The 55229-nt window shown below is 63.3% G+C and carries 59 protein-coding genes and 1 riboswitch (1 of these 60 running past the window's edge); of the genes, 29 read left to right on the top strand and 30 right to left on the bottom strand.

The features are described 5' to 3' along the window. Window positions 1–539: the final stretch of a TadE/TadG family type IV pilus assembly protein gene (locus tag FJ428_RS26015; protein WP_181167394.1), read on the top strand. It extends 1438 nt beyond the left edge of the window; 539 of the gene's 1977 nt are visible here — the last part of the coding sequence; its start codon lies beyond the left edge, outside the window; the stop codon is at window positions 537–539. A gap of 113 nt (window positions 540–652) precedes the next feature. Then, on the top strand, window positions 653–1285 hold the full coding sequence (locus FJ428_RS26010) for a LysE family translocator (protein ID WP_140565124.1): 633 nt from the start codon (window positions 653–655) through the stop codon (window positions 1283–1285). Window positions 1286–1307: 22 nt separating this feature from the next. Here FJ428_RS26010 and FJ428_RS26005 read toward each other — a convergent pair whose 3' ends face one another. Further along, window positions 1308–2132, bottom strand: a complete 825-nt coding sequence (locus FJ428_RS26005) for a DUF2189 domain-containing protein (protein ID WP_140494243.1) — start codon at window positions 2130–2132, stop codon at window positions 1308–1310. 329 nt (window positions 2133–2461) lie between these two features. Between FJ428_RS26005 and FJ428_RS26000 the strand changes: the two genes are divergently transcribed. Next, entirely contained in the window at window positions 2462–2968 is a 507-nt protein-coding gene (locus tag FJ428_RS26000) for a CAP domain-containing protein (protein ID WP_140880473.1), read from the top strand. A gap of 38 nt (window positions 2969–3006) precedes the next feature. Here the strand turns inward: FJ428_RS26000 and FJ428_RS25995 are convergent, their stop codons facing one another. The 7 genes from FJ428_RS25995 to FJ428_RS25965 form a co-directional block, all read right to left on the bottom strand. Beyond that, the gene (locus FJ428_RS25995) at window positions 3007–4539 is read right to left on the bottom strand and encodes a DHA2 family efflux MFS transporter permease subunit (RefSeq protein WP_140494247.1); all 1533 of its coding nucleotides are present in this window, start codon (window positions 4537–4539) and stop codon (window positions 3007–3009) included. Window positions 4540–4849: 310 nt separating this feature from the next. Further along, entirely contained in the window at window positions 4850–6028 is a 1179-nt protein-coding gene (locus tag FJ428_RS25990; protein ID WP_140557111.1) for an HlyD family secretion protein, read from the bottom strand. After that, window positions 6025–6504, bottom strand: coding sequence for a MarR family winged helix-turn-helix transcriptional regulator (locus FJ428_RS25985; RefSeq protein WP_140495025.1), 480 nt, complete (start codon window positions 6502–6504; stop codon window positions 6025–6027). The genes FJ428_RS25990 and FJ428_RS25985 overlap by 4 nt, the downstream gene beginning before the upstream one ends. A gap of 128 nt (window positions 6505–6632) precedes the next feature. Then, a complete protein-coding gene (locus FJ428_RS25980; protein ID WP_181167393.1) occupies window positions 6633–7652 on the bottom strand; it encodes an iron ABC transporter permease in 1020 nt (339 codons plus the stop codon). 8 nt (window positions 7653–7660) lie between these two features. After that, window positions 7661–8608, bottom strand: a complete 948-nt coding sequence (locus FJ428_RS25975) for an ABC transporter substrate-binding protein (protein WP_140880472.1) — start codon at window positions 8606–8608, stop codon at window positions 7661–7663. Window positions 8609–8653: 45 nt separating this feature from the next. Next, window positions 8654–9442: an ABC transporter ATP-binding protein gene (locus FJ428_RS25970; RefSeq protein WP_140880471.1), complete on the bottom strand. Its 789-nt coding sequence runs from the start codon at window positions 9440–9442 to the stop codon at window positions 8654–8656. A 256-nt stretch (window positions 9443–9698) separates the two neighbouring features. Further along, window positions 9699–9908: riboswitch (cobalamin riboswitch) on the bottom strand. Window positions 9909–9970: 62 nt separating this feature from the next. Further along, entirely contained in the window at window positions 9971–10996 is a 1026-nt protein-coding gene (locus FJ428_RS25965; protein WP_140494255.1) for a LacI family DNA-binding transcriptional regulator, read from the bottom strand. Window positions 10997–11177: 181 nt separating this feature from the next. On the opposite strand from FJ428_RS25965, the gene FJ428_RS25960 reads away from it, so the two are divergent. The 7 genes from FJ428_RS25960 (at window position 11178) to FJ428_RS25930 (ending at window position 17027) form a co-directional block, all read left to right on the top strand. Continuing rightward, window positions 11178–12209, top strand: coding sequence for a Gfo/Idh/MocA family oxidoreductase (locus tag FJ428_RS25960; protein ID WP_140631406.1), 1032 nt, complete (start codon window positions 11178–11180; stop codon window positions 12207–12209). Between the two features lie 2 nt (window positions 12210–12211). Then, the gene (locus FJ428_RS25955; RefSeq protein WP_181165126.1) at window positions 12212–13117 is read left to right on the top strand and encodes a sugar phosphate isomerase/epimerase; all 906 of its coding nucleotides are present in this window, start codon (window positions 12212–12214) and stop codon (window positions 13115–13117) included. An 85-nt stretch (window positions 13118–13202) separates the two neighbouring features. Further along, window positions 13203–14210 (top strand): substrate-binding domain-containing protein, encoded by a 1008-nt coding sequence (locus FJ428_RS25950; protein WP_140565111.1) that lies wholly within the window; start codon window positions 13203–13205, stop codon window positions 14208–14210. 85 nt (window positions 14211–14295) lie between these two features. Then, window positions 14296–15093, top strand: coding sequence for an ATP-binding cassette domain-containing protein (locus FJ428_RS25945; protein ID WP_140560600.1), 798 nt, complete (start codon window positions 14296–14298; stop codon window positions 15091–15093). Continuing rightward, window positions 15090–16133 carry an ABC transporter permease gene (locus FJ428_RS25940; RefSeq protein ID WP_140557115.1) on the top strand — a complete coding sequence of 348 codons (1044 nt, stop codon included), beginning with the start codon at window positions 15090–15092 and terminating at the stop codon, window positions 16131–16133. Before FJ428_RS25945 ends, FJ428_RS25940 begins: the two co-directional genes overlap by 4 nt. 218 nt (window positions 16134–16351) lie before the next feature. After that, entirely contained in the window at window positions 16352–16579 is a 228-nt protein-coding gene (locus tag FJ428_RS25935; protein ID WP_140494264.1) for a DUF4160 domain-containing protein, read from the top strand. Next, window positions 16572–17027 carry a DUF2442 domain-containing protein gene (locus FJ428_RS25930; protein ID WP_181165127.1) on the top strand — a complete coding sequence of 152 codons (456 nt, stop codon included), beginning with the start codon at window positions 16572–16574 and terminating at the stop codon, window positions 17025–17027. The genes FJ428_RS25935 and FJ428_RS25930 overlap by 8 nt, the downstream gene beginning before the upstream one ends. Before the next feature lie 139 nt (window positions 17028–17166). On the opposite strand, the gene FJ428_RS25925 is transcribed toward FJ428_RS25930, so the two are convergent. The 3 genes from FJ428_RS25925 to FJ428_RS25915 are packed head-to-tail and all read right to left on the bottom strand — an operon-like array spanning window position 17167 to window position 20789. Next, window positions 17167–18306: a DSD1 family PLP-dependent enzyme gene (locus tag FJ428_RS25925; RefSeq protein WP_140880470.1), complete on the bottom strand. Its 1140-nt coding sequence runs from the start codon at window positions 18304–18306 to the stop codon at window positions 17167–17169. Further along, window positions 18303–19595 (bottom strand): D-arabinono-1,4-lactone oxidase, encoded by a 1293-nt coding sequence (locus tag FJ428_RS25920; RefSeq protein ID WP_140880469.1) that lies wholly within the window; start codon window positions 19593–19595, stop codon window positions 18303–18305. Before FJ428_RS25920 ends, FJ428_RS25925 begins: the two co-directional genes overlap by 4 nt. A 12-nt stretch (window positions 19596–19607) precedes the next feature. After that, window positions 19608–20789 carry an MFS transporter gene (locus FJ428_RS25915; RefSeq protein ID WP_140880468.1) on the bottom strand — a complete coding sequence of 394 codons (1182 nt, stop codon included), beginning with the start codon at window positions 20787–20789 and terminating at the stop codon, window positions 19608–19610. Between the two features lie 126 nt (window positions 20790–20915). Here FJ428_RS25915 and FJ428_RS25910 point away from each other — a divergent pair, with 126 nt between their 5' ends. The 3 genes from FJ428_RS25910 (at window position 20916) to groL (ending at window position 23959) form a co-directional block, all read left to right on the top strand. Further along, a complete protein-coding gene (locus FJ428_RS25910; protein ID WP_224519165.1) occupies window positions 20916–21542 on the top strand; it encodes a TetR/AcrR family transcriptional regulator in 627 nt (208 codons plus the stop codon). Window positions 21543–21937: 395 nt separating this feature from the next. Beyond that, window positions 21938–22234: a co-chaperone GroES gene (groES, locus tag FJ428_RS25905; protein WP_006203049.1), complete on the top strand. Its 297-nt coding sequence runs from the start codon at window positions 21938–21940 to the stop codon at window positions 22232–22234. A 69-nt stretch (window positions 22235–22303) separates the two neighbouring features. Continuing rightward, entirely contained in the window at window positions 22304–23959 is a 1656-nt protein-coding gene (gene groL / locus FJ428_RS25900; RefSeq protein WP_140494274.1) for a chaperonin GroEL, read from the top strand. Window positions 23960–24059: 100 nt separating this feature from the next. Here the strand turns inward: groL and FJ428_RS25895 are convergent, their stop codons facing one another. Beyond that, a complete protein-coding gene (locus tag FJ428_RS25895) occupies window positions 24060–24671 on the bottom strand; it encodes a TetR/AcrR family transcriptional regulator (RefSeq protein ID WP_140494276.1) in 612 nt (203 codons plus the stop codon). Between the two features lie 97 nt (window positions 24672–24768). On the opposite strand from FJ428_RS25895, the gene FJ428_RS25890 reads away from it, so the two are divergent. The 4 genes from FJ428_RS25890 to FJ428_RS25875 all read left to right on the top strand — a co-directional run bounded on the left by FJ428_RS25890 (window position 24769) and on the right by FJ428_RS25875 (window position 27039). Further along, the gene (locus FJ428_RS25890; protein ID WP_140494278.1) at window positions 24769–25779 is read left to right on the top strand and encodes an NAD(P)-dependent alcohol dehydrogenase; all 1011 of its coding nucleotides are present in this window, start codon (window positions 24769–24771) and stop codon (window positions 25777–25779) included. Window positions 25780–25815: 36 nt separating this feature from the next. Beyond that, window positions 25816–26262: an OsmC family protein gene (locus tag FJ428_RS25885; protein ID WP_140494280.1), complete on the top strand. Its 447-nt coding sequence runs from the start codon at window positions 25816–25818 to the stop codon at window positions 26260–26262. 17 nt (window positions 26263–26279) lie between these two features. After that, complete coding sequence (locus FJ428_RS25880) at window positions 26280–26654, top strand: nuclear transport factor 2 family protein (protein WP_140880467.1); 375 nt, start codon at window positions 26280–26282, stop codon at window positions 26652–26654. A gap of 106 nt (window positions 26655–26760) precedes the next feature. Further along, the gene (locus FJ428_RS25875; protein WP_140637692.1) at window positions 26761–27039 is read left to right on the top strand and encodes a hypothetical protein; all 279 of its coding nucleotides are present in this window, start codon (window positions 26761–26763) and stop codon (window positions 27037–27039) included. Window positions 27040–27139: 100 nt separating this feature from the next. Here the strand turns inward: FJ428_RS25875 and FJ428_RS25870 are convergent, their stop codons facing one another. The 8 genes from FJ428_RS25870 to FJ428_RS25840 all read right to left on the bottom strand — a co-directional run bounded on the left by FJ428_RS25870 (window position 27140) and on the right by FJ428_RS25840 (window position 31964). Continuing rightward, window positions 27140–27751 (bottom strand): LysE family translocator, encoded by a 612-nt coding sequence (locus FJ428_RS25870; RefSeq protein ID WP_140880466.1) that lies wholly within the window; start codon window positions 27749–27751, stop codon window positions 27140–27142. A 77-nt stretch (window positions 27752–27828) separates the two neighbouring features. After that, a complete protein-coding gene (locus FJ428_RS25865; protein WP_140880465.1) occupies window positions 27829–28164 on the bottom strand; it encodes a YkgJ family cysteine cluster protein in 336 nt (111 codons plus the stop codon). A gap of 51 nt (window positions 28165–28215) precedes the next feature. After that, complete coding sequence (locus FJ428_RS30420; protein WP_181167392.1) at window positions 28216–28383, bottom strand: hypothetical protein; 168 nt, start codon at window positions 28381–28383, stop codon at window positions 28216–28218. Window position 28384: 1 nt separating this feature from the next. Next, window positions 28385–28789, bottom strand: a complete 405-nt coding sequence (locus FJ428_RS25860) for a hypothetical protein (RefSeq protein WP_140494290.1) — start codon at window positions 28787–28789, stop codon at window positions 28385–28387. Continuing rightward, window positions 28789–29016, bottom strand: a complete 228-nt coding sequence (locus FJ428_RS25855; RefSeq protein WP_140494292.1) for a hypothetical protein — start codon at window positions 29014–29016, stop codon at window positions 28789–28791. The genes FJ428_RS25860 and FJ428_RS25855 overlap by 1 nt, the downstream gene beginning before the upstream one ends. Window positions 29017–29350: 334 nt before the next feature. Beyond that, a complete protein-coding gene (locus FJ428_RS25850; RefSeq protein ID WP_010915421.1) occupies window positions 29351–29560 on the bottom strand; it encodes a cold-shock protein in 210 nt (69 codons plus the stop codon). 491 nt (window positions 29561–30051) lie between these two features. After that, on the bottom strand, window positions 30052–31185 hold the full coding sequence (locus FJ428_RS25845; protein ID WP_140494294.1) for a metallophosphoesterase: 1134 nt from the start codon (window positions 31183–31185) through the stop codon (window positions 30052–30054). Window positions 31186–31298: 113 nt separating this feature from the next. Next, the gene (locus FJ428_RS25840; RefSeq protein ID WP_140494296.1) at window positions 31299–31964 is read right to left on the bottom strand and encodes a TetR/AcrR family transcriptional regulator; all 666 of its coding nucleotides are present in this window, start codon (window positions 31962–31964) and stop codon (window positions 31299–31301) included. A 119-nt stretch (window positions 31965–32083) separates the two neighbouring features. Between FJ428_RS25840 and FJ428_RS25835 the strand changes: the two genes are divergently transcribed. The 5 genes from FJ428_RS25835 (at window position 32084) to FJ428_RS25815 (ending at window position 36579) form a co-directional block, all read left to right on the top strand. Further along, window positions 32084–32866: an NIPSNAP family protein gene (locus tag FJ428_RS25835; RefSeq protein WP_140880464.1), complete on the top strand. Its 783-nt coding sequence runs from the start codon at window positions 32084–32086 to the stop codon at window positions 32864–32866. Between the two features lie 222 nt (window positions 32867–33088). After that, on the top strand, window positions 33089–33862 hold the full coding sequence (locus FJ428_RS25830; RefSeq protein WP_140880463.1) for an SDR family oxidoreductase: 774 nt from the start codon (window positions 33089–33091) through the stop codon (window positions 33860–33862). 142 nt (window positions 33863–34004) lie between these two features. Then, complete coding sequence (fumC, locus tag FJ428_RS25825) at window positions 34005–35402, top strand: class II fumarate hydratase (protein ID WP_140880462.1); 1398 nt, start codon at window positions 34005–34007, stop codon at window positions 35400–35402. Between the two features lie 179 nt (window positions 35403–35581). Then, window positions 35582–36004: a DoxX family protein gene (locus tag FJ428_RS25820; protein WP_140584479.1), complete on the top strand. Its 423-nt coding sequence runs from the start codon at window positions 35582–35584 to the stop codon at window positions 36002–36004. A gap of 170 nt (window positions 36005–36174) precedes the next feature. Further along, window positions 36175–36579, top strand: a complete 405-nt coding sequence (locus tag FJ428_RS25815) for a DoxX family protein (protein ID WP_140494304.1) — start codon at window positions 36175–36177, stop codon at window positions 36577–36579. Window positions 36580–36875: 296 nt separating this feature from the next. Here FJ428_RS25815 and ppx read toward each other — a convergent pair whose 3' ends face one another. After that, a complete protein-coding gene (gene ppx, locus FJ428_RS25810; protein ID WP_140880461.1) occupies window positions 36876–38411 on the bottom strand; it encodes an exopolyphosphatase in 1536 nt (511 codons plus the stop codon). After that, a complete protein-coding gene (locus FJ428_RS25805; RefSeq protein ID WP_140494308.1) occupies window positions 38411–40603 on the bottom strand; it encodes an RNA degradosome polyphosphate kinase in 2193 nt (730 codons plus the stop codon). The genes ppx and FJ428_RS25805 overlap by 1 nt, the downstream gene beginning before the upstream one ends. 200 nt (window positions 40604–40803) lie before the next feature. Between FJ428_RS25805 and FJ428_RS25800 the strand changes: the two genes are divergently transcribed. Together FJ428_RS25800 and FJ428_RS25795 are read left to right on the top strand one after the other, a co-directional pair. Then, window positions 40804–41049, top strand: a complete 246-nt coding sequence (locus tag FJ428_RS25800) for a zinc-finger domain-containing protein (protein ID WP_140494310.1) — start codon at window positions 40804–40806, stop codon at window positions 41047–41049. Between the two features lie 18 nt (window positions 41050–41067). After that, a complete protein-coding gene (locus tag FJ428_RS25795) occupies window positions 41068–42291 on the top strand; it encodes an FAD-dependent monooxygenase (protein WP_140880460.1) in 1224 nt (407 codons plus the stop codon). Between the two features lie 30 nt (window positions 42292–42321). Here the strand turns inward: FJ428_RS25795 and FJ428_RS25790 are convergent, their stop codons facing one another. The 5 genes from FJ428_RS25790 to FJ428_RS25770 form a co-directional block, all read right to left on the bottom strand. Continuing rightward, window positions 42322–42987, bottom strand: coding sequence for a TIGR02117 family protein (locus tag FJ428_RS25790; protein ID WP_140880459.1), 666 nt, complete (start codon window positions 42985–42987; stop codon window positions 42322–42324). Window positions 42988–43102: 115 nt separating this feature from the next. Beyond that, window positions 43103–43906, bottom strand: a complete 804-nt coding sequence (locus FJ428_RS25785; protein ID WP_140494315.1) for an amino acid ABC transporter ATP-binding protein — start codon at window positions 43904–43906, stop codon at window positions 43103–43105. Between the two features lie 15 nt (window positions 43907–43921). Then, complete coding sequence (locus tag FJ428_RS25780; RefSeq protein WP_140565096.1) at window positions 43922–45079, bottom strand: amino acid ABC transporter permease; 1158 nt, start codon at window positions 45077–45079, stop codon at window positions 43922–43924. A 4-nt stretch (window positions 45080–45083) separates the two neighbouring features. Further along, window positions 45084–46271 (bottom strand): amino acid ABC transporter permease, encoded by a 1188-nt coding sequence (locus FJ428_RS25775; protein ID WP_140494318.1) that lies wholly within the window; start codon window positions 46269–46271, stop codon window positions 45084–45086. 65 nt (window positions 46272–46336) lie between these two features. Beyond that, entirely contained in the window at window positions 46337–47365 is a 1029-nt protein-coding gene (locus FJ428_RS25770) for an amino acid ABC transporter substrate-binding protein (protein WP_140494320.1), read from the bottom strand. A 593-nt stretch (window positions 47366–47958) separates the two neighbouring features. On the opposite strand from FJ428_RS25770, the gene FJ428_RS25765 reads away from it, so the two are divergent. The 5 genes from FJ428_RS25765 (at window position 47959) to FJ428_RS25745 (ending at window position 52160) form a co-directional block, all read left to right on the top strand. Beyond that, window positions 47959–49143: a cystathionine beta-lyase gene (locus tag FJ428_RS25765; RefSeq protein ID WP_140880458.1), complete on the top strand. Its 1185-nt coding sequence runs from the start codon at window positions 47959–47961 to the stop codon at window positions 49141–49143. 212 nt (window positions 49144–49355) lie between these two features. Continuing rightward, window positions 49356–50444, top strand: a complete 1089-nt coding sequence (locus tag FJ428_RS25760) for an HPP family protein (protein ID WP_140880457.1) — start codon at window positions 49356–49358, stop codon at window positions 50442–50444. Window positions 50445–50534: 90 nt separating this feature from the next. After that, on the top strand, window positions 50535–51203 hold the full coding sequence (locus FJ428_RS25755) for an RNA polymerase sigma factor (protein ID WP_140521609.1): 669 nt from the start codon (window positions 50535–50537) through the stop codon (window positions 51201–51203). Window positions 51204–51318: 115 nt separating this feature from the next. After that, window positions 51319–51843 carry a DUF4142 domain-containing protein gene (locus tag FJ428_RS25750; protein ID WP_140521607.1) on the top strand — a complete coding sequence of 175 codons (525 nt, stop codon included), beginning with the start codon at window positions 51319–51321 and terminating at the stop codon, window positions 51841–51843. Next, the gene (locus FJ428_RS25745; protein ID WP_140521605.1) at window positions 51840–52160 is read left to right on the top strand and encodes a cupredoxin family copper-binding protein; all 321 of its coding nucleotides are present in this window, start codon (window positions 51840–51842) and stop codon (window positions 52158–52160) included. The genes FJ428_RS25750 and FJ428_RS25745 overlap by 4 nt, the downstream gene beginning before the upstream one ends. 103 nt (window positions 52161–52263) lie before the next feature. Here the strand turns inward: FJ428_RS25745 and FJ428_RS25740 are convergent, their stop codons facing one another. The 3 genes from FJ428_RS25740 to FJ428_RS25730 form a co-directional block, all read right to left on the bottom strand. After that, complete coding sequence (locus FJ428_RS25740; protein WP_140561862.1) at window positions 52264–53484, bottom strand: anion transporter; 1221 nt, start codon at window positions 53482–53484, stop codon at window positions 52264–52266. 153 nt (window positions 53485–53637) lie between these two features. Further along, window positions 53638–54426 (bottom strand): GGDEF domain-containing protein, encoded by a 789-nt coding sequence (locus tag FJ428_RS25735; RefSeq protein ID WP_140494334.1) that lies wholly within the window; start codon window positions 54424–54426, stop codon window positions 53638–53640. A 185-nt stretch (window positions 54427–54611) separates the two neighbouring features. Next, window positions 54612–54836, bottom strand: coding sequence for a hypothetical protein (locus tag FJ428_RS25730; protein WP_140494336.1), 225 nt, complete (start codon window positions 54834–54836; stop codon window positions 54612–54614). Between the last annotated feature and the right edge of the window lie 393 nt (window positions 54837–55229).

Genomic DNA, 55229 nt, shown 5'->3' with positions numbered 1-55229 from the left:
TGGTCTCGAGCGGCGAGCCGTTCACGCAGGGGCGCCCGGAAACAGAAAAAGGCAACGACAAGGTGGTGATCGTGCTGACCGACGGCGCCAACACCTATTACACGCCTTCCTCGCTCAGTTATTCCGACCCCGCCGATTCGAAGTCGACCTACGCGTCCTACGGCTATCTCAAGCCCGGCTATGCCGGCACCTCGGTCGGGCGCCTGTTCATGGGTACATCGAGCGCCATCGGCCAGTTCGACTATTCGAACGGCAATTACACCAGCGCGCTCAACGAGCAGATGACGACGCTTTGCAACAACGCCAAGGCGGCGGACATCATGGTGATGACGGTGGCTCTCGACCTGTCCACGACCAAGACCACCGACAAGAACGCCATCGATGCGCTGAAATCATGCTCGTCGGACTCGCGCTTCCGCAAGGACCCGGCGGATCCGAGCAAACCCGCCAAGCTGTTCTGGAATGCGACGGGCGCCAGCCTGTCCAACGATTTCAAGGAAATCGGCAACGAATTGTCGAACCTGCGCGTGGTCGGTTAACTGGACTCTGGCGCAACGCCTGACGCCGCCAAGCCCTTGTGGGCGCCTGCCGCAACAGGCACATAATGCCGCACGCTGGATCGCATCCATCGCGGCACGCCTGGGGACGAACAATGCCCGATACCGCCAACCACCTCGCCTTCGCGCTGGTCTGCCTGGGCATGGTGCTGACGCCGGGTCCAAACATGATCTACCTGATCTCGCGCTCCCTGTCGCAAGGGCCGAAGGCCGGCCTGATCTCGCTTGGCGGGGTCGCCGTAGGTTTTCTCTTCTATGTGCTGTCGGCGGCATTCGGCATCACGGCGCTGCTGCTGGCCGTACCCTTCGCCTATGACGCGCTGCGCTTTGCCGGCGTGCTCTATCTCCTGTGGCTGGCCTGGCAGGCCGTGAAGCCGGGCGGACGCTCGCCATTCCAGGTGCGCGACCTGCCGAAAGACAGGCCGCGCAAGCTGTTCGCCATGGGCCTGATGACCAATCTGCTCAATCCGAAGGTGGCGGTGCTCTATTTGTCGCTGCTGCCGCAATTCATCAGCATTGGCAAAGGCCATGTCCTGTCTCAGCTTCTTGTGCTCGGCGCGACGCAGATTTCGATCAGCCTGACCGTGAATGCCATCATCGCGGTGACGGCCGGCTCGATCGCCGCGTTTCTCGCCGGGCGGCCTTTGTGGCTGGTCATCCAGCGCTGGATGATGGGAGGGGTGCTGACGGCGCTGGCGCTGAAGATGGCGACCGACGCACAGCGCTGAGGGCGGCGGTCCCGGCGTTGGTCTACATCGGCCGCCTTGTCTGCTGGGTCCGCTCCGGTTCCACCACCTTGCGGTAGAGGTGCCAGGTGGCATGGCCAAGGATAGGCATAACGACCGCGAGCCCGGCAAACAGCGGGATCGAACCGATCACCAGCAGCACCGCGACCGTCAGGCCCCAAAGAGCCATCTGCAGCGGATTTGCCATCACCGCCCGGGCCGAGGTTTCTATGGCCGAAACGGCGCCGACGTCACGGTCGAGCAGCAGCGGGAAGGCGACGACAGTGGTGGCCAACACGATCACGGCGAAAACGAAGCCGGCGGCGTTGCCGAGAAGGATCAACGTCCAGCCCTTGCTGGTCGTCAGCACGTCGCCGACAAAGGCGCCGATCGAAGCCGGCGGCTGGTCGCCGAACAGGCTGGTGTAGATCGACTGCGCGGTGAACAGCCACAACAGGAACAGCACGAACAGCATGATGCCGATGACCGCGATCGAAGGCACCGCGGGCGAGTGGCGGACATCGAGGGCATGTCGCCAGTTGGTGTTCATGCCGAGCTCGCGCCGGCGGCTGATCTCGTAGAGGCCGAGCGCGGCGAAAGGGCCGACAAGGGCGAAACCCGACATCAAGGGATAGACGAGCTGAATGGCGTTGGAGCCAGACGTCCACTGCGTCAGGATCAGGCCGACGATGGGATAGATCAGGCACAGGAAAACGTAGTGAGACGGTTTTGCCCAGAAATCCTCGGCACCGAGCCGCAGCGCATCCCAGAGGTCCGATGTGGTGATGTGGCGCACCGTGGGCTGCACATGCATACCACGCGCGTCCGCCATGACATGAAAGCTGGCCATAAGCTTCCTCCCGTTGTCGGGGGCGGTCACCACCGTGATGGCCGCCCGTAGCTGCCATTAGTAGATGTAACAGCATACCCGATTTGCCAGGGGCTGTCGCCAATTCGATGGTTCCGGACAGGCCATCACGGGATTGTCATCGCTGCCCGGCAGAAGCCAGGCGATCTTGGGCATCGGATTTCTCGGATGATGGGCCATTCGAAGCTGGATGGCCAAACGGAACGTTTGAAGACTACGCGGTGCGATCAGCGAAGGCCAAGGCATCAATTTCCTCGACAGTTTTTTCGGCTTGCCCGTCAAAAGCCATGATCGCGACTATGCAGGCAGGAATGAACACTGTCATCGACCTCCCTCCAGAACCGCGCCGGACAAGGCGCTCCTTGCTGATCGGCCTTGCGGCCATTGCCGGGCTTGCCGCCTGCAGCACCGTTTCCGTGCCCACCGGTGAGGGCGCAGGTGTCTCTTCCTCCGCCACGGCCACCCTGGCCAACTTGCGCGCTGCGGCCGGGCGGACTCCGCTGACCGCGGACACCCAGCTCGAACAGGCAGCGTTGCAGCAGGCCGGCTACATGGCGTCGCGGACGCGCATGAGTCACACCACCGGCTGGGGCAAGGATTTCGCCTCGCGCATGAAGGACAATAGCGTGCACGGCGCTGCGGCCGAGAACATCGCCGAAGGCCGCTTCGACCAGCAGAAACTGTTCGATATCTGGATGCATTCGACCGGCCACCGGCGCAACATACTCGACCCGGACTTCAGTCGTTTCGGGCTTGCCTATGTCCGCGACGGCCGCGACCCCGGCCTCCGCTACTGGGCCCTGGTGCTCGGAAGGTAGCAAAGCCATCGCCGGCAGCGGACAGCCGTCGGCGAATATCAATCCATATGTGCCGCCGGCGCGCCGCCAGCCGGCGCCGTCTTCGGCTTGCGCAGCAGGATCACGAACGGAATGGCGGCCAGCGTCATTATCATCAGGATTTTGAAGTCGTTGACGTAAGAGATCATCATCGCCTGGATGTTCACCATCCTGTCGACCTGGGACAATGCCATCTGGTCGCCGCCGGCCGCCGCCGGCGAAACCGCCCACAGATTGGGGTTGAACGGATTGATAAAGGTGGAAAGCTCGGCGTGATTTATCTGTGTGTTGCGCACCATGAGCACCGTCACGACCGATACGCCGATGGACGAGCCGAGGTTGCGCACAAGGCTGAACAAAGCCGTGGCATCGGTGCGGAAGCGTACGTCAAGCGTGGCGAAGGCCACCGTCGACAGCGGCACGAATACCATTCCCATTCCCAGGCCCTGGATGATGCCTGAAGTGATGATCAGCCAGTTGTCCATCTGGGGCGAGAAGCCGGCCATCGTGTAGAGCGACTGCGCGGTCAGGAGGAAGCCGATGACGACGAGGATCCTGGCGTCGACCTTGCTCATGAGCCGGCCGACGACGAGCATCGAGATCATCGTCCCCACGCCGCGCGGCCCGATCACGATGCCGATGGTGATGGTCGGATAGCCGAAGATGGTCGACAGCATCGGCGGCAGCAGCGACATGCTCGCCAGGATGAGCACGCCCATGACGAAGATGAACGCCAGCCCGGTCACGAAATTGCGGTCGAGGAAGATCTTGGGGTCGATGAAGGGATGCTCCGCGGTCATCGTGTGGATGATGAACACCCAGAAGCCGGTTATCGAAAGGCCAAGCTCGATCCAGATCTCGACCGACGAGAACCAGTCGACCTCGCCACCACGATCGAGCAGCAGCTGCAGAGCGCCGACGCCGAGCGATATCATGGCGAAGCCGAAGAAATCGAAGCTTCGCACCCGCCGCGCAATGGCCGGCAGATAAGCGGCCATGCCGAGGAAGGCGACGATGCCGACCGGCAGGTTGATAAAGAACACCCAGCGCCAGCTGAAATTCTCGGTCAGCCAGCCACCAAGCGTGGGACCCAGAATCGGCCCCAGCATAATGCCGGCGCCCCAGATGGCCATTGCCTGGCCGTGGCGTTCCTTCGGGTTGATGTCGAGCAGGAAGGTCTGCGACAGGGGCACGATCGCGGCGCCGAACACGCCTTGCATGAGCCGGAACAACACGATGGTTTCAAGGCTCCAGGCCAGGCCGCACAGCATCGAGAAGATGGTGAAGCCGACCACCGCCGTCAGGAACAGTTCCTTGCGGCCGAAACGGTCCGCAAGCCAGCCAGTGACCGGCGTCATGATCGCCGCCGCCACGATGTAGGAGGTCAGCACCCAGTTGATGTTGTCGGGCGAGGCGCCGAGATCGCCGGTCATGGTCGGCAGCGCGACGTTGGCGATCGTGGTGTCGAGCGCCTGCATGATCGTCGCCAGCATGAGCGCAACCGTGATCAGGCCACGATGCGGCACTTCTTTGAAAGGTTCTGGCGTGCTCATGATGCGGAACTTCCAGCCGGTAACAAAAACGTGTACACAGGGTTTCCGGGCGGCAAAGCCTTCCGTTGAGAGACCCTCATCGCGGTGGGACGCGATTATCGATGTGGGGGTTACATCGACCGAAAGTCTCGATTGAGCGGATGCCTGCCGCCCGGAAACATGAGGACCGACGGGTCCGTGTCGAAGATTTCAGCTTTCGATCAAGCCGCGATGCGGTTTGCCCCGAAGGCTGACCCTTCAACTCCTCCCATCAGACCAATCCCCCTGCTCAGTGCGTCCACCCGCATGATCCCCGCGGGCTTCCGCTGATTTACTTCGCGACCTCGCCAGCCGTGGCGTGGCCGAAAATGCCAGGCAGGCCGCGCGCCACGCCCGTGTCGACGGTAACGGCCGCGCTCATGCCTGTGCGCAGCATCATCTTGGCGTCGGGATCGCTCAGCTCCAGACGGACCGGAATACGCTGGGTGACCTTGACCCAGTTGCCGGTAGCGTTCTGGGCGGGCAGCAGCGAGAAGTCCGCGCCGGTGCCGGCGCCGATGGCCTTGACGGTCGCTTCGAAGGTCCTGCCCGGATAGGTGTCGACCACGATTTCGGCCTTCTGGCCCGGCTTCATATTGGTCAGCTGCGTTTCCTTGAAATTGGCGTCGATCCAGGTATCGCCGGTCTCGACCAGCGAAAACAGCGGCGTGCCGGAGCCGACATACTGGCCGACCTTGAAGGAAGCAGCCTGGTAGACGACGCCATCGGCGGGCGCCTTCACGGTGGTCTGCGCTAGGTCGTAGGCAGCCTTGTCGCGCGCGGCGAGCGCCGACATCACGGTCGGATGTTTGTCGGTCTCGATATCGGGATTGCCGCCAAGCGCCGCCTTGGCGCTGACGATACCCTGTTCGGCGACGGCAAGCTGCTGCTTTGCCTTGTCGAGATCGTTCCTGGCCTCATCGAGCGAAGACTTGGCGTTGATGCCTTTCTGGGCGAGATCGGCGGCACGGTCGTATTGCGACTGGGCATAGGCAACTTCGCTGCTGGCGGATTTCTCCTGCGCCATGGCCTGGCTGTAGGCGGCACGCAGCTGCTCGACGTTGAGCCGCGCCGCTGCCACCGCCGCGTCGGCCTGCGCAAGCGCGATCCGGTAAGGCTCGGGGTCAATGGCGAAGAGAAGATCGCCTTGCTTCACCCTCTGATTGTCCGAGATGGCGACCTGAACGATGCGGCCCGCCGTATCCGAGGCGATCGATACCTTGGCCTGCTGCAGGTTAGCGTTCTCCGTCTCCTGGTAGCGCCCCCCAGTGACCCAGACATAGCCGCCACCAATGACCAACGCCGCCGGCAGGGCGAACATCAACAAGAAGCGGCCGAGACGGCGCTTCTTCTTTGGCGCCGGCGCCGGCTCTGCCGGAGGTGTCATTGTAACAGGGGCCGCGGCCGGCTGCTGCGGCGCTTCCATTTCCACTTTGGCGGCGTTTTCGTCGACCTTGGCTACCGCGTTCATGCTGCTGCGCCTTCCGTATTCTTGACCTTGTCGCAGGACGGTGAATCGCCATCCGCGAGATTCTGTGCCATCGCATCCAATGCCCTGATCAGGACGCGGCGATCGTCCGGCGAAACGCCGGTCAGCGACTCCTCATAGACTTCGCCGGCGAGGCTCTTGACCTCCGCATACGCGGCACTTGCCTTGGGAGTTGGGAAGATCATGCGCACGCGGCGGTCGGCGGCGTCGGAGCGGCGCTCGATCCAGCCGCCCTCCTCCATCCGGTCAACCAGCCGCGAGACGCTGATCGGCTCGATTTCAAGCAGTTCGGCAAGCCGCGCCTGCGAAACGCCCGCTTCCTTGGCGACGCGAACCATCAGGCGCCATTGCGCCGAGGACAGGCCAAGGCCGCTGGCGCGCGCTTCGAAGCGCTTTCGCATCAGCCGCTGCACGTCGTGGATCAAAAATCCCAATCTGTCTACGCCTTCGGAAACCATGAGTGGCATATATAATAAGCGTGCTTATCATTCAAGTCCGGCATTGTTCCAGAAGCCGGCAAACGTGCATGGCAGCCGTGCAGCACAATCATGGCTGCGTCCGATGATTTCGGCCGCCGCGACACCCATTACAAGCGGTTGCGGATCAGCATGGTGACAACGAAGAAGGCGCCGAGCGAGCTGGTGATGATGCCGATCGGCAGTTCCTGCGGCGGCAGCAATGTGCGCGCCAGAAGGTCGCTTGCCAGCAACAGCACCGCCCCGAACAGCGCGCAACTTACGATCAGGCGCAGATGCAGCGCGCCGGCCAGCGGCCGCGACAGATGCGGGATCATGAGGCCGACGAAGCCGATGACGCCAGCGACCGAAACCAGGATCGCGGTCGAAAAAGCGGCGACCAGAAACGTCGTCCGTCGCATTCGCGCCACCGGCACGCCAAGACTTTCGGCGGCATTTTCGCCGGCCAGGAAAGCGTCCAGCCGGCGATGATTCCACAGCCCGTACGCCGCAATCGTGCCGGCCCCAAGCGCACCCAGCCAGATATTGTCCCACCGCGCAAGGCCGAGCCCGCCCATCGTCCAGAACAGCACCGAATGGGCGGCGCGCTGGTCACCGGCAAAGACCAGGTAATTGGTCAATGCGGTGAACATGAAGGAGACCGCAAGTCCGGCGAGGATCAGCCGTTCGGGGCCTTGTCCCCTCACCCGCGCAACCAGCAAAAGCACAACGCAAGCCGCCAGAATACCGCCGGTGAACGCGGCGATCGGTAGCGTCCAGATCCCGAAACTGTCGCCGAAGACGGTGATGACGGAGACAGCGCCGGCGGCGGCTCCCGACGAGAGACCGAACAGGAACGGATCGGCAAGATCGTTGCGCGTCACCGTCTGCAACAGCGCGCCGACCACGCCCAGGCCGCCGCCGAGACAGATGGCCAGGATGGTGCGCGGCAATCTGAGGTCGACGACGATCCTGCCGACCGGGCCGGACACGTCATGCCCCTTCAATCCGATCGCATGGCCAAGTGCTGCAACGACGTCGCCCAGCGGGATCATCGTCGAACCATAGGCGATCGATAGCAGCGCGAGCGCGGCCATAGCCAACGCGGCCGCCATCATGGCCAATACGAATGCCTTGTGCCGCAAAGTCATCTTCCCGGTTAAAATGCTTCCGGATGCATCGCCCTGGCGATCTTGCCGATCGCTTCGATGTTGGCCGGTCCGGGTGTCAGTTCGGCATAGCGAAGCGCCACGAAGCGTTCGTTCTTGACCGCGTCTGTCTCCTTCATTGCCGGATGCGCTTTCAGGAAATCGAGCAGCTTCCGGTAGCCGCCGCCATCCTGATAGTCGAGCAGGATGAGGAATTGCGGATTGCGCGAGGCCACCGTCTCCCAATCCGTGTTGCCCCAGCTGGTGTCCATGTCGGCCATGATGTTGTCGCCGCCTGCCGCGGAAATCATGGCGTTGGGAATGGCGAACTTGCCTGATGTGAACGGCTTGTCCTCGCCGGAATCATAGAGGAAGACGCGCGTTCCCCTGCGGTCGCCGACCTTGGCCGTGATTTCGGCGAGCTGCGCCTTCCAGCCGGAGACGAGCTTATCCGCTTCGGCCTCCTTGCCGAAGATCTTGCCCAGCTTCTCGACATCGCCATAGAGCAGGTCCATCGAAGCGGCAGGCCGGTTCTTGTCGAGATGGACGCAGCTTTCCGTCAGCACCAGGGTCTTGATGCCGTGTGGCGCCAGCGTATCGGGCGTCACCTCGCCGCCCGGCTTCATGCCGTAATACCAGCCGGCGAAGAAGAAGTCGGGCTCGACAGCGACCAGGTTTTCCAGCGTCGGATATTTGGGCGCCAGTTCGGGGATCGAGCTCTGTTCGGCCTTGAATTCGGGAGTGACCTTGTACCATCCAGTGATGCCGGTCAGGCCGACGATCGACGGCTGCAGCTTCAGTGCGAAGGCCATCTCGGCCATGTTGAGATCGTGAATGACGGCGCGCTTTGGAGGCGCGTCGAAGGTCAGCGGCTTGCCGCAGCTGTCGACCGTCACCGGAAAGGCGAAGGCCGTAGAGCCGAGCAGGGAGAAGGCAAGAGACACGGCAAGGCGTTTCACGGATGTTGCTCCTTGTTGAACAGGATCTGCCGGAAATGGCTTCGATCACGAAGATGGCGCGGCACGGTTCGGAACCTCGAACACCGTCAGCTCGCGGTCCTCCGTCGGGTGGCGCAACCTAAAGACGTCGATACCGAAGATCTCGCGGATCAGCTGCTGGGTGAGTGCTTCGCGTGGCGGCGCCAGCACATGCAACCGGCCATGGCTCATCACCGCGACCCTGGTGGCGAAAGGCGTCACCAGCGCCAGATCGTGCAGCACCGCGATCACGGTCATGCCGAGGCCTGCAACCAGTTCGAGCAACTCGCTGCGCGCCCGCGGGTCGAGATGGTTGGTCGGCTCGTCGAGGAACAGGATCTTCGGCTCCTGTGCGATGGCGCGGGCAAGCTGGGCGCGCTGGCGCTCGCCGCCCGACAGCGAGCCGATGGTGCGGCCAAGCAGCGGCAACAGCCCGGTCCGGCGCAGCGCCTCGACGACAATGTCGCGTTCCTCGCTCCTGTGCCTGCGGCCGGTATGCGGAACCCGGCCGAGCTCGACATAATCGATCACCGCCAGCCGTGGATCCGGTTGATCGGTCTGGCCGACGACGGCGATGTGCAGCGCCCGCTCGGCGGTCGAAATCCTGTCCAGCAGGCGCCCGGTGAGCTTCACTTCGCCCGAACTCGGCCGCAGCATGCCCGACAGCATGCGCAGCAATGTCGTCTTGCCGGCGCCGTTGGGACCGATGATGGCGAGACGGTCGCCCGCCGCCACCGAAAGGCTGACCGGATGCACCAGATGCAGGCCATCCGCCGCCGCGGCCAGGTCGCGGGCCTCGAGAAGCGGCGCGGTCATGGGCAATTCCTTGCAGGGCCTGCCGGAATACGGGCCAGCGTCTTGCTTGCCAATCCTGCCGGACGCTGGCCTGAATTCACCTCGGTGGCGATATCGCGGCAAAGCGTGCACACGATGATGCGATGCATGGGAATGCAGTGAATGCGATCGATGGAGCCGTCCAACTTCCGTCACTTTCAAAAATGGCGACGGAAGGAAGCTGGCTTGAACCGGTCGACAAGACCGAACCCCGCGTCTCCTCCCGGCACACCCCGTCCGGTCAACCCATGCAGATGGCAGGTCTCCTGGCTCGCGGGTCGTTGCGCCATCCTGCCTTCCCAGCCTTGCCGGCCAGTGGCTTCTCGGATTTTGCTAGCCGCTTACAGTTGCGGGGGCAGCCATGGCTTCGACCCGAAAATCGGGCCTCACCATGTTCCCTTTTCACCCCTCGCCTTGCGGCGCGGGGACCATCACGAGTCGCAGCCTAGGATGCAGGCAGCGTCGAGGCAAGGTCGATGCATGTTCTGTTATAACGATACAAACGTGTGGTCAATCACTATCGCGCGCCACCAGTTCCAGCGGCCAGACCTCGCGAATGATCTCTGGCCCTTTCGCGCCGGCGAAAGCCGGGAGCGAGGCGAGCAGGATTTCGCCGAGCCGCCGCCCCATCGGGTCAAGGCTCGGACGAAAGCCGGTCAGCGCCGGCGAGAAATAACGGCAGAGCGGCGTGTCGACGATGACGATCACCGCGACATCCTGCCCGGGCTTGATCCCCATTTCGGCGAGCGCTTTGCAGCCGCCGAGCGCCATCGAGTCGTTGTTGAAGATAATCGCGGTCGGCGGATCCTTCGACCGCATGACTTGCGGTGTCACCGCGTAGCCACCGGCTTCGTTGATAAAACCGTCCACAATCAGGCCGGGATCGACTTCGATGCCGTGCCGCCGCAGCGCCTTGCAATAACCCTCCAGAAACAGATAACCGAAATTCAGGTCAAGCGACGGCCGGATGGCGGCGATGCGGCGGTGGCCACGCGCAACCAGCCGGTCGACCGCATCGGCGCCCGCCTTCTCGAAATCCAGATCCAGAGAGGGATAGCTGTCGTCGCCGGACCGGCTTCGGCCGAGCGTCGCGAAGGGAAAGCCGGCCTTGCTCAGATAGTCGATGCGATCGTCCTCGCGCCGCGTCCAGGCCAGTACGACGGCATCGGCACGACGCGTCTCGACGACGCGGCGCAGCCGCTCCTGTTGATAATCCGCCGGCGCGCCCATGACGATGATCAGGTCCAGCCCGCACTCGGCCAATGTCGCTTGCAGTCCGGTGAGGAACGGAATGAAGAACGGCTCGCCATACTGCTGGTCGCCCGGATGCGGCTGCAGCATGAAAGCCACGGCATGGGTGGTGCCGCGGCGTAGGTTCCTGCCCGAGTGGTTCGGTGAATAATTGAGCTTCCGGGCCGCCTCGAGCACGCGCTGGCGTGTCTCGGCGTTCACGTCGGCGCGCCCGTTAAGCGCGCGCGAGACTGTACCGATCGAAATGTTCAGGTGCCGCGCAAGATCGTGAATGCTGGACGCCAAGACCTCCCCCTCCTGCTTCTGGCTAGCACCAGCCGGTCGTGCGGCCAAGGCGTTTCAGAGCCGACGGTACAAATCCGATTGACAATATATGCCATCGGGTGTGTCATCGTAAACGTTTACGGAAGTCATTTACGGACTGCCGTGGGTGCCAGCCAGGAGGGGTTGGCCGGAGGAGCGCTGGATGATGCACGTCGTCCTGGTCGGGTGCGGAGCCATGAGCAAAACCTGGCTCGAGGCCATCAGCCAATCCCCTGCCGTCAAGATCGTCGGTCTCGTCGACCTCGACGCCGACAGGGCGCGCCAGCGGGCACGCGAATACGACCTCGCCGGGGTCGCGATCGGGACCGATCTCGACGTCGTTCTCTCCCAGACCAGACCCGATGCGGTGTTCGACGTGGTCGTGCCTGCCGCCCGTCGCGCCGTGGCGAATTCGGCCTTTGCCCATGGCTGTCATCTGTTGACGGAAAAGCCGCTGGCCGACAGCCCGGACAATGCGCGCGCCATCATCGACGATGCGCGGCGCGCCCGGCGCATCCATGCCGTGGTGCAGAACCGCCGCTACGTCGCCAACGTCCGGCGCATCCGGCGCTTCCTCGGCTCCGGCGCCATCGGCGCTGCGACCAGCATCCATGCCGATTTTTTCATTGCGCCGCATTTCGGCGGTTTCCGCGAAGGCATGCGCCATGTGCTGCTGCTCGACATGGCGATCCATACATTCGACGCCGCCCGCTACATGGTCGATGGCGAGCCGACCGAAGTGTATTGCCGGGAATGGGAGCCGGCCAATTCCTGGTACCGGCAGGGATCGTCGGCAAGCGCCACCTTCGAGCTCGGCCAGGGCAAGATGTTCACCTATCGCGGCAGTTGGTGCGCCGACGGTTTCCGCACCAGTTGGGAAGGCAGTTGGCGCATCGTCGGCGAACGCGGCAGCCTGACCTGGGATGGTCATGACGAGTTGAAGGCCGAAGCCGTGCTGCCGGAACGCGAAGGCCTGCTCGACAAGGTCGTGCCGGTAGCGGTGCCGCCGCTCGACCCTGCCGACCGCATCGGCGGGCATCTCGGCGTCATGGAAGATTTCGTCCGCGCCGTGGAAACCGGCACCGAGCCGGAGACGCGCGGCGCCGACAATATCAAGAGCCTGGCCATGGTTTTCGCGGCGATCGAAAGCGCCGAGACCGGACGCCGGATCGAAATCCCCAGGCAGGAAGGATGACCATGGCGGACCCGCTTCTCGACATCAGGATCGGCACCATGGTGCGGGCCAATCTCGAAGACCTGGCCGCCTATGTCAGGCAGATCCTGCCGCTCGGTTTCGAGAGCGTCCAGCCCTTCTTCTGGCAGACGCTGGGCGGCAAGGACCTGGGGCGGCTCGCCGGCGAGATCCGCGACGCGATCGGCGATGCCGATGTCAGCGTCAGCTCGATCGGCGTGTTCGGCAATCCACTCGAGAGCGGCGACACCGACCGCGGCGTGCTCAAGGCCTGGGAAACGGTGATCGACAGCGCGCATCTGTTCGGCACCAATCTGGTCAGCGGTTTTACCGGCCGCATCCGCGGCAAGCCGCTGACCGACAGCCTGCCGCGCTACCGCGAAGTCTGGGGCGAATTGGCCAAACGCGCGGCCGACAAGGGCGTGCGCATCGCCTTCGAGAATTGCGCCATGGATGGCAACTGGGCCGCCGGCGACTGGAACATCGCCCATAATCCGGACGCCTGGGAACTGATGTTCAACGAATTGCCGGATGAGAATCTGGGTCTGGAATGGGAGCCCTGCCATCAGTTGGTCTATCTGATCGACCCGATCCCGCAGATCCGCAAATGGGCGCATCGCATCTTCCATGTCCACGGCAAGGACGCGACGGTGCGCTGGGATGTCATACGCGAGCACGGCGTCTTCGGCCGCCTGCCCTTCGTGCAGATGCGCACGCCCGGCTTCGGCGACAGCGACTGGACGCGGGTGATCAGCGAATTGCGGCTGGCCGGATACAAGGGCGCCATCGACATCGAAGGTTGGCACGACCCGGTCTATCGCGACGATCTTGAAATGACAGGCCAGGTCCGCGCGCTGGAATACCTCCAGCAATGCAGGGGAGGCCTGAGCTACCTGCCGAACCCGACGTGAGGATTGGCCGGCGGGAGGAGCCGGACGGGATTGCCGAAGCAGATGTCGAAACCCTCGCTCGCGAGGACAAAAGGGAGGAACGTGTATGAGCATCGCCAAGAGAACGACACTTCTGCGCACGACCGTGGTGGCGACCGCCACGGCGCTCGCCGCCGCCATCTCCACCTTGCCGGCACAGGCGCTCGACGCGCAATGGTGCAAGGACGTCCACATCCGTTTCTTCGTCGGCGGCGCCGAGGGCGACGCTTTCGGCACCATTGTCTACAATGGCGCCAAGCAGGCTGCGGCCGATCTCGGACCGAAAGTGGATTACATCTTCTCAGGCTGGGACATCGAAAAAATGGTCCAGCAGCTGCGCGAGGCGGTCGCCGTCAAGCCCAACGGTATTGCCATGATGGGCCACCCCGGCGACGCCGCCATCATGCCGCTGGCCGAACAAGCGCATAAGGACGGCATCAAGATGATGTACCAGAACGTGCCGGTGCCGACGGTGGTGACGGCCTTCGGCGGCGGCTATGTCGGCGCGCAGCAGGAACAGCAGGGCCGCGCGCTCGGCGCGGAAGCCTTCAAGCTGGCCAAGCTCAAGGCCGGTGACAAGGCAATCATGATCGGCCCGTTCGAGAATGAGAGCCGCGGCGCCCGCGAGCGAGGAACCGTCTCCGCCTTGAAAGAGGCCGGCATCGATGTCGTTCAAATCAATTCCGCAACCGAATGGGCGGCCGATCCGAATCTGGCGATCCCGGTGATCACCGCCGCCTTGCTCAACAACCCCGGCGTAAAGGCCGTCGGCTACCCCGGCGGACAGATGCTCGGCAACGTCCAGACCTATATGACGGCGGCGGGCCGGAAGCCGGGCGACATCTTCAATTTCGGTTTCGACACCAGCCCGCAGATCGTCGAGGCCTTCAAGGGCGGCTGGGTGCAGCTGACCGCCGATCAGCAGCCGTTCATGCAGGGCTATCTGCCGATCCTCAGCCTCTGCCAGCAAGTGGTGCTGGGGCTGGCACCGATGAATGTCGATACCGGCGCCGGCTTCGTCACGCCTGAGAATTACAAGATCGTCGCCGAACTGGCCAAGCAGGCACTGCGCTGACCTCCCAAGCCGCCGGCCGGGGGCTCAGGCCCGGCCGGCGGGACCGCCGGCGAGGCCCGGCATGCGACAAGCAAGCGAGGACCCGATGGCCGAACGCATCATCGAACTGCGCGACATCACGAAATCCTACGGCCAGGTTTACGCGCTTGGCGGGGTCAATCTCAGCGTCGACCGCGGCGAGGTGGTCGGACTGATCGGCGACAATGGCGCCGGCAAGTCGACGCTGATCAAGATCCTCGCCGGCGCGGTCAAGCCGACCAACGGCGAGATCCTCGTTCGCGGCAAGCCGGTCACCGGCTGGAACGCGGCGCGCTCGCGCGACGCCGGCATCGAGACCGTGTTCCAGGACCGGGCGCTGGCCGTGCAGCAGACCATCGTGCGCAATATCTTCATGGGACGCGAACTCACCGGCTTCCTCGGCTGGCTGAAAGTCGGCACCGAAATCAGGGAGGCGAGCCGGCTTATGCGCGAGATCGGCTTCACTTCGAAAGTGTTCACACCGCAGTCCGTCGTCGGCCAGCTTTCCGGCGGCGAGCGCCAGGGCGTGGCGATCGCGCGCGCCATCTACAAGCAGGCCGACCTGATCATCCTCGACGAGCCGACAACGGCTCTGTCGCTGACCGAAACCGCCAAGGTCTTCCACTTCGTGCGCCAGGTGCGGGCGAGCGGGCGCTCGATCCTGTTCATCGGCCACAACATCCACCATGTCTTCGACATCGCCGACCGTTTCGTCGTGCTCGATCGTGGCACTGTGGCGCTGCAGGCCGACAAGCGCGACATCAAGTCGGCCGACACGCTCGTCAATTTCATGGAAGACCTCGCGCATCCCGGCGGACTGCCCGGCTTGGGCGAAGCCCAGCGCGCGGAGGACACAAGGCCATGAGCAACATCGCCGAGCCCAATCGCCAGGCTCCCTCGCCCCATACCGAAATGGGCGAAGCGGCGTGGAAGCACCCGTCGGATCATTTGCTGCGCGGCTTCGTTCTCGACAATCGCGCGGCGCTGGGCACGCTCGGCGTTTTCGTGGTGATGATGGTCGCCTTCACCATCGCCAATCCGACGGTGTTCACCACCTGGTTTCTTTACAGCTCCGTGCTGACCACGCTGCCGGTCGCGCTGTTCGTGGTCGTGCCGCTGGTCTTTGTCGTCACCGCCGGCGAAATCGACCTGTCATTTCCGGCGACGATGGGTTTTGCCTCCTGGGTTTTCGCGCTGGTCGTTCAGGCCGGCTACGATCCCTTCCTCGGCATCGTCGCAGCACTCGCCACCGGCATGCTGCTCGGCTTCCTAGTCGGCGTGCTGGTCGTCTATGGCAGCCTGTCGTCGCTGATCGCCACGCTCGGCATGAACTTCCTGCTGCGCGGGCTGATCCAGATCATCAACGAAGGCAAGTCGACCGCGCTGCCGACGCTCGGGCAAAGCTGGACCTATACGATCTTCTCCAGCCAGGTTTACGGGATTCCGGTACAGATCCTGTGGGCGCTCGCCTTCGTCGTGTTCGCCGCGCTGCTCTACAACCGCCACCGCTTCGGCGCGCAGGTGAAGGTGGTCGGCGACAATCCCGACAGCGCCCAGCAGATGGGCATCGACGTCAAGCGGGTGAAGGTCAAGGTGTTCGTCTTCGTCGGCATCGGGGCCGCGATCGGCGGCACCTTCTCGACGATGATCAACTTCACCTGGTGGCCAACCGCCGGCGACGGCTATCTGTTGCCGGTGCTGGCTTCGGTGTTCGTCGGCGGCACGCCGACCTGGGGCGGCATCGGTACCGTGCTTGGCGGCGCGATCGGCGCGCTGACGGTGGCGTTCATCCAGACCGGCGTCGTCGCTGCCGGCCTCAGCGGCTTCTATGTGCAGTTCTTCAACGGGCTGATCATCATCCTGTCGCTGCTTGGCCACCGCTGGAACCAGGCGCGCTACCGCTGAAACGCTACCCAAGGCCGGCCGTTCGGCGCGACCGTCCGAGCTCAATCCGGTAGCGACAACGGCGGCCGCGCGGACGAGAACGCAGGGCCGGGGTCGTCGATTTACGTCACGCGCAATATCGATCAAACTGATGAAATGCGACGCTTTGGTGCACCCAGTGCACTTTCGCTTGATTTAGTGCACCCTCTGCATTAAATTTGGCGCGATGGAACAGCCACATGCCCACTTTGAAGGTTCTCGACGGCATCAAGATTCAGGTCTTTGCGGATGACCATAACCCGCCTCACTTTCACGCGTTGAAGGGTGAGTATGAAGTCCTGATCAGGATTGGCTCATGGAACGTGTTGCGTGGCCAAATGCGTCGCAAAGACCTCGATGCCGTAATCGCTTGGGCTAACTCGCATGAAGAGGAGTTGCGCAATGAATGGACCCGCCTCAATGGTTGACGATATCGTAACAGTCGGCAATCCGCTCCCCAGGATCGCCTCGGTCACCATGATTGATGGCCGCCGCGTGCGCATCACCTGGCGAGACGGCCGCTCCAATACGGTTGACCTGAATCCAGTGTTGAATAGCCATCGACACTTCATTCCGCTTCGCGACGATGACGAGCTGTTTGGAACCATGCGGGTTAACGAAGACGGCAATGCAATCGAGTGGGACGGGGGAATCGAGTTGTCAGCCGAATGGATCGATACCCTGCCCTCAATTGGTATGGAGAACCGGGAATTCCGCCATATCATGGACGATCTGCTGAAATTCTCGCTTGAGGGGATGGCGCTCCAGTTGGAAATCTCCAGGCGCCAAATTGCCAACTATAGAGGATCGACACCGATCCCCAATTCAATCGCGTTGGCTACTCGATATCTCGCCGAGAAGGCCGGTCAACGATGACCCCGTCTGGAGGCGGATAGGCTCGCTGACTGTTCCAAGCATGCGGCTGCTGGCCGCCAGCGCATCGTGGCTTTGGGTTGACGGTCGGTCTGTTACATCGAAGCGTCTGGTTTGGCCTCATCGTAACGAGGCACCATGTCTACCCCATCGGCAGCGCGGGCCACCGGTCCACGAGGCTGCCGCCCGAAAAAACCGCGATCGATCCGAACTGCTGCAGCACCGCCTCGCTTTGCGTCGGGCGCAGGAAGGCGTAGTCGCCTGACCTGGTGGTGGCATCGCCGGGCAGGCCCATGAACTGCTGGTTCGAGGAAAGGCCAAGCAGGCCATTGGTCTCCATGCCTTCGGGAAACACCGGTTCGGCCATCCATTTGCCGCCATAGAGATAGCAACCCTTGCGCGGAAACCGGCCGACCGTCTGCAGCAGGCGGGTGACCGCCGGCGGGCCTGGCAGCATCGGCTCGACCACCTTGAGGATAGGCGTGGCGATGAAGGCCGCGGGCTGGAAGCCGTCGAGGCCGGGCGTGTCGAAATCCCCGGGCAGCACGAAGGCCGACCCGATCGACACTTCGTTGGCCATGCCGCCACGATGAAGCAACGCGGTCTTCGAGCCGCCGATGTTCAGTGTTCGGCGCTGGTCCTCGCCGAGAGCCGCGATGAACGCCGCGGCCCGCTGCGACGCCTCTGCCAGCGCCTTTTTGGGACCGCCGAACAGACCGGGAATGTGCGGCGCGTGCGCCTCGTAGGCCATGACGCCTTCGCAGCGCAGCCGGGCGGGCAGCGCGTTCAATGCCTTCGACAGCGCGCGCGGTTCCGCGAACCCGCCCCGATGCAGCCCGACATCGATCTCGAAAGCGATGCGCAACCCGATGTCCAGTTCGGCGGCCAGAGCGCCGTATTCCGCCAGTCTCTCCTCGCTGTCGATCAGCCAGCAGATACGCGACCAGTCGGCGGTACTGCTTGAAATCGCCTGCTTTGCCGCGCCGACCGGCATCGGCTTGCCGTAGAGCATGTCGGCATCGGGAAAAGCGTCGAGCACCGCGCTTGTGATCGGCGGATGAAACGTCATGAAGCGATGGGTGCCGAGCGCCCCGGCGATGTGCGAAAGCAGCGGCAGGCAAGCAAGCGACTTGTCGACCAGCCGCACGGCAAGGCCGGGCGCCAGTCTCTGCTTCACCAGGTCGATGTTGCGGTCCAGCCGGTCGCGGTCGAGCACGAGACAAGGCTGAAAGACGCCGGCCGCCCTCAACGCATCCGACAGCGCGGTGAAATAGCCGCTCATTGGCCGATGCCGAACAGGCCGGCCATGTAGGGCGAGACGAAACGGTTCTTGGGATCGATGTCTCCCCGAACGGCCATGGCATCATCCCAGCGCGGATAGAGCTTTTTGAGATCCGCCGCCTTTAGGCTGTGCATCTTGCCCCAATGCGGCCGGCCGCCATGCCTGCGGAAGATCGGCTCGGCCGCCCGCATGAAGGGCTCAGGGTCGTTGGCGGCATCGTGGTGAATGGCGATCGAGCAGGTCAGACGCTTGTAGAAGGGCGAAAGCCAGAACATGTCGGGTGCCACCGAGCGCACCTCCATCGGAAAATAAACTTCCGGAAAGTGCTTCTCGGTCAGCTCGATGATCTGCGTGATCACCTTCGGCCCCTCCTCGAAGGGCAGATGATACTCCATCTCGTTGAACTTGGTCTGCCGGTCGCTGGCATAGACGTTGAGCCAGTCCTGCACATAATCCTCGGCCGGCACTTTCTTCACGGCGCCGCGGATCAAGGAGCGGCGCAGCCATGGCAGCCGGCGCAGCGCCCTGCTCAGCTTGCGTAGCGTCGCCAGGCCGGCCTCGTCGTGCTCGGTAGGCCTGGTGGTCGGGTTCGCGTCGCTGAGGTCGCTGGCGATGAACTGCGCGTAGCCGGAAAACGGGATGTAGTAGAATTCGGCCGACCGGTGCGCGGCCATCATCGTCTCGAAATCGCGCAGCATGTCGGCGATCGGCAGCACCCACTTGCGGCGGCGCAGCCGGTAGGTCGCGATGTTGTTCAGCGTGACTTCGCTCAAGATGCCGAAGGCGCCGAGAGCGACCCCCATCGCATGGATCATATCCTGGTCGCGGGTCCGATCGAATTCGCGCAACTCGCCCCGCCCGTCCACGATCTGCACCGTCTCCAACTGGGTGTGATAAGCGCCCAGCGTCAGCCCGGAACCATGGGTGGCGGTGCCCAGCGCGCCGCCGATCGCCTGGCGGTCGATGTCGCCCATATTTGGCAGGCCCTGGCCGATGCCGTGCAGCATGTGCATTAGCGGGCCGAGCCGGGTCCCTGCCCGCACCCGCGCGCGATGGCTTTGTATGTCGTGCGAGACCAGCCCCTCGATCTTCTCCAGGGAAACGATCGAGCCTTGCGATGCCACCAGCGCCGTGAAGGAGTGGCCAGCACCCGCCACCCGCAGCGGCCCAGGTGCCGTGCGCACCAGATCGGCAAGCTCGCCGGCGTCGGTTGGAGTGGCGATCAGCTTCGGCTCGGCGCGCACGAAGCCCGACCAGTTGCTCCAGTTCCGCGCGGTGATCGTCGACATCCAGCCGTCCCGTCAGACGCGCCGACGGCGCATAGTGGCCACGAACAGGCCAAGCAGGGCCACGCTGGCAAACGCGCTTGCCGCGGCGAATTCCGGCACGGGCCGGAAATCCTTGCCATTGATGAGCAGCGACGCCGCCACCGGCCCGATCGCCAAGCCGAAGAGCTGTGCGGCCGGCACCAGCAGCACGGCGGTACGCGTCTCGTCGGCCGTGATCGCCAGCCGGATCTGATAGGGTACGATGAACAACAGGATGAAGCCCATGACCAAGGCGGCGATCCAGAATGTCGTCAGGCCAGGTGCGCTGGCAAGAACAAGGGAGGAGACCAGCGCGACGGCACCGATGGCCGTAATGGCAATGCGGTAATCGATGCGCGCCTCGAACACGGTCGCCGTCATCGCGCCCAGGACCTGCGTCGCCAGGCTGGCCGAGACGATCAGACCGACGGTCCAGCTATCAATCCCATATTGCGCACCGAGCGGTTCCAGGAAGGCCCAGATCGCGCCGAAGAACATGAAGTAGCAGAAGACCGACAATAGCGCGGTGATCGACGGAACCGTCAGCACATTGGCCAGGTTCTCCCCTTTCGGCAGGTCGGCGTAGTCACCGGGTACGGTGAAAGCGGCCGCCAGCGAGACGACGCAGACGACGGCAAGCACGATGAAGCCGCCGGACGACCCCGCCTCGGGAATGACATAGAGTGCCAAAAGCAGAGCGAGCGCACATTGCGCCAGGGTCTGCAGCGTCACGAAATAGCCGCCGATGCGCTCCGCCCGGCGCGAACGGGCGATCAGTTCAGTGGCGATCACGACCAGGCCGCCCTCAGCCAGCCCGGCGATGGCGCGGGCGGCGATCAGCGCATTGGCGCTTGCGGCATGGGCGGTCCATACATTCGCCAGGGCCAGCAGGATCAAAAGGACGGCGCTTTTCCAGCGCATGTTGCGCGCGGAAAGCAGCATCGCCACCACGGCTGAACCGATGGCGATTGCGATCATCTCCGCCGTGGCGACCAGCGCCAGTTCATCGCCGCTGACATGGCCCTCGGTGTAGAGCGCGCCAAGCAGCACGGGCTGAAGCCCGAGGATCAGCAGCCCGACCGAGCCGATCCATAATGCGGAGCCGAGCTCGACGCCGGTCGGGTTGCCGACCAGCCAATCGCCATTTTCCGCTTGTACGGCTTGCGTCGCAGTCACGAGGCGCCTCCCAACGTCCTTGCAGTGCGATAAAAAAGCTGACAACTTGTCAGCATTACGAAACTGATACTTGATCATGTTTCTTGTCAACCGGGAATTTTGAAGCTCTCGCGAGAGATTGGGCGCATGGCAGAAGCAAGCCGGATGGCGACGGCGCCGAGGCGCAGGCCCAAGCAGGAGCGGAGCCGCGAACGCATCGACGCGATCCTTTCGACGACCATGCGGCTGATCGGCGAAAAAGGCATCGACGCGGTGACGATGAAGGAAGTGGGCGCACTGGCGGGCGGACCGATCGCCACCGTCTACCATTATTTCCCCAACAAATCGGCGATCCTGGCGATGCTCTATGAGCGCTTCTCGGAGGAAAGCCGCGCACGCTTCGGCGAGATCATCGCCGAAATAAGTGGGCTTGAGGACGTGACGGCTGCCGCGGACCGCATGATCGAGGACTATTACCGGCGCGTGGCCGACGACCCGGCCATCCAGGATCTGCAGAACGCGATACAGGCTGACAAGGCGCTGCAGAACCTCGACATTGCTGAGACAAGGCACCAGGCCAAGATGTTCTGCGACCACGTCGCTCCGATGCTGCGGCCCGACCGGCGCGAAGACTTCGCGCGCGTGGTGTTCCTGATCTTCCAGCTTGCCGGCGGCGTCGTGCGGCTAGCGCTGACGCAGGACGAGAAGGAAGGCCGGCGCACGATCGACGACTACAGGTCCATCATCCACACGCAGCTGAGACTGTTTCTATAGTTTTCGGCGGCGGCTTTCGCGCCCCTCTCTCCCGTGACATCAACACCTCTTGCGTATCGAAGTGTCGGGCGGCAGGATCTCTGACCGGTAGCGGCGGAGCACCCCTCCGCGCCTTGTTTCGCCGTCGATTGCGGGAGGAACCGGCGCATTTCGCATGAAAGGCCAGCGGCAACTGGCACGTTCTGCGAGCGGGCTTTCGCGGAAAACAAAATTTCGCGCCGCTGCCCGCTCGCGCGCGCCTTGACTCTCGCCAGCCAGCAGCCTATTTCACCGCCACGTTAGCACTCGCCCTGGGTGAGTGCTAACCACAGGTCCGGTACCGCCGGGCTTTGTAGATTGTCCGGCTTCGCCGGACGGAGGAACTGTTTCTCACCGTTCTCATCGAGGAAGAAAACATGGCAAAGTCGAAGTTCCGCCCGCTTCATGACCGCGTGGTCGTACGCCGGGTCGAATCCGAATCCAAGACCGCCGGCGGGATCATCATCCCCGACACGGCGAAGGAAAAGCCGCAGGAAGGCGAGATCATCGCCGTCGGCTCCGGCGCCCGCGACGAAGCTGGCAAGCTCGTGCCCCTGGACGTCAAGGCTGGCGACCGCATCCTGTTCGGCAAGTGGTCGGGCACCGAAGTCAAGCTCAATGGCGAAGACCTTCTGATCATGAAGGAATCCGACATTATGGGCATCATCGGCTGAATATCGGCCTTCCCATCAACTGAATCTTAAATCTTCGGGCTCGATCCGAGCCCCTGCCAGGAGTTGAACATGGCTGCCAAAGACGTAAAATTCTCCCGCGACGCCCGTGAGCGCATGCTGCGCGGCGTCAACATCCTCGCCGACGCGGTGAAGGTCACGCTCGGCCCCAAGGGCCGCAACGTCGTCATCGACAAGTCGTTCGGCGCACCGCGCATCACCAAGGACGGCGTCACCGTCGCCAAGGAAATCGAACTTGAGGACAAGTTCGAGAACATGGGCGCGCAGATGGTCCGCGAAGTCGCTTCGAAGACCAACGACATCGCCGGCGACGGCACCACGACCGCGACCGTTCTGGCGCAGTCGATCGTCCAGGAAGGCCACAAGGCGGTTGCCGCCGGCATGAACCCGATGGACCTGAAGCGCGGCATCGACCTGGCCGTGACCGAAGTGGTCGCAGCTCTCGGCAAGGCCGCCAAGAAGATCAAGACCTCCGAGGAAGTCGCCCAGGTCGGCACCATCTCGGCCAATGGCGACGAGTCGGTCGGCAAGATGATCGCGGAAGCGATGCAGAAGGTCGGCAACGAAGGCGTCATCACCGTCGAGGAAGCCAAGACCGCCGAGACCGAGTTGGAAGTCGTCGAAGGCATGCAGTTCGACCGCGGCTATCTCTCGCCCTACTTCGTCACCAACCCCGATAAGATGGTTGCCGATCTCGAGGACGCCTACATCCTGCTCCACGAGAAGAAGCTCTCCAATCTGCAGGCCATGCTGCCGGTCCTGGAAGCGGTCGTGCAGACCTCCAAGCCGCTGCTCATCATCTCGGAAGACGTCGAAGGCGAGGCCTTGGCCACGCTGGTCGTCAACAAGCTGCGCGGTGGCCTGAAGATCGCTGCCGTCAAGGCTCCGGGCTTCGGTGATCGCCGCAAGGCCATGCTGGAAGACATCGCCATCCTCACCGGTGGCCAGGTCATCTCCGAAGACCTCGGCATCAAGCTCGAGAATGTCGGCCTCAACATGCTCGGCCGCGCCAAGAAGGTGTCGATCTCGAAGGAGAACACCACCATCGTCGACGGCGCCGGCAAGAAGGCCGAGATCCAGGGCCGCGTTGCCCAGATCAAGCAGCAGATCGAGGAGACCACCTCGGACTACGACAAGGAGAAGCTCCAGGAGCGTCTGGCCAAGCTCGCCGGCGGTGTTGCCGTTATCCGCGTCGGCGGTGCGACCGAAGTGGAAGTGAAGGAAAAGAAGGACCGCGTCGATGACGCCCTCAACGCGACCCGCGCGGCCGTAGAAGAAGGTATCGTTGCCGGCGGTGGCGTGGCCCTGCTGCGCGCTTCGGGCAACCTCAAGGCCACCGGCGTCAACTCCGACCAAGCCGCCGGCATCAACATCGTTCGCCGCGCACTGCAGGCCCCGGCCCGTCAGATCGCTGCCAACGCCGGTGCGGAAGCATCGATCGTTGCTGGCAAGATCCTCGAGAACAAGGGCGCGACCTTCGGCTACAACGCCCAGACCGGCGAATATGGCGACATGATCGCCATGGGTATCGTCGATCCGGTCAAGGTCGTGCGTACGGCTCTCCAGGACGCGGCCTCGGTCGCCGGCCTGCTGGTCACCACCGAAGCCATGATCGCGGAGGCTCCGAAGAAGGAGTCGGCTGGCGGCGGCATGCCTGGCGGCATGGGCGGCGGCGGCATGGGCGGTATGGGCGGCATGGACTTCTAATCCAGCCATCTGCTTTATGCATGCGGAAAGGGCGGCAGCGATGCCGCCCTTTTCTTTGCACATTCAGGCTTTGCTTCAGCGTAGTCGGTTGGAACCAGCGTCAGACAGCAGTGCTCTCCGCTTGCCGCGTCGCCTTGCCGGCGAGGACTGCCTGCTCGATCAGGGTAGCCACCTCATCGGCCACGACGTTGATCGATGAGCGATCGCGGGTGGCGCGGGCAATCACCATCAGGCCTTCCAGCGAGGACTCGACCAACAGCGCCAGCGCCCGTGCGCGGCGCTCGACCACCCCTGCCCTGACAAACGCCTGGCGCAGCAGGCCGATCCACTGCTCGAAAGCGGAGCGGCAGATTTCCTCCAAGTCCGGCACGTCGTTCGGCGCATCGAGCACGACCGGCGCGATCGGGCAGCCGAGCGAGAATTCGTTGTCCTCCAGCATGCGAGCGACCGACTGGTAAATGTGGTGAACGGCAACCGCCGGATCGCTTTCCGCCGCCAGCTCGGCGCCAAGCCTCTCAGTCACCTCGGCCACGCTGGCGCGCGTCACTTCGACGACCAGCTGATCCTTGCCACCGGGAAAGTGGAAATAGAGCGAGCCGCGCGGGGCGCCGCTGGCGCTCAGTATGTCATTGAGCGAAGTGCCGTGATAGCCGCGCCGCCTGAGCAGCAATCCGGTCGTTTCGAGTATGCGGGCTCTCGTATCGTTCGCCATGTCAACCTCTGTCAGGAGAGATCCTTATAAGCCTTGCCAGAAATATGACAACTGGTCTACATAATATGTAGATCAGTCTATATAATCGAGAGCCGAAATGCGCAGCTATCGTCTTGAGGGTTTGGGCGGAACCGAATGTCTGGTGATGCGGGAAGAGGTGCGACCGGAGCCAAGTCCCCAGGAGATCGTGGTGCGGGTGCGCGCCACCTCGCTCAACCGACGCGATACGATGATCCTCAATGGCACCTACCCCCTGACACCGCGCCGCGGGATCGTTCCGCTCAGCGACGGCGCCGGCGAGGTCGTCGCCATCGGCGATGATGTCACACGCTTTGCCGTCGGCGACCGTGTCACCGGCAGCTATTTCGCCCGCTGGATCGATGGCCGCATCAATGCCGGACTGATCGACCAGCTCGGCTGCACGCTGGATGGCATGCTCGGCGAGTACGCCGTGCTTGACGAGCAATGGGCGGTGCGAGTTCCCGAGCATCTCGACTGGCGCGAGGCGGCAACGCTGAGCTGCGCCGGCCTGACAGCCTGGAACGCACTGACCGGGGCGGAGATTCCCAAGCCCGGCCAATGGGTTCTAGTCATAGGCTCGGGCGGCGTCTCGCTGTTCGCGTTGCAGTTCGCCAAGCTGCTCGGCTGCCGCGTCGTCGCCGTCACCTCTCGCGCCGAGAAGGTCGGCAAGCTGCGGGCGATGGGGGCCGACCTCGTCGTCTCCTCGACCGACATGCCGGAATGGGGGGCGATGGTGCGTGGCGAAACCGGCGGTATCGACCTTACCGTCGAAACCGGCGGCCCGCCGACCTTCGCGCAGTCGCTGATCGCCAGCGCGCTTTATGGGCGCATCGTGCTGCTCACCATTCAGGATGCGAAGGGCGCAACGGTGCAGATCCCCGGCGCCGTCTATCAGCGCAGCCTCGTCACAATCGGCCGTCTGTTCGTCGGCAGCCGCGCAAACCTCGAAACGATGCTCAACGCCGTCTCGGCGCACCGGTTGAGACCGGTCATCGACAAGGTCTTCCCCTTCGCCGAGGCCCGCGACGCCTACCGCTATTTCCAGCAGGGCGACGTCTTCGGGAAGGTCGTCATCGACGGAGCCTGATCTTTCATATCGATCGAACCAGAAGGGAGAACAGCAATGACAATTCGTGAAGCTTCGGCCGAGTGGCAAGGCACGCTGAGGGAAGGTTCAGGCCGGCTGCGGCTCGGCAGCGGTGTGTTCGAAGGCGCCTATTCCTTTCCGTCGCGTTTCGAGAACGGCCCCGGCACCAACCCGGAAGAACTGATCGCGGCCGCGCATGCCGGCTGTTTCTCGATGGCGCTGACCTTCATCCTTGGCCAGGGAGGTCATGTTCCCCGGGACATCCGCACCATCGCCAGGGTGCACCTCGGAGCGACCGAGGCCGGGCCGACCATCACCCGCATCGACCTTGAAACGGCGGTGGAGGTCACGGGGCTCGCCGAAGACCAGTTCGAGCGCCTTGCCCAGTCCGCCAAGGCGAGCTGTCTCGTTTCGCGCGCGCTGGCCGGCGTGGCCCAGATCAACCTCAAGGCGACCCTCGTGGGTACCGCCGCGCAACAATGAATCAGGAGAAGTACGAGATGAGCAGCATCATGGACAGTCATCCAGAGTCGCGGCGGACAGCCGAGATCATGCGGCGCTTCAACGATGTGTTCCAGTTGCACGATCCGTCGGCGCTTGCCGAGTTGGTGGGCGAGGACTGCGTGATTGAAAACACCGTGCCGGCACCGGACGGTGCGCGCCATGCCGGCAAGGCGGCCTGCGTCGGGCTATGGACGGCGATCGCGACCCAGCCCGGCACGCGCTTCGACATCGAGGAGACCTTCGTCGCCGGCGAGCGGGCGACGATCCGCTGGCGCTACTGGATGGCGGACGGCAATTCGCTGCGCGGCGTCAATCTGATGCGCGTCGAGGGCGGGCGTATCGTCGAGGCGATGGGCTACGTCAAGGGATAGGCCGGCTTCACCATATGAGTTACTCCTAATACACATCGGTTTGTGCTAGGAATAGAGTCCGACCGCCATTCGACGATCGAGAAAGACCATAGGGAGGACTAATGTCATGAACATCAGAACCGCCTGCTTTGGAGCACTCGCGTTGACCGTCCTCAGCGGCACGGCACTTGCCGGAGCGCTCGACTCGCCCAAGATGATGGAACCGTTCTTCACCGATGCGAGCATGAAGACGATGAAATCCGACGCCGAGATGAAAGCCGCCTGGGCAAAAATGTCCAAGGACGACCAAGCCATGATGATGAAGGACTGTCAGGATGCGGCGATGAGCAAGCCGTATGCCCCGTTCTGCGAAAAATTGAAGGCGCTCGGCGGCGCGAACAAATGATTGCCGGCTAGTCCGGAGTTGAAGAACAAAAGAAGGCGGGCCAAGGCTCGCCTTCTCATTGTTCGGCATCGATTTCGTGCCAAGGCGAGGCGAACGAATTCTACCTGTCCGCCAGCGCAAGCTTGGCGCCGAGCATGACGAAAGCGCCGGCGAACGTGCGGCGCATCCAGGTCAGCACCCTCGGCCGCGACGCGACATGGCTGCGGATTGAGGCGGCGAAGATGCCATGGCCGACGAAGATGACGAAGGTCAAAAGCATGAAGACGCTGCTCAGTTCCAGCATCTTCGACAGCGCGTGCGGCTCGGTCGTGCTGACGAACTGCGGCAGGAAGGCAAAGAAGAAGATCGACAGCTTCGGGTTGAGCACATTGACGAGGATGCCTCTCGCAATCACCTTGCCGGTGGAGCGCGGCGCGACATTGTCCTCGACGTTCAGACCACCCCTCTCCTTCAGCGTGTTCCAGGCCATGTAAAGGAGGTAGGCGACGCCCAGATATTTCAGCGTCTCGAAGGCGACCGCGCTGGTGTGCAGGAGCGCGGCGAGGCCGGTGATGGCGGCAGCCATATGCGGGATGATGCCGAGCGTGCAGCCGAAAGCGGCGACGATGGAGGCGCGGGCGCCGCGGGAAAGCCCGGCGCTCAGCGTGTAGAGGACGCCGGTGCCGGGCGAAGCCACCACGATCAGCGACGTCAACAAGAATTCGATGCTCACGATTTGGTTCTCCGCTGTGCTGCCCGGCGGGCAGCGTAGCAGCGAAATCCCCGCGCACAAGCCGCGGCGCCGTCAGATCAGAGGACAGGCAGCCCGTGCGCCCGACGCGCCATCAGGCAATCCTCGTCGCCGGGCATGCAGGCGCGGCAGACATCCGGGCGCAGCTCGTAGATGCCGCAAGCGGTTGCCTTGCCCACTTCGCCACAGAGAGCCGAACAGCGCGCGCCCTCGCAACGCATACCCGACAGATCGGTCGCGACATACTTGTCCGGGATACGGTCGAGCTGCGCGTCGTCCTCGGTGGAAAAGCGCGGCCACTCGGCCGAGTAGGAGCAACAGGCGCCGCAGCTCTGGCAATCAAATGCCGGGACGGTGCCTCGTTGCGACGATGAAAGGCTGGCTGCGGTCACCAACGAGAACGGTCCCTGCACAGCAGATTGCGGTCGGCGTCTTGCGGCAAGGCGCTATTTCTTCTTGCCTGCCTTACGCAACGGCGCCTCGGCCGGAGACTTGAATAGGTCGGTCGCGGCCTCGGCAGCGGCATCCGCCTTCGGCGCGGCAGCCGGCTTGACCGGCTTTGCAGCGGCGGCGGGCGCCGGCGGTTGGTCCTTGGCGGAGAATTTTATGGCCATCTCAGTCCTCGTCGGCGAAGCGCGATGGTGCGCGCGGACTGCGCAAACGGCCGATCAGGGCCGAAACCGCCGTTATGTTCATTTCCTCAGGCGACCAGTTCCTCGCCTCCGCGATGTGATGCGGCGCCAGTTCGCGATGCGTGCTGCCGCTGTAGGCGGCGTCTTGATGGGTCACCGGCTCGCGGGTCTTGGCGTCTTGGCGGACATATTCGATCAAATAGTTCGGGCACTCGGCGCGGCCCCGCACGCCGACGCGCACCTGTGCATCGCCATGGACGCGCTTGCAGCGTTCGAGTTTTTCCAGCACACGCCGAACATATTCGACTGGCTTGTCCAATGTTTCGACCATGTCGGCGATGGTCGCATCAGCGGCGATGGGTGTCGCCGGCACACGCTTCGTCGCCATCAGCGTCTTCCGGCCCGTTTCGGCAACGCCGCCTGTGCGGCCGCCGCAGCCATTTCATCTGCCTCTTTTTCCAGGCGCAGTTCGCGCAAACGCGCGGTCTTGGCTTCACGCGCCTCGGTGAGGGCATCGCGTTCGGAAATGATGCGGTTGAGCGACATCGACTGGGTTTGCGTCTTGCTGAACAAGGGCACTGCCTGATCAGCAGCTGTTTTCGAATTGGCGGTCAAAATCTTTCTCCTGTCAGGAGTCTCGTGCCGATAGGGCAAGACCGGTCTTCAGTCAGGACCCACGCACAAAAGCATTGGGGCGGCGGATTCAACTTGCTGGAGCGTCCCTTAGCACGTTCAGGCCGACGCGCAGCGCATTTTCGGCGGCGAGACCCACAAAGTGAAAAAGGCCAGGCACCGCCTGACCTTCCATGAGAGCGTCGCGCATCCAGTGGATGCACAGGACGCTCCGGCACGCAGCGTGCGAAAACTCAGGTTTCCGCCGCCATGCGCCCGAATTCGCCATTCACCAGTGCCAGTACATCCGTGGTCACCGGGAAGGCTGAATCCTTTTTCAGGCCGCCTTCAACTGGTCGGCCGACATCTTGCCGGACTTGTTGTCGCGGACCATCTCGTAGCCGAGCTTCTGGCCCTCGACGATGTCACGCATGCCGGCGCGCTCTACGGCCGAGATGTGGACGAAAACGTCGGCAGAGCCGTCGTCAGGCTGAATAAAACCAAAACCTTTGGTGGCGTTGAACCATTTAACTGTGCCGGTGCTCATGACGAACCCTTTCCATGGCAAATACTCGTTCGCCGTCATGCGGATGCACAACGTCGTTTGTCTCGATTTTTGATGTGGGAAGTTCGTCAAAGGCGCGCTGCAAAGCGCGGATAACAAAAGTCAGTCAACAAATATCGACAAAGGTCTTGTAAGCTATTTAAACGGCCATGTCAATTCTTGGCTCACCCGCCGCGACGGTTCACGCCAATCGGGCACTGAACAAAGCGGCCCTAAAAAAATCTGGACGCGCCGGGAGCCATTTCGGTCGAAGCACGTTTCATGGTTGTCGTCAGCAATTCACGAGAGCAATCGAAGGAAAAGCGAACGGCAAAGACGCCCCCCGCACGATAAAAGGTGCGAGGGGCGTTTTCTTTCGGCCCCTACATCGCGGCGGTCATCATCGGCGGCATCTCGTAGCGGAGGCCGAGGCCCGAGCGCACTGCCAGGTCGACGTCAGTCAGCGTCCGGGACGAAAAGGCCGCTGCGGGCTTTCATGTCTGGAACGGTTTGCTGAAGGCGTTGGTGAATGTGACCCCGCCGTGATCGTCGCTGGCTTCGCCCAGCACGACATCCATGCCATCATTGGTGACCCGCGCCAGTGCGAACCCGCCCATATAGGCCGCCTTTGGCTTGAAGAGATCAAGGCCGTCGCGCTGATAGATCATCGGCACCTCGTGCTGATGGCCATGGAAGATGGCAATCACGTTGTAGCCTTTCAGGGCCGCAAGCAGTGCCTGACGGTCCGCATCGCTCCACCAATGCGGCGGCCCCTTGCCGTCGTCGTCGAACGCCTTTTTGGCGGGATCCCATCGCTCAGTCGAAAAATTATCCCAGCCATAATGCTGAAACAGGATGACCGGGCGGCCGTCCGCCGCATAGGTCGCCAGATCCTGCTTCAGCCAGGGCAGGCTGCTGTCCGCGCCATGGCCGGTGTCGCCAGCGAAACGGTGGGTCTGGACGAGATGCAGCCCGCCCCAGTCCCACGCATAGCAGTCGGTCTCGACATCGTAGTCGGTGGCTGGAACCGGTGGCTTGAAGAACACGCCGGCACGGTGATTGACTTCGACATAGTCGCGCATTTCGCGCCGGTACCAGTCAACGTGATGCCGCGGGCCGTTTTGGTCGAGGTCATGATTGCCGAGCCCGACATAGACTGGAACATGCACGCGGTCAGGCCCCATGCCTTGCTGGTAACGCTGGCTGAATTGCAGCAATTGCGTGCCTTCACTCGGCTGGGTGATCTGACCACCGCCATCGTCGGTCATGTCGCCGCCGATGACGAGGCCGAGCGGCGTGCCGATTCGGCTGCCGGCGGAGCGTAGGCCCGTCGGGACGCCGCCGATCTCGACGGGCCATGTCTTGTCGCCAATGCCGTTCAGAGCCGCCACATTGCGCAGCAAGGCAGCGTCGGTCTTGCCTTCCTGCTGGCAATTGGGACTCAAGCCGCTGGCCATGCGGCAGGCATGGACATCGGCGATGAACAGGAAGGTGGCGTCGACAGGCTGAATGCGCTGCCCGGTCTGGCCGAGCGCCGGGCGTGGAAGCGCAAGGGCCGTGGCAAGACCGGCGGCCCGCGCCAGAAAACGGCGTCGTGATACCGATTTTGGTGAGAAGCGCTTCATCATGGGTTGAAGTTCAGCACGGACACCGGTCAGCAGTAAAGTTCAGCGCCCGGTCCACGGCTGCTGCCCTCCCCCAGAACGGAACTGAGTTGTAGGGATCGTTCCCGTCCTCGGCATCAAAGGTTTCCCGGTGGCAGCAATATCCTGCGACGCCGCCTCGTTGCGGCCATGGGCGAAGCTTGGGCGACATTCTGCTCCAGCCCCGCCAGGCAATCGCGCAACATGCCGGCATCCTGCGCCGTCTTGGCCATCGACATCGCGCCGGAATAGGCCGCGACGGCCAGGGCGGCGAAACGCTGCGGGTCGGTGTCCTGCTCCCTGCCCGCCTGCTGATCAGCCCGGACCTTGTCGGCGATCGCCTGGCGCCAGCCGGCAAAAATGCCGGCAAGGGCAGCGCGCAATTCGGCATCGACGAGCGACAGTTCATGTGCAAGGTTGTTGAGGGGACAGCCGCGCACGAAGCCTTGTTGCTCAAGTTCCGCCGCCACGGCTTCGAAGGCTGCACCCACGCCTTCGCGCGCCGAAGCGGCCGCCCGCAAAGGCGCCATCCATGTCTCTTCGACCGCCGCGGCCACACGCTCTTCGATCACCGCCAGCGCCAACGCTTTCTTGGTCGGGAAATGATGATGCAACGCGCCGCCGCTGACACCCGCCGCCGCCATCAGATCGCCGAGACTGGACGCGTGATAGCCGCGTACCTGAAAGGACTCCTGCGCGGCATCGAGCACTCTGTTGCGCATGCCTTCGGGATCATTGGTGCGCTTCTGGGCATGCCCTGTCATCGGGAATCTCCACCGTGCCCCTCCAGGAGGGAAGAAAAAGAAGCTAGCAGATTGACAAAACAGGACAACCGGTCTGTTTTATAAAACAGGATGATCACCCTGTTTTTGGAGACGAGCTTATGAGCCTGCCCCTGAGTGCCACATCGGAGACAGCAGCGCTCGCCTCCCCGGTCGTCGAACTGCGGCAGTACACGCTGAAACCCGGCAAACGCGATACCCTTATCGACCTCTTTGACGGCAAGCTGATCGAAGGCCAGGAAGAGGCCGGGATGACCATCATCGGCCAATTCCGGGATCTCGATCGCCCCGACATGTTCGTCTGGCTGCGCGGCTTCGAGGACATGGAGGTGCGCAAAGGCGCCCTGAGCGCCTTCTATGACGGTCCGGTATGGGCAGCGCACCGCAATGCCGCCAACGCCACGATGATCGATTCCGACGATGTGCTGCTGCTCAAACCTGCGTGGACCGGGGCTGGCTTCGATCTCTCCGGCGCATTGCGCGCGGGCTTGGCTGCCGACGAAAAGCCAGGCAGAAGCACGCCGCTGTCAGGGATGGTCGTGATTCGGATTTATCATTTGCGGCCGGGCGCAGAGGCCGCGTTCGCCAGCCGCTTCGAGCCCGAAGTCGCGCCGATGACGGCATCACCCGGTGCGCGGCTGCTCGCCGCTTTCGTCACGGAGCATGCGGAAAACAGCTTTCCACGCCTGCCGGTGCGAGCGAGTGAGAATGTTTTCATCAGTGTGATGGGTTTTGATGGCGAAGAAGCGCAGGCCCAGCATGAAACCGCGCTTGCCGCCTCACCTGCATGGCAAGCCTTCTCGCACGCGGTCCGACATGACCTGGCCAGACCGACCGAAACCATGCGCCTGTCGGCGACATCGCGCTCGCGGCTTTGTTGCTGATCTCCAGTCCGCGCGGAAGCGGCGTCTGATCCGCTATACCTCCCCGGCATCGAGGCGGGGCGTAAATTCCCGCTTGCTCCCTGCCCAGTTCGCGAATGCAAGCGCCGGCAGTTGACCCCGACGCCGGCCGCAGCCGAAGTTCATACCATGGGATAGGCAGCCGGCTTGACCTCGACCGCCGATATGCGGTGCTCTCGTCACCAAACAGGCTTGGAGCGTTCAATGAGACTTTCCGGCAAACGCGCGCTGGTGACCGGCGGTTCGGACGGCATCGGCCTTGCCATAGCGGACGCCTTCTTGCGTGAGGGTGCCGAGGTCCTGATCATCGGGCGCGACATCGGAAAACTCGAGGCGGCCCGCGAAACACTCACGGCTTCCCATCCGAACGGTGCCGTCGAAACGCTGTCGGCCGACCTCGCCACCAGCCCCGGCGTCGCGGCGGCTGTCGAGCTTGTGAAAGAATCCGGCCGGCCGCTCGACATCCTCGTCAACAATGCCGGTGTCGCCTATCTCGTGCCGTTCGAGACTGTCAGCATTGACCAATTCCAGCAATCCTTCGCGCTCAATGTGGCGGCCACGTTCTTCCTCACGCAAGGGCTGTTGCCGCATCTCCCGGTCGGCGCATCGGTGATCAACATCTCCTCCTACTTCGCCAGTAAGATGATCCCCAACCGGCCGTCGAGCCTCTATTCCCTGTCGAAGGGCGCACTGAATTCGCTGACCAAGTCACTCGCCTTCGAGCTCGGTCCGCGTGGCATCAGGGTCAACGCCATTGCGCCCGGCACGGTCGACACCGCCATGCGGCGCAGGACCATCGACAATCTGCCGGCGCAGGCAAAGGTTGAGCTCGAGGCCTATGTCGAGCGCAGCTACCCGCTTGGCCGCATCGGCCGCCCTGAGGATCTCGCCGGCATCGCGGTTTATCTCGCCAGCGACGAGGCGGCATGGACCAGCGGCGGGATTTTCGCGGTGGATGGCGGGTACACGGCCGGATGAGCGGGACAGCCGATCTCTCCGCGAGCGGGGAGATTGGCTCCGTCTTCAACCGATTTGCATCTTCACCGCCCGCAATCTCCGCTTGATGCGTTTTGTGCAACGCGATACGCCGTTGCCCAAATCGACAGACCGGAGACTTGCCGTGAGCGCTGCCAAGACCAGAACCGAAACCGATACGTTCGGTGCCATCGAGGTCGCCGCCGACCGCTATTGGGGGGCGCAGGCGCAGCGTTCGCTCGGCAATTTCAAGATCGGTTGGGAAAAGCAGCCGGCATCCGTCGTGCGCGCGCTCGGCATCGTCAAGCGGGCGGCGGCGGAAGCCAATATGGAGCTGAAGCGGCTCGATCCGGCGATCGGCAAGGCGATCGTCGAAGCCTCTCAAGAAGTCATCGACGGCAAGCTCAACGACCATTTCCCGCTGGTGGTCTGGCAGACCGGCTCGGGTACGCAATCCAACATGAACGCCAACGAGGTGATCTCCAACCGGGCGATCGAGATGCTGGGCGGCGTCATGGGCTCCAAGAAGCCGGTGCACCCGAACGACCACATCAATATGAGCCAGTCGTCGAACGACACCTACCCGACCGCCATGCACATCGCCTGCGCCGAGCGCATCGTGCATGACCTGTTGCCGGCGCTGAAGCACCTGCATAAGGCGCTCGCCGCCAAGAGCAGAGAGTTCAACCATATCATCAAGATCGGCCGCACCCACACGCAGGACGCCACCCCGCTTACGCTGGGCCAGGAATTCTCGGGCTACGCCGCGCAGGTCGCTTCGTCGATCAAGCGCATCGAGCTGACGTTGCCCGGCCTGCAGGAACTGGCGCAGGGCGGCACCGCCGTCGGCACCGGCCTCAACGCGCCCGTCGGCTTCGCCGAGCGGGTGGCCGACCGCATCGCCGCCATCACCGGCATCGCCTTCGTCACTGCCCCGAACAAGTTCGAGGCGCTGGCAGCCCATGATTCCATGGTGTTCTCACATGGCGCCATCAACGCCGCTGCCGCAGCGCTGTTCAAGATCGCCAACGACATCCGCTTCCTCGGTTCCGGCCCGCGTTCCGGCCTTGGCGAATTGTCGTTGCCGGAAAATGAGCCGGGTTCCTCGATCATGCCGGGCAAGGTCAACCCGACGCAGTGCGAAGCGATGACCCAGGTCTGCGTGCAGGTGTTCGGTAACAATGCAGCCCTCACCTTCGCCGGCAGCCAGGGCCATTTCGAGCTCAACGTTTATAACCCGCTGATGGCCTACAACTTCCTGCAGTCGGTGCAGTTGCTCGCCGACGCTTCGGTCTCCTTCACCGACAATTGCGTCGTCGGCATCGAGGCGCGCGAAGACAACATCAAGGCGGCCCTCGACCGCTCGCTGATGCTGGTGACGGCGCTTGCGCCCACCATCGGCTACGACAACGCTGCCAAGATCGCCAAGACCGCGCACAAGAACGGTACCACGCTGCGCGAGGAAGCGCTGGCCACCGGGCTGGTCAGCGAAGCCGATTACGATCGGATCGTGCGGCCGGAAGATATGACCCATCCTGGCTGAAGGCACTTTTTCGGCGGGAAAATATGCTCCCGCCACCGCATCGACCGGCACGAATTTCCGTTTTTCACCGGTTCACGGAAACGTATGTCCTGTGAACAATGTGTCGCCAGACAGGCGGCTTTGGTGAACAGTCAGCATGGTCTATCTGATGGGCGATCAACCCCATTCGGAGAGCCACCATGTCCACCAACACTTCCTTCGCCGGCGCCGGCACCGCGTCCAACAGTTCTGTCACGATCCTGCTCGGCCGCATCCTGCTCGCGGTCATTTTCCTGCTTTCCGGTTTCGGCAAGCTCAGCGCCCTTTCCGGCACCGCGGCCTATTTCGGCGGCCTCGGCCTGCCCTTGCCGACCGTGACGGCCATCGTCGTCGGCCTCATCGAACTGCTCGGCGGTCTGGCCATTCTCGTCGGCTTCCAGACCCGGATTGCCGCCTGGGTGCTGGCGATCTTCACCGTCGCCACGGCCCTGGTCGCCCACACCGGCTGGGCCGACCAGATGCAGATGATCAACTTCATGAAGAACCTGGCGATCACCGGCGGCTTCCTCGTGCTGGCTTCCTCAGGCGCCGGCGCCTATTCGGTCGACGCCAAGCGCGGCTGAACTTCCCTCCCCCGTCTTGACAGCAGTGGCGCGGAATTTTCCGCGCCACTGTTTCGTTGTCGGTGCAGAAGCCTCAATTCAGCGCCCGGATTTGCCGGGGCATCGGTGGTAGGATCTATCGGTCCGGGTGGGTAAAGGCCCAAACCGGCCAAACGACAACGGAGGTGACCATGCCTCGCAACGCACTGCTTCTGGCTTCGCGGCTGCTGCTTGCCGCGCTGTTCGTACCGTCAGGCTTCCATGCGCTCGCCGACATTGCCGGCACATCGGGCTATTTCGCCGGCCTTGGCCTGCCGCTCCCGGGGCTCGCCGCGTGGGGCACGGGCCTGTTCGAGCTGATCGCCGGCCTGCTGATACTCATCGGCTTCCAGACCCGGATCGTGGCTCTGCTTTTGGCCGCCTTCTGCATCGTTGCCGGCTTCATCGGCCATTACGGCCAGGGCGCCGATGATGCGACGCTTGCCTTCCTGCACCAGCAGATGCTGATGAAGGACATCGCGATATCGGGCGGCTTTCTGGCGCTCGCCATGGCCGGCGCCGGCGCCTGGTCGGTCGACGGGCGGGCTGCGGTTTGATATCGCCTAAATCCAAGGGCAGGCCCGGAACCAACCAGACATATGCCCCGGGTTGAACTCTCAATGCCCGAGCCAAGTCGACGCCCGAGCCAAGTCGACCCCCCCCCGTCGAGCTGCGCTCGACACCTCTTCCCCGATCGACGGGGTAGAGGAAGGGCTCGCGTTCGCCAATCTTGGCGCCCCTCCTCTCCCTCCGGACGGGGGAGAGGTGGCTTGGCGAAGCCAAGACGGAGTGGGGGAAGCCGGTCTTCAAACGCGAAGCCGCTGAACAAGTGGCGCGATGGAGTTGGCCGTACCTATTTCACCGAAACGCTCGGTCCGCCCTCGACCGCCAGCACCAGGCGGCGGCCGGTAATTCGCGCCAGTTGCGCCAAGCGCCCGGCCGGCCGCTCGCCATAGAGATCTGCCAGAGATGCCGGCAAGACCAGCGCCAGCACGCTATTGCCGCGCTGCTCCCATTTCAGCCTTGGCATGACGCCGGGCATCGAGGCGGTCAGCAGGTAGACGACGCGCATCGATGCCGCCAGCACCCGCGCCCGCTCCAGATAGCGCGGTGTCGCCAGCGCCTTGATCTCGGGCGCGATGGCTTCGTTGAAGATGCCGTCGTGCCGATAGGCGTTGGCCATCGCCAGATAGGCGCGGCCAGGGTGGTCCACGCCGAAAAAGGAGGCGTGGGCGATGATGTTGAGCGATTGCTTGCCGCGATATTCGGGATGCGCGCGCCAACCGATGTCGGCCAGCAATGCCGCCGCGTGGCGGTAGCGCGCCTCGTCCTCGGTCTCGTCGATGCCGAAAGCGGCAAAGGTCTTGGCCGTCCAGTCGACGAGTTCATGCGCATGGGTGACCGAGCGCGAGCGCAGCCGGGCGAGTTCCTCCGATGCCGAGATCAGCGGATCGGCCTTCTGCTCGGCCTGGTCGAGCAGCGAATAGAGGAAGCCTTCGCGCACGCCGAGCGCCGAGACGATGATCTTCGACGGCTGCATCGCCGCCATGATCTCCTGCAGCACGATGGCACCGTAAGGCAGGAGCGAGCGGCGGTTCTTCGAAACGCCCTCGATGCCTTTGATCTTCTCGATCTCGCCTTTCGCCACTTGCCGCAGGAAATTGGCGGCACTTTCGACGCCGATCTCGTAGTGGTGCATGACGCCAAGCGGATAGTTGGTCATCTCCATGTGCAGCCGGGCGAGATTTCGCCAGGTGCCGCCGACGGCATAGAAAGGCCTGCCTTGCCCGCCTTTGAGCAGCTTCGCCCGCCCCAGCTCGTCGCGCACGATTTTCGCTGCCTGCGTGAGGGAGTTCTTGGCCATATCCTGGAGGCGCAGGCCGCCCAGCGGCAACGTTATGCCGTCGCCGATCGCTTCGCCATTGACGTCGACCAGTTCAAGGCTGCCGCCGCCGAGGTCACCCGCGATACCGTTGGCCGGATGAAAGCCGCAGATGACGCCGAGCGCGGAATAATAGGCTTCCTCGCGGCCGCTGATCACGCGGATCTCGGTCTTGAGCACGTCTTCGGCGCGGTGGATGAAATCGGGGCCGTTGACGGCCTCGCGCGCGGCGGCGGTCGCCAGCACGTACATGTGCTCGGCACCGGCCTGGTCGGAGAGCGCGCGGAAGCGGCGGAACTCCTCCATCGACCGTGTCACGCCCTCGGGGTCGAGCTTCCCCGTCGACACGATGCCGCGGCCGAGGCCCGCCAGCATCTTTTCGTTGAACAGCATGGTCGGCGAGCGCGCCAGCCCCTCATAGACGACAAGGCGGATCGAATTCGAGCCGATGTCGATGATGGACAGCGGTCGGCGATCCTGCAGCCGGCCCTGGGAATCGGACAGCATCAGGCGGCGGCGTTTTTCTTGCGGCGCTTGAATTGCGCGATCCGCTTCGGCGCATGCGATTTCAGCGCATCACCCCGTCCCGACAGGCTCGGATTGGTCATGAAATATTCCTGCGCGTTGAACGGCTCCTCGCCCTCCTCGAGCACGACGCGCCGGGAGGTTCCATCAGCCAATACGTCGAAACTTTGCTGATTGTCCATGATGTTGCCGAGCATGATCTGGCCCAGCACCTGTTCATGCACAGTCGGGTTGGTGATCGGCACCATGGTCTCGACGCGACGGTCGAGATTGCGCGGCATGAGGTCGGCCGAGGAGATGTAGACCACCGCCTCGTCCGACGGCAGGCCGTGGCCATTGCCGAAGCAATAGATGCGGCTGTGCTCGAGGAAACGGCCGACGATCGACTTGACCCTGATGTTTTCCGACAGGCCCGGCACCTGCGGCCGCAGGCAGCATATGCCGCGCACGACGAGGTCGATCTCGACGCCCGCTCGGCTGGCGTCGTAGAGCGCGTCGATGATGATCGGATCGACAAGGGCGTTCATCTTCATCCAGATGCGTGCCGGCCGTCCCTCGAGTGCGTGGGCGACCTCATCGGAAATGTGCTGCAGGATACGGTTCCTCAGCGTGAAGGGCGAGATCGCCAGCCGCATTTCGGCGGTCGGCTCGGCATAGCCGGTGATGAAGTTGAAAAGCTGGGCGACATCGCGTGCGATCGTTGCATCGGTGGTGAAGAAGGACAGGTCGGTGTAGATGCGCGCGGTCACCGGATGGTAATTGCCGGTGCCCAGATGCACATAATTGCGCAGCTTGCCGTCCTCGCGCCGCACCACCAGCGACATCTTGGCGTGGGTCTTGAGCTCGAGGAAGCCGAACACGACCTGGACGCCGGCGCGCTCGAGGTCGCGCGCCCAGCGGATGTTGGCCTCCTCGTCGAAGCGAGCCTTGAGCTCGACCAGTGCCGTCACCGACTTGCCGGCCTCGGCGGCGTCGACCAGCGCACGCACGATCGGGCTGTCGTTGGAGGTTCGGTAAAGCGTCTGCTTGATCGCCACCACTTCCGGGTCGGCCATCGCCTGGCGCAGGAACTGCACCACCACGTCGAAGGATTCGTAGGGGTGGTGGACGATGATGTCCTTCTCGCGGATAGCGGCGAAGCAATCGCCGCCATGCTCGCGGATGCGCTCGGGGAAACGCGGATTGTAGGGCGTGAATTTGAGGTCGTCGCGGGCAACGGCGACGATCTCCGAAATCTGGCTGAGCGCCAGCGGGCCGGTCAGGACGCTGATGCGGCTCGACGAAACGCCGAGTTCGCCGGCGACGAATTCGCGCAGTTCGGCCGGCATGAGCATGTCGAACTCGATGCGAATGACGGAGCCGCGGCGGCGGCGCTTTAGCGCGGTCTCGAACAGGCGCACGAGATCTTCCGATTCCTCCTCGACCTCGATGTCGCTGTCGCGAATGATGCGGAACGTGCCGGAGCCCTTGACCTCGTAACCCGGGAACAACTTGCCGATGTAAAGGCCGACCGCCTCTTCCAGCGGGATGAAGCGGACATGGTGCTTGCGGTCCGGCAAACGGATGAAACGCTTCAGCGCCACCGGCAGGCGCAAGAGCGCGCTCATCTCCTCGCCGTTCTTGCGATGGCGAAGCTGCAGCGCCATCGAGAAGCCGAGATTGGGGATAAACGGGAACGGATGCGCCGGGTCGATCGACAATGGCGTGAGAACAGGAAACACCTGGTCCTGGAAGTGCTCCTCCAGCCAGGCCTTCTCGTCCTTGGTCAGCGCGTCGCGGGTGATGCTCTCGATGCCTTCCTTGTTGAGCAGCACGGTCAGCGCCGAAAGGCTTTTCTGCTGGTCTTCCTGCAACCGTTCGACCTCGCGCAGCAGCTGTTCGAGCTGCTGTTCGGGGGTACGCCCGTCCGGACTTCTCAACACGATGCCTTCGCGAACCTGGCCGGCCAGGCCGGCGACGCGCACCATGAAGAACTCATCGAGATTGGCCGCGGAGATCGACAGGAAACGTACCCTCTCCAGCAGCGGATGGTTTGTGTTCTGCGATTCCTCGAGCACGCGGCGGTTGAACTGCAACCAGGAGAACTCGCGATTGACGAAACGATCCGGATTGCCTTCCGGGCTTGCCGCTTCCGCATTGATGAACTCGCTCTGGACCGGCTTCAGTTCGTTCATGGTTCCTGCTCTTCCCACGTCTGGTTGCTTCGCCGCTTTCGGGCGGCGCCCAGGCTGTTGCGCCTGGCCGCGATGCTCCAGCCGGTTAACCGGCTTAACTTATCCTCTGACAGGCTTTTGCGACAGTTTCATTTCATCGAACTTGCAAACAGGCCGGTTATGATCCAAACGCTGAGCAGACTGCGCTAAAGGAGACGACGATGGCAGGCGGTTCCATTCCCCATTTCCAGAACGATGCGGGCCATCCGGCGATCGATATCGGAGTCAAGGAATTCATGTGCACCGGCGCCAACCCGCCTTTCGACCATCCGCATGTGTTTCTCGATATGGGCGACGACAATGAGAAGGTCTGCCCCTACTGCTCGACGCTCTACCGCTATTCGCCGAAGCTGACGGCGATGGAAACGCTGCCGGCCGGCTGCCTCTACATCGACCAGGCCGCCTGACTTCCAGCGGCCCGGCCAATGGCAGACGCACAGTCCCGGCAAGTCATCATCGCCGGGGCGGGTATTGCCGGGCTGACCGCGGCGTTGGCTTTCGCCGAGCGGGGCTATACAGTGCGGATCTTCGAACAGGCGCAGCGCCTCGAAGCGGCGGGCGCCGGCATCCAGCTTTCGCCCAACGCGACACGCATCCTGCGTGAGCTCGGCGTACTCGACGCACTTCTTCCCAATGCCGTCAGGCCGGAAGCCGTGGTGCTGAAGGATGCGGCAACCTTGGGCGAACTGGCGCGCGTACCTTTTGGACGAGCCGGCGAGGCGCGCTGGGGTGCGCCCTACCTCGTGGCGCATCGAGCGGACCTGCAAAACGCGCTGATGGCGCGCGTGGCTGCCATGCCCGATGTTCATCTCACTACTGGTGCGCGCCTTGGCAGCGTCACGATCAGCAGTTCAGGCGTCACTGCGGCAGCCGATGTGGGTGGCAGGCTCGTCGCGGCGGAAGGTTTCCTTCTGGTCGGCGCCGATGGCGTCTGGTCGTCGATGCGCGGACTTGCCGACCAAGGAAGGAAAAACAGGCTTGCGAAAAGCCACTTCTCCGGCGAACTGGCCTGGCGGGCAACCGTCAGCGCAGACAGTCCTGCCGGGCAAGCTTTTGCAGAGATCGGTGCGCCGGACTGCGTCACCACCTTCCTGCATCCCGGCTTTCACATGGTCGCCTATCCCGTCAGCAAGGGCAGCGCCATCAATCTCGTCGCTTTCACCAAGGGCGAGCGTATCGCCGAAGGCTGGTCCGGCCATGCCGATCCCGCAATCCTGGCCGGCGCCATGCGCCGCACCGCGCCGGCGCTGGCAAGGCTTGCGGAGTTGGCCGGCCCGTGGGCGGCCTGGCCGATCCATACGGTCGATCAGAAGCAGCCATGGGTAAGGTCGGGCCGCATCGCGCTGGTCGGCGACGCGGCGCATGCCATGACGCCGTTCGCGGCACAGGGCGCCGCGATGGCCATCGAGGATGCCGCCACGCTTGCCGACGTCATGGCCGCCTCCCCTGCCGACCTGGCCGGAAGTCTTCAAATCTGGGAAGGCCTGCGCCGGCCGCGCGTCGTGAGAGTGGCACGTCGCGGCGCCCTCAACCGCCTTGCCTGGCATGCCTGGGGTCCGGTGGCATTGGCGCGCAACCTTTTCCTGAAAATGCGGGCGCCGAAGAAGCTCGCCGCGGATTTGGACTGGCTTTATGGGTGGCGGGCCTAGAACTCGAACGAGGCGTTGGCGTTATCTGCGCTACCTACCATTATACAGCTTCAACGACCACCCAAGCGAGACCGGCAGCGGGTTCCACCAACCGGTCCGCAGGCCGGCGGTTCGCAAGGCGGCGGCCGTCCAGGTGTTGCAGCCGGCCAGCGCATTGAAATGGCCGTTCGCCTCATAGAAGCGGTCGAAATCGGAATAGGCGGCCCTGGCGATGACGATCGGCCCGCCTGGTCCTTGCTGAAAACTCGCATCGATGAAGTCGAGCAATGCCGCAAAGCGGTCTTCCGGGATGTCGAAGCCGGCGACATCGGGTCCGTAGATATCGCCGGCGACCTCGACATGCATCACTGAAGCGTCAAGCGTCAGGGCCTTGAATACGGGCATCGCCTTCAGCTGCGACCAGGTCGGCGTCTCCAGGTAGAAGGCGCGGCCGCCCCAGCCGAAGACGATGTAGCGCACCTCGGGCGCGTCGGAAGGCTGGCCGGCAGCGGCGAGGAAGCGAAAGCGCCGGCGCACGCCGTCATCGACGGGAATGGCGATGTCGGTGTGGATCGGATTGCTCAGCACCAGAATGTGCCTGGCGCCCTCGCCGGCCGCGGCAGCCGGCCAGAGTGGCCGCGGCACCAGCGTGCCGAGTGCCGCGACCAGCACCACCGCGGCAACCAGCATGGCCAGGAAACGAAGGCGTTTTCTCATCCGGGCATAGTTCTTCCGGTTCCATCACGTTTCAATCGAAACGATCCGATCGGCCAAATGTGAAAAAGCCCGACCGTGGCGCGGCCGGGCTCCTTCCATTTCGACGAAGCAGCGCTCAGTGCAATATCTGCGACAGGAACAGCTTCGTGCGCTCGTGGCGCGGGTGATCGAAGAACTCGGCCGGCGTGTTCTGCTCGACGATCTGGCCCTGATCCATGAAGATCACCCGGTTGGCGACTTTCCGCGCAAAGCCCATCTCGTGGGTGACGCACAGCATGGTCATGCCTTCCTCGGCAAGGCTAACCATGGTCTCCAGCACTTCCTTGATCATTTCCGGGTCGAGTGCCGAGGTCGGCTCATCGAACAGCATGATGCGCGGGTTCATGCACAGCGAACGGGCGATCGCCACGCGCTGCTGCTGGCCGCCGGAGAGCTGGCCCGGATATTTGTTGGCCTGCTCGGGGATCTTGACGCGCTTGAGGAAATGCATGGCCATCTCCTCGGCCTGTTTCTTCGGCGTCTTGCGCACCCAGATCGGCGCCAGCGTGCAGTTCTCCAGGATGGTCAGGTGGGGAAACAGGTTGAAGTGCTGGAACACCATGCCGACCTCTCGGCGCACCTCGTCAATTTTTTTGAGATCGTTGGTCAATTCCTTGCCGTCGACGAAGATCTTGCCCTTCTGGTGTTCTTCGAGCCGGTTGATGCAGCGGATCATGGTGGACTTGCCGGAGCCGGACGGGCCGCAGATGACGATGCGCTCGCCGCGCATCACCTTGAGGTTGATGTCCTTCAGCACATGGAACTCGCCATACCATTTGTGCATGGCGATGATGTCGATGGCGACATCGGTTGTCGAGATGTGCATCTTCGCGGCATTGACCTTGATCTCTTCCGCGCTGACGGCGTTTTCGGTGGCCATGAACCAATCCCCTTTTTATCGTTTGTAACCGGTGTCGAGCCGGCGTTCCGTATACATTGAATAGCGCGACATGCCGAAGCAGAACAGCCAAAACACGAAGGCGGCGAACACGAGACCGGATTTCGCGGTCTGCGGTGTCGCCCAGTTGGCGTCCGAGAAGTTCTGCTTGACCACGCCGAGCAGGTCGAACATCGAAATGATGAGGACCAGGCTGGTGTCCTTGAACATACCGATGAAGGTGTTGACGATGCCGGGAATGACCAGCTTCAGCGCCTGCGGCAGCACGATCAGTCCCATCTTCTGCCAATAGCCGAGGCCGAGCGAATCGGCGCCCTCATATTGGCCCTTGGGGATCGCCTGCAGGCCGCCGCGCACCACTTCCGCCATATAGGCGGCGGCAAACAGCGACACGCCGATCAATGCCCTCAGATACTTGTCGAAGGTGACGCCGGCGGGCAGGAAAAGCGGCAGCATGACGCTGACGAAGAACAGCACTGTGATCAGCGGGATGCCGCGCACAGCTTCAATGAAGATGATGCACAGCATCTTGACGATCGGCATCTTGGAGCGCCGGCCGAGCGCCAGCACGGTGCCCAGCGGCAGCGACACGGCGATGCCGACGAAGGAGAGGCTGAGCGTGATCAGCAGTCCGCCCCACCGCGACGTCTCGACATGCGGCAGGCCGAACACGCCGCCGACCAGAAGGAAGAAGGCGACGATCGGCAGCACGAGGAAAAGCAGGATGGCGTTCAGGCCCTTGCGCGGCACGCTGGGGACCAGCATCGGCACCAGCAGCGCCGCGAACAGGATGGCGACCAGGATCGGCCGCCAGCGCTCCTCGACCGGATAGGTGCCGAACATGAACTGGCCGAACTTGGCGTTGACGAAGGCCCAGCAGGCGCCGCTCCAGCCATCGGGCTGGATGCCGCCCTGCGCCACTGTCGCGCAGACGGTCCGGTCCGGCCCGGTCCACTGGGCATTGATGAAGGCCCAGTTGATGACCTGCGGCAGGACCCAGGCGACGATGATGATGCCGAGTATGGTGAGGATGGTGTCGCCGACCGAACCGACGAGGTTCTTGCGGACCCAGGCATACAGGCCACGCTCGCTGATCGGCGCCGCCTCCGCCAGGGCCATTTCGGTGCGCACCCAGGACATGTCGTGTTCCTGCATGGCCCTACCTTTCCACCAACGCCATTCTGGCATTGACCACGTTCATCACGGCCGAGGTCACCAGGCTGAGTATGAGATAGGCGATCATCATGATCAGCACGCCCTCGACCGCCTGGCCGGTCTGGTTGAGCACCGTGCCGGCGGTCGCCGTCAGGTCCGGATAGCCGATGGCGATGGCCAGCGAAGAGTTCTTGGTCAGGTTGAGATACTGGCTGGTCAACGGCGGGATGACGATGCGCATGGCCTGCGGCACCACGACCAGCCGCAGGATCGATCCCGAGCGCAGGCCAAGTGCGGCGGCGGCCTCGGTCTGGCCCTTGCTGACACCCCTGATGCCGGCCCGCACGATCTCGGCGATGAAGGCCGCCGTGTAGCAGGACAGCGCCAGATAGAGCGACAGGAACTCCGGCTTGACCTGGAAGCCGCCGGTCAGGTTGAAGGTCGATTGTTTCGGAAAATCGAAGCTCAGCGGAAAGCCGCTCAGCGCATAGGCGAGCAGCGGCAGGCCGACGATCAGCGCGACGGACGTCCAGAACACGGGAAACTGCTGACCCGTCGCCATCTGCCGCTGGCGCGCCTTGCGGGCGACGAACCAGGCCATGGCGATACCCACGATGAGCGCCACGAAGATCAGCCATGAGCCCTCGCCCCAGACGGCGCGCGGGAAATAGAAACCGCGCTGGTTGAGGAAGGAACCGAAAGGCAGGTTATAGCTCTCGCGCGGCGGCGGCAACACGGCCAGCACGCCCGAATACCAGAAGAAGATGACCAGCAGCGGCGGGATGTTGCGGAAGATCTCGACATAGACCGTGCAGATCTTGCGGATCAGCCAATTCTGCGACAGCCGGCCGATGCCGATGACGAAGCCGATAATGGTCGCGGTGACGATGCCGGCCACGGCGACGATGATGGTGTTGATCAGGCCGACAATGATGGCGCGACCGTAGGTCGAATCGGACGTGTAGGCGATCGGCGTGTCCGAGATGTCGAATCCGGCGCGGCCCCTGAGAAAGCCGAAACCGGAGGCGATGTGAAGACGCTGCAGATTGTCGATGACGTTCTGCACGATCCACCAGACAGAGCCGAACAGAACGACGACGACCAGTGTCTGGAAGAAGAGACTGCGGACTTTCGGGTCGTTGATAAAGGAGCCGCGACTTGTGTCCTCGCGAAGGACTTCCTGCGATGCCATATCACCGTCCCCTGTGAAAGAGAAACCGGAAGGCAGAACCATCTGCCTTCCGGATCACATTTCGATCAGCGGATCGGCGGAGCGTATTGCAGGCCGCCCTTGGTCCACAGCGCGTTGATGCCGCGGGCGATCTTCAGCGGGCTGCCCGAGCCGACATTGCGATCGAACATTTCGCCGTAATTGCCGACCGCCTTGACGATGTTGACGACCCAGTCGTTGGAGACGCCGAGATCGGTGCCGATCTTGGTGTCGGCTTCCTGGCCAAGCACGCGCTTGATCTCAGGGCTGGCCGAGTTCTTCATCTCGTCGACATTGGCCTTGGTGATGCCGAGTTCCTCGGCGTCGAGCAGCGCGAAATAGGTCCACTTGACGATATGGTACCACTGGTCGTCGCCCTGGCGCACCGCCGGTCCGAGCGGCTCCTTGGAGATGATCTCCGGCAGCACGACGTGATCGGCCGGCGCACCCAGCGTCAGGCGGATGCCGTAAAGGCCCGACTGGTCTGTGGTGTAGACGTCGCAGCGGCCGGCGTCATAGGCTGCGTTGACCTCTTCGAGCTTCTCGAAAACGACCGGATTGTACTCCATCTTGTTCGCCTTAAAGTAGTCGGCGAGGTTGAGCTCGGTGGTGGTGCCGCTCTGCACGCAGACGGCGGCGCCGGACAGCTGAAGCGCCGAATTGACGCCCGGCAGCTTCTTGGCGTTGATCATGAAGCCCTGGCCGTCATAGTAGGTGGTGCCGATGAAGTTCAGGCCAAGTGCCGTGTCGCGGTTAATGGTCCAGGTGGTGTTGCGCGACAGGATGTCGATCTCGCCCGACTGCAGCGCGGTGAAGCGCTCCTTGGCGCTGAGCGGCGTGAACTTGACCTTGGAGCCGTCACCGAAGACGGCGGCCGCCACGGCGCGGCAGAAATCGGCATCGATGCCTTGCCAGTCACCCTTGTCGTCCGGCGCGGAGAAGCCGGCCAGACCCGTCGAGACGCCGCACTGGATGAAGCCCTTCTGCTTGACCGTGTCGAGCGTGGTGGCTGAAGCCGTTGAAGCCACGGCTCCAAGCGCGGCGGCTCCAAGGATGCCGATTGCAATGTGTTTCATGACCCACAGACCCTTTTCTGTTTTCAGGCAAACCTGATCTTTTTTTCCCGCGTGAACGCAGCTTTTCGTTCCGGCCCATTTCCGGAACTCCGCATCGCAGTCGACGCGCCGCCTCCCATTCACGAACAGCATCGAAGGCGATAATTCCTGTGAGGTCAAGGAAAATGACCGAATTCAGATGGGTTTGAAAATCGTTTGCCGCAATTGCCTGAATCGCAGACAAACGCGCCCGCAATTTAGTCAGAAGCGCGAATAAAGCCGGCGAAGCTCGCCCTACGACAGGCTGCGCTCTGTCCGCAAAAAGTCCATCCGCCGGGATTACTCTGCGTTACTGTGCTCTGCCGGCCGGTTGCGTGCCGATGTCTGCGCCCTCTGGCTGGTCTGGGTCATGGTGAAGGTGCGCTTTGCGCTATTAGGCAACGCATGCCGCTGCCGGCGGCGGGCTTTCTGGCCGCCGGCACTGCCGCTTGCAGTCGGCCTGCGGCGGCTCGGCAATTGGCACATTCGAAGTCGGGGTCCTGGCGAAAGCCGGCTGTTGCGCGGTCCATGTCGCCGCACTATGGCTAGCGGCTTACCAAAAAAGGCGACGACGAATGGCAAAAGACGGCAACGAACCGGTGACTGGCAAAATAGGCATCAACACGCGGCTTGCCCATTCGGGCAACAACCCGCACGACTATTTCGGCTTCGTCAATCCGCCTGTCGTGCACGCCTCCACGGTGCTGTTCCGCAATGCCGCCTCGATGGCTGGACGGGACCAGAAATACACCTACGGCACGCGCGGCACACCGACCACCGACGCCTTGGCCCAGGCCATAGACGCGCTGGAGGGGTCGTTCGGCACGATCGTGGTCCCGTCGGGCCTGGCGGCGGTGACGGTGCCGCTGCTTGCCTTCGTTTCGGCGGGCGACCACCTGCTGATCGTCGACAGCGTCTATCATCCGACGCGCAACTTCGCCGACACGATGCTGAAGCGGCTCGGCGTCGAGGTCGAGTATTATGCTCCCGGCATCGGCGCGGGCATCGCCGCCTTGATCAAGCCGAACACCAAGGTGGTGTTCACGGAATCGCCGGCCTCAAACACGTTCGAGGTGCAGGACATACCAGCCATCGCGAAGGCCGCGCACGCCGCCGGTGCCATCGTCATGATGGACAATACCTGGGCGACGCCGCTTTATTTCCGTCCGCTCGACCATGGCGTCGACATCTCGATCCATGCGGCGACGAAATATCCCGCCGGTCATTCGGACGTGCTGCTGGGTACGGTGTCGGCCACCGAGGCCTGCTGGAAACAGCTGTATGAAAGCTTCTGCACGCTTGGCTGCTGCGCCGGACCCGACGACGTCTACCAGGTGCTGCGCGGCTTGCGCACCATGGGGGTGCGCCTCGATCACCATCAGCGCAGCGCGCTCGCCATCGCGGCATGGCTGGAGGGCCAGAAGGGCGTGGCGCGCGTGCTCCACCCTGGCCTTCCCAGCCATCCCGACCACGCGCTGTGGAAGCGTGACTTTTCCGGCTCCAGCGGCATCTTCTCCATCGTGCTTGCCGGCGGCGGCCAGAACCAGCAGCACGCGTTCCTCGACGCATTGCGGATCTTCGGTCTCGGCTACTCCTGGGGCGGTTACGAGAGCCTTGCCGTGCCGGTCTGGCTCGGCGACCGCGTCGTTGCCAAGGGCCCCTATGAAGGGCCGTTGATTCGTCTCCAGATCGGCCTCGAGGATGTCGAGGACCTCATGACCGATATTCTTCGCGGGCTCACCGCCGCCGCAGCGGCCTGACGCGACCTCTCGGACCGATACCAGCAACGCCCGCAAGGCCTTGACGCGATTGAGCAAACGGGGGCCGCACGCGGCGCCCCGGTCCGGCCATGTCGGCAATATTATTCTCCCCATCCGCAGTTTTGCGGATTTGTTTGACTTCCAAATTGCCGGCTTCCGCTTCATTGCGGCAGCGGAAATCATTCCCCAGCCACCGCACCAAGAGCCTGCCCATGGCGTTCCGCCTCTTTGTTCCCATTCTTGCCGGCGCGACGCTGCGCGAACGCATCATCGCCTGCGTCGGTGCGATGATCGGCATTGCGCTGACTGGCGCGATCAGCGGACTCACACTGGGTAGCGGGCCACATGTGCCGCTGCTGGTGGCGCCAATGGGAGCATCGGCGGTGCTGTTGTTCGCGGTGCCCGCCAGCCCGCTGGCGCAGCCCTGGTCGATCATCGGCGGCAACACGATCTCGGCGCTTGTCGGCGTGATCGTGGTGCAATTCGTGCACCAGCCGGTGCTCGCCACCGGTATTGCGGTAGCGTTGGCGATCGCCGCAATGTCGTTCACGCGCTGCCTGCATCCACCCGGGGGTGCGGCGGCATTGACCGCGGTGTTCGGCGGTCCAGCCGTGATCAGCGCCGGCTTCCTGTTTCCCTTCGTGCCGGTGGCGGTCAATTCGATGCTGCTGGTGGCGCTTGGCTACAGCTTCCACAAGCTGGCCCGGCGCAACTACCCGCACGTGCCGGCCCCGGCGCCGGTAAACAGCCACGGCACCATCGACCCGCCGGCGCAATTGCGTGTCGGTTTTCGCTCCGAGGACATCGATGCCGCGCTTGGAGCGCTCGACGAGACCTTCGACATCGACCGGGGCGATCTCGACCGGCTGCTGCGGCAGGTCGAATTGCAGGCCATGGTGCGCGAGCATGCGACGTTGCGGTGCGAAGACATCATGTCGCGCGACGTCATCTCGGTGGACGAGCACACGCCAGCCGCCGCTGCGCGCCAATTGCTGCTTGACCACAACATACGCACCTTGCCGGTGGTGGATGCCGAGGCAAGGCTGGCCGGAACCGTGGGCTTGCGGGAACTGACGCTGGCGGCCGGCACGGTCGGAACCGTGATCTCGCCGGCGGCAACCGCAACTGCCGGCTCGAACGCCATGGCGCTGCTGCCAGTGCTGACCGACGGGCGCAGCCACGCCGTCATCATCGTCGACGATAAAAACCACATCCTCGGGCTGATCACGCAGACCGATCTGCTGGCCGCGACGGCGCGGATGCAAAACACCGGCACGGAGCCGGCCAAAGTGCTAGCATAGGTAGCCAGGCGATCGGCCCGGCGTGATTTTTCGGGAACCTTTTTTCGAAACCTGCATCCAATCTTTCGTGCAAGGATCGATGGAGGACACATGCCCGCGCTGACGGCAACATCAACAGCGACGGACGAGCTTCGGCTCGTGGCCCGCGCACTCGCCCGCGACAGCGATGCCTTTCGCAAGATCATGAAGCTGAACAACCAGCGGCTCTACCGACTGGCGCGCGGCATGGTGCGCAACGACGGCGAGGCCGAGGACATCGTGCAGGAGGCCTATGTCAGGGCCTTTACCAATCTCGGCACCTATCGCGGCGATGCTTCGCTTTCCACCTGGCTGTCGCGCATCGTCATCAACGAGGCGCTCGGGCGGCTTCGCAAAGGACGGCGAACCGTGGCCATGCCTGAAAACCCGGAAGCGCAGATCATCCGGTTTCCCCTCAACCCAAGCGACGATCCGGAGCGGACGATGGCGCAGCGGCAGATCCTCGGGCTTGTCGAGCGGGCGACCGACAGCCTGCCCGACGCCTATCGCGCGGTTTTCGTGGCCCGCGTCATCGAGGGGCTGAGCATCGAGGAGACCGCCGACCTGCTCGGCGTGCGGCCCGAGACCGTCAAGACGAGACTGCACCGCGCCCGCGTTTTGCTGCGCAAGGCGCTGGACGACGAGATCGGGCCGGTGCTGCTCGACGCCTTTCCCTTCGCCGGCCGGCGCTGCGAGCGGCTGACGCAGGCCGTGATGAAACGGCTCGGATTCGACGGGTGATCTTCAAGGCCAGATCTTTCGCCGATTTGTCGGGAACGTTTCCGCGCCATCCTCATCCAATGAATGTCAACCCAGATGAAGCCCGCTGCCCAGCCTGTCGGGCGAAGGAGATGCCATGCTTATCCGACATACCACAGCGTTTGCCGCCCTCTTGCTGCTTGGCGCTGCCCCATTCGCGCAAGCTGCCGACAAGCCGACCGACCCGCAGATCGCCCACATCGCCTACACAGCCGACATGATCGACATCGAGGCGGCCAAGCAGGCAATCAAGAAATCCAAGAACAAGGAAGTCGTCGATTTCGCCAAGGACATGGAGCGCGACCACGAAGCGGTGAACAAGCAGGCGCTCGACCTGCTCAAGAAGCTCAAGGTGAAGCCGGAAGACAATGCCACCAGCCAGGCGCTGACCAAGGCGGCGAAAGAGGAACATGCCAAGCTCGCCAAGCTGAAAGGGGCTGCCTTCGACAAGGCCTATATCGAAAACGAGGTGGCCTACCACAAGCAGGTCAATGGAGCGCTCGAAACCCTGCTCATTCCGTCGGCCAGCAATGCCGAGCTGAAGAGCCTGCTCGAAACCGGCCTCAAAATCTTCCAGGGGCATGAGCAGCATGCCGAACATGTCGCCGGCATGTTGAAATGAAAGCGGCCGTGCTGATCCGACCGCTCCTTGCCTGGCTGGCGCTGGTGCTTGCCGCCGGCCCGGCGCCGGCCGCGACGATCGAGGTGACGATCGAGAAGCTCGTCTTCTCGCCCGCAAGCGTCGAGGCCAGGGTCGGCGACACGATCGAGTGGGTGAACAAGGACGCATTCGCCCACACGGCCACGGTGAAGGGCAGCTGGGAGGTGATGATGCCGCCGAAGGCGAAGGGAAAACTGACCCTCAAGACGGCGGGAGCGGTTGATTATTTCTGCCGCTTCCATCCCAACATGAAAGGCCGATTGGTAGTGGCGCCCTGAAAATCTGGGCCGGTGGCGGGACTTGGCCGCAAATACCAAGCCCCGTCACTCCGGAGCACCCGTCACTCCGGAGCAATTCAGCACGGAACAGTCGCGCCAGGGATCAGAGCGCCAGCCATGCCGTGCCAGCCGCCAGCGTTAGCAGCGTCAATGGCAGGCCGACTTTGAAGAAAGCGCCGAACGACAGCGACGTGCCGGCGGCGCGCGCCTGTTCGGCAACGATCAGATTGGCGACCGAGCCCAGGAGCGTGAAATTGCCGGCCAGCGTCGAGCTCATGGCGACGACCAGCCAGGCGCGCTCGGGGTTTTCCAGGCCGGGGATGAAGGGCCGCAGCGCCAGCACGGCCGGCACGTTGCTCATTATGTTGGAGAGCACCGCGGTGAAGCCCGACAGGCGCCAGACGTCGTCCAGCCCGAGGTTCTTGGCCGATGCGACGATGTCCGGTGTCAGCAGCGTTCGTTCGGCGCCGGCAACCACGATGAACAGGCCGGCGAACATGAACAGCAATGGCCCGTCGATTTCGCGATAGATGCGCTCTGGTTTGATGGCGCGGGTGAGCAGGAGGATGGCGCCGCCGATGAGCGCCGCCTTGGCGACAGGCACACCGGCGAAGAAGGCAACGGCCAGTCCGATGCAAACCACCACCGCTTTCAGCACCTGGCGGCGATGCATGCGGCCGCGCGAGACCTGTGGCGTCAATTCGCCGTTGCGCGCGAATTCGGTGCGGTAGACGATGCGAACAATGGCGATGACCGCGACGAGACCGAACAGGGCAACCGGAGCCAGAGCCGCTGAAAAGGCCGGATAGGAGATGCCCGACAGCGCACCGATGACCATGTTTTGCGGATTGCCGGTGATGGTGGCGACACTGCCGCAATTTGACGCGGTGGCGGTCGCGATGAGGTAAGGAACCGGATTGCGTTTGATGGCGCGGGTGACGTGAACGACGATCGGCGCCATGACAAGACAGATGGCGTCATTGACCAGGAAGGCCGACAGCAGGCCGGTCAGCAGGGTCACCATAACCAAAAGCATGAACGGCGCATGCGCATGCTCGATCGCGATGGCACCGAGGCCGCGAAAGGCGCCCGAGACCTTCAGATGCGCCACTACGATCATCATGCCGAGCAAAAGCGTGATGGTGTCGAAATTGATGGCGCGGTAGGCATCCTCCAGGCTGATCGCCCCGATGGCTATCATCGCGGCCCCGCCGAGCAGTGCGATCCCCGCCCGATCGAGGCGCAGGCCTGGTATGCGGCCGACGGCGACGCCGGCATAGGTCAGGACCAGGATCAGCAGTGCCGCCGCGCCCATCAATGTCATGCGAAGAAGGCCCTGCCCGATGCATTCAGCCCCGGCCGGAGCTGTGGCCACCACCTTTAGCGGGCGGCGCGCAAAGCGAAAATACCTTCTGCGTGATGGCTGCAGAAATCCCCAGCGACGCGCCCTCGGCGCCGGTGGCTGGCCGGATCCGCCTCAATGAACCGTGATTGTCGCGGCTGGCGGCGTTTGCTGGGAAACCATCGGATCGAAACTGACCTGGTCGCGTCCATTTGACTTGGCGGCATAGAGCCGCCTGTCGGCTGCCGAGAATATCTCCTCATAGGTGGTCGGCCCGTTAAAGGCGGTACCGCCAATGCTCACGGAAAGCGGACAGGACCGGCCGCCCGGCGAAAATTCCACCTCGCGAATTCGCCGGCGGATGCTTTCGGCAACCAGCCAGGATTGCGAGGGATCGACGCCGGGAAGAAACACGCCGAATTCCTCGCCGCCGATGCGGCCGACGATGTCGGTGCCGCGGAGCTGATCCTTGATCGTCTGCGCGATCAGTTTGAGCGCCTGGTCGCCGCAGTCATGCCCAAGCCGGTCATTGATCGATTTGAAGTGATCGGCGTCGATGATCAGCAGCGCACCGGAATTGGCCGACGCCTGTTTGCGGACCTGTTCGAGATAGGCTTCGACCAGCATGGAGAAAGCGCCGCGGTTGAGCACCGCCGTCAGGCTGTCGGTGGCGGCAACGACGGTGAGATCGCGCTGGGCAATGGCCAACTGGCGTATCTTCCACATCAGGAAGAAGAGAAACGATCCACCCAGCACCAGGGGCAACAGAATGTCGGTCAGCTGAGCCCGCCACACAGCTTCGGGCGAAAGATACGGGAAATTGAACGAATCGACGAAAAACGCCACGCCAATGAAGAACGCCGTGCCGGCGGCGGTGACGGCGATCACCCTGCCCCAACTCGTCGGCGACAGGTCGAGCTTCATCTCTTCAACTCCGTTAGCCGCGTCTACTATGACGCGCCAACGCAAACAAAACGATAAGACTTTCCCTCCAATTCGACGGCAGAGGTTGCAGGGTTACGGCCGCCGGACCGGCGGCCGCCTCCGGCCTGCGTCTCGAAGATTTGTCCGGATGATCGATCCGGACCTACGACAGGAGGGTCCTGCCGTCAGCCGTTGGGCGCCGATTCGCCCAGCGTCTCTGCAACAAAGGATGCCGCGATCAGATCGTCGGCATCCAGGCCTAGAGAGCCTTCGCCCGCTCCCATGATGGCGGCAACCTTATGGAAGGTCTTCAGCTCATGGTCGGAAATCCGGGCGGTTTGCATCTTGGCTTTGAGCTCGGCGATACGTCGCCCCAAGGCGGGCGACGTTCCAATTTCACGTTTCGACATGACGCGGTTTTCTCCTTCCCCAACCCATGCTTGTTTTGCCCGCCATTCGCAGCCCGAATGCTTACTTTTATGAGGGACCGCGAATACAAGGCCCCGAACGCGTGATCGTTACGAAGGTTCCCGCGCGACAAGGTCACGAAATAATACGGAAAGGGCGCCGCGGCGGCGGCGTGCCGCCGTCGCGCCGGCAAGCGCATTCGTGAAGACGAGAAGGGATGAAAAGTTCCGACCGGATTCCTGCCCGCGTTGAAATTTCTCACGTCCGGAGCAGCTAAGCCGTTGTGCCCTTCCCGAGAGATGGGTGACAGTTCATTCTGGATAGATGGGTTACACTTTCGGCCCTTTGCAAGGAGAGCAAGGTGCCTTGGAAGGAGTGTAACGTCATGGAAGAGC

It is taken from the genome of Mesorhizobium sp. B2-8-1, assembly GCF_006440955.1.
Classification (GTDB): domain Bacteria; phylum Pseudomonadota; class Alphaproteobacteria; order Rhizobiales; family Rhizobiaceae; genus Mesorhizobium.
The sequence above is the reverse complement of the archived record's forward strand: the minus strand, read 5'-3'. Positions and strand labels throughout refer to the sequence as shown.

Excerpts from the sequence above, each read along its gene's own strand:
- FJ428_RS26010 (WP_140565124.1), top strand. The coding sequence starts at position 653 with ATGCCCGATACCGCCAACCACCTCGCCTTCGCGCTGGTCTGCCTGGGC.
- FJ428_RS26005 (WP_140494243.1), bottom strand. The coding sequence starts at position 2,132 with ATGGCCAGCTTTCATGTCATGGCGGACGCGCGTGGTATGCATGTGCAG.
- FJ428_RS26000 (WP_140880473.1), top strand. The coding sequence starts at position 2,462 with ATGAACACTGTCATCGACCTCCCTCCAGAACCGCGCCGGACAAGGCGC.
- FJ428_RS25995 (WP_140494247.1), bottom strand. The coding sequence starts at position 4,539 with ATGAGCACGCCAGAACCTTTCAAAGAAGTGCCGCATCGTGGCCTGATC.
- FJ428_RS25990 (WP_140557111.1), bottom strand. The coding sequence starts at position 6,028 with ATGAACGCGGTAGCCAAGGTCGACGAAAACGCCGCCAAAGTGGAAATG.
- FJ428_RS25985 (WP_140495025.1), bottom strand. The coding sequence starts at position 6,504 with ATGGTTTCCGAAGGCGTAGACAGATTGGGATTTTTGATCCACGACGTG.
- FJ428_RS25980 (WP_181167393.1), bottom strand. The coding sequence starts at position 7,652 with ATGACTTTGCGGCACAAGGCATTCGTATTGGCCATGATGGCGGCCGCG.
- FJ428_RS25970 (WP_140880471.1), bottom strand. The coding sequence starts at position 9,442 with ATGACCGCGCCGCTTCTCGAGGCCCGCGACCTGGCCGCGGCGGCGGAT.
- FJ428_RS25960 (WP_140631406.1), top strand. The coding sequence starts at position 11,178 with ATGATGCACGTCGTCCTGGTCGGGTGCGGAGCCATGAGCAAAACCTGG.
- FJ428_RS25955 (WP_181165126.1), top strand. The coding sequence starts at position 12,212 with ATGGCGGACCCGCTTCTCGACATCAGGATCGGCACCATGGTGCGGGCC.
- FJ428_RS25950 (WP_140565111.1), top strand. The coding sequence starts at position 13,203 with ATGAGCATCGCCAAGAGAACGACACTTCTGCGCACGACCGTGGTGGCG.
- FJ428_RS25945 (WP_140560600.1), top strand. The coding sequence starts at position 14,296 with ATGGCCGAACGCATCATCGAACTGCGCGACATCACGAAATCCTACGGC.
- FJ428_RS25940 (WP_140557115.1), top strand. The coding sequence starts at position 15,090 with ATGAGCAACATCGCCGAGCCCAATCGCCAGGCTCCCTCGCCCCATACC.
- FJ428_RS25935 (WP_140494264.1), top strand. The coding sequence starts at position 16,352 with ATGCCCACTTTGAAGGTTCTCGACGGCATCAAGATTCAGGTCTTTGCG.
- FJ428_RS25930 (WP_181165127.1), top strand. The coding sequence starts at position 16,572 with ATGGTTGACGATATCGTAACAGTCGGCAATCCGCTCCCCAGGATCGCC.
- FJ428_RS25925 (WP_140880470.1), bottom strand. The coding sequence starts at position 18,306 with ATGAGCGGCTATTTCACCGCGCTGTCGGATGCGTTGAGGGCGGCCGGC.
- FJ428_RS25920 (WP_140880469.1), bottom strand. The coding sequence starts at position 19,595 with ATGTCGACGATCACCGCGCGGAACTGGAGCAACTGGTCGGGCTTCGTG.
- FJ428_RS25910 (WP_224519165.1), top strand. The coding sequence starts at position 20,916 with ATGGCAGAAGCAAGCCGGATGGCGACGGCGCCGAGGCGCAGGCCCAAG.
- groES (WP_006203049.1), top strand. The coding sequence starts at position 21,938 with ATGGCAAAGTCGAAGTTCCGCCCGCTTCATGACCGCGTGGTCGTACGC.
- groL (WP_140494274.1), top strand. The coding sequence starts at position 22,304 with ATGGCTGCCAAAGACGTAAAATTCTCCCGCGACGCCCGTGAGCGCATG.
- FJ428_RS25895 (WP_140494276.1), bottom strand. The coding sequence starts at position 24,671 with ATGGCGAACGATACGAGAGCCCGCATACTCGAAACGACCGGATTGCTG.
- FJ428_RS25890 (WP_140494278.1), top strand. The coding sequence starts at position 24,769 with ATGCGCAGCTATCGTCTTGAGGGTTTGGGCGGAACCGAATGTCTGGTG.
- FJ428_RS25885 (WP_140494280.1), top strand. The coding sequence starts at position 25,816 with ATGACAATTCGTGAAGCTTCGGCCGAGTGGCAAGGCACGCTGAGGGAA.
- FJ428_RS25880 (WP_140880467.1), top strand. The coding sequence starts at position 26,280 with ATGAGCAGCATCATGGACAGTCATCCAGAGTCGCGGCGGACAGCCGAG.
- FJ428_RS25875 (WP_140637692.1), top strand. The coding sequence starts at position 26,761 with ATGAACATCAGAACCGCCTGCTTTGGAGCACTCGCGTTGACCGTCCTC.
- FJ428_RS30420 (WP_181167392.1), bottom strand. The coding sequence starts at position 28,383 with ATGGCCATAAAATTCTCCGCCAAGGACCAACCGCCGGCGCCCGCCGCC.
- FJ428_RS25860 (WP_140494290.1), bottom strand. The coding sequence starts at position 28,789 with ATGGCGACGAAGCGTGTGCCGGCGACACCCATCGCCGCTGATGCGACC.
- FJ428_RS25850 (WP_010915421.1), bottom strand. The coding sequence starts at position 29,560 with ATGAGCACCGGCACAGTTAAATGGTTCAACGCCACCAAAGGTTTTGGT.
- FJ428_RS25845 (WP_140494294.1), bottom strand. The coding sequence starts at position 31,185 with ATGATGAAGCGCTTCTCACCAAAATCGGTATCACGACGCCGTTTTCTG.
- FJ428_RS25840 (WP_140494296.1), bottom strand. The coding sequence starts at position 31,964 with ATGACAGGGCATGCCCAGAAGCGCACCAATGATCCCGAAGGCATGCGC.
- FJ428_RS25835 (WP_140880464.1), top strand. The coding sequence starts at position 32,084 with ATGAGCCTGCCCCTGAGTGCCACATCGGAGACAGCAGCGCTCGCCTCC.
- FJ428_RS25830 (WP_140880463.1), top strand. The coding sequence starts at position 33,089 with ATGAGACTTTCCGGCAAACGCGCGCTGGTGACCGGCGGTTCGGACGGC.
- FJ428_RS25820 (WP_140584479.1), top strand. The coding sequence starts at position 35,582 with ATGTCCACCAACACTTCCTTCGCCGGCGCCGGCACCGCGTCCAACAGT.
- FJ428_RS25815 (WP_140494304.1), top strand. The coding sequence starts at position 36,175 with ATGCCTCGCAACGCACTGCTTCTGGCTTCGCGGCTGCTGCTTGCCGCG.
- ppx (WP_140880461.1), bottom strand. The coding sequence starts at position 38,411 with ATGCTGTCCGATTCCCAGGGCCGGCTGCAGGATCGCCGACCGCTGTCC.
- FJ428_RS25805 (WP_140494308.1), bottom strand. The coding sequence starts at position 40,603 with ATGAACGAACTGAAGCCGGTCCAGAGCGAGTTCATCAATGCGGAAGCG.
- FJ428_RS25800 (WP_140494310.1), top strand. The coding sequence starts at position 40,804 with ATGGCAGGCGGTTCCATTCCCCATTTCCAGAACGATGCGGGCCATCCG.
- FJ428_RS25795 (WP_140880460.1), top strand. The coding sequence starts at position 41,068 with ATGGCAGACGCACAGTCCCGGCAAGTCATCATCGCCGGGGCGGGTATT.
- FJ428_RS25790 (WP_140880459.1), bottom strand. The coding sequence starts at position 42,987 with ATGAGAAAACGCCTTCGTTTCCTGGCCATGCTGGTTGCCGCGGTGGTG.
- FJ428_RS25785 (WP_140494315.1), bottom strand. The coding sequence starts at position 43,906 with ATGGCCACCGAAAACGCCGTCAGCGCGGAAGAGATCAAGGTCAATGCC.
- FJ428_RS25780 (WP_140565096.1), bottom strand. The coding sequence starts at position 45,079 with ATGCAGGAACACGACATGTCCTGGGTGCGCACCGAAATGGCCCTGGCG.
- FJ428_RS25775 (WP_140494318.1), bottom strand. The coding sequence starts at position 46,271 with ATGGCATCGCAGGAAGTCCTTCGCGAGGACACAAGTCGCGGCTCCTTT.
- FJ428_RS25770 (WP_140494320.1), bottom strand. The coding sequence starts at position 47,365 with ATGAAACACATTGCAATCGGCATCCTTGGAGCCGCCGCGCTTGGAGCC.
- FJ428_RS25765 (WP_140880458.1), top strand. The coding sequence starts at position 47,959 with ATGGCAAAAGACGGCAACGAACCGGTGACTGGCAAAATAGGCATCAAC.
- FJ428_RS25760 (WP_140880457.1), top strand. The coding sequence starts at position 49,356 with ATGGCGTTCCGCCTCTTTGTTCCCATTCTTGCCGGCGCGACGCTGCGC.
- FJ428_RS25755 (WP_140521609.1), top strand. The coding sequence starts at position 50,535 with ATGCCCGCGCTGACGGCAACATCAACAGCGACGGACGAGCTTCGGCTC.
- FJ428_RS25750 (WP_140521607.1), top strand. The coding sequence starts at position 51,319 with ATGCTTATCCGACATACCACAGCGTTTGCCGCCCTCTTGCTGCTTGGC.
- FJ428_RS25745 (WP_140521605.1), top strand. The coding sequence starts at position 51,840 with ATGAAAGCGGCCGTGCTGATCCGACCGCTCCTTGCCTGGCTGGCGCTG.
- FJ428_RS25740 (WP_140561862.1), bottom strand. The coding sequence starts at position 53,484 with ATGACATTGATGGGCGCGGCGGCACTGCTGATCCTGGTCCTGACCTAT.
- FJ428_RS25735 (WP_140494334.1), bottom strand. The coding sequence starts at position 54,426 with ATGAAGCTCGACCTGTCGCCGACGAGTTGGGGCAGGGTGATCGCCGTC.
- FJ428_RS25730 (WP_140494336.1), bottom strand. The coding sequence starts at position 54,836 with ATGTCGAAACGTGAAATTGGAACGTCGCCCGCCTTGGGGCGACGTATC.